44 protein-coding genes and 1 other RNA gene (2 of these 45 running past the window's edge) are annotated in these 57671 nt (G+C 45.4%); 33 read left to right on the top strand and 12 right to left on the bottom strand.

From position 1 onward, the window contains the following. Positions 1 to 2796 carry the 3' portion of an excinuclease ABC subunit UvrA gene (uvrA, locus tag DHBDCA_RS13960; RefSeq protein WP_015044880.1) on the top strand. The gene continues 27 nt to the left of window position 1, outside the view, so only the last 2796 of its 2823 coding nucleotides appear in the window; its start codon lies off the left edge, out of view; the stop codon is at positions 2794 to 2796. A gap of 208 nt (positions 2797 to 3004) precedes the next feature. After that, positions 3005 to 3847, top strand: coding sequence for a 3-methyl-2-oxobutanoate hydroxymethyltransferase (gene panB, locus DHBDCA_RS13955; protein ID WP_015044879.1), 843 nt, complete (start codon positions 3005 to 3007; stop codon positions 3845 to 3847). A gap of 90 nt (positions 3848 to 3937) precedes the next feature. Here panB and DHBDCA_RS13950 read toward each other — a convergent pair whose 3' ends face one another. From DHBDCA_RS13950 to DHBDCA_RS13930, 5 genes are all read right to left on the bottom strand, one after another. Next, on the bottom strand, positions 3938 to 5083 hold the full coding sequence (locus tag DHBDCA_RS13950; RefSeq protein WP_015044878.1) for an ABC transporter permease: 1146 nt from the start codon (positions 5081 to 5083) through the stop codon (positions 3938 to 3940). Further along, a complete protein-coding gene (locus DHBDCA_RS13945) occupies positions 5084 to 6208 on the bottom strand; it encodes an ABC transporter permease (protein WP_015044877.1) in 1125 nt (374 codons plus the stop codon). It lies immediately after the preceding gene. Between the two features lie 9 nt (positions 6209 to 6217). Then, entirely contained in the window at positions 6218 to 7156 is a 939-nt protein-coding gene (locus DHBDCA_RS13940; RefSeq protein WP_015044876.1) for an ABC transporter ATP-binding protein, read from the bottom strand. 157 nt (positions 7157 to 7313) lie between these two features. Beyond that, positions 7314 to 7946, bottom strand: coding sequence for a response regulator transcription factor (locus tag DHBDCA_RS13935; RefSeq protein ID WP_015044875.1), 633 nt, complete (start codon positions 7944 to 7946; stop codon positions 7314 to 7316). Further along, entirely contained in the window at positions 7936 to 9057 is a 1122-nt protein-coding gene (locus tag DHBDCA_RS13930; RefSeq protein WP_034378521.1) for a sensor histidine kinase, read from the bottom strand. Before DHBDCA_RS13930 ends, DHBDCA_RS13935 begins: the two co-directional genes overlap by 11 nt. A 284-nt stretch (positions 9058 to 9341) precedes the next feature. Between DHBDCA_RS13930 and DHBDCA_RS13925 the strand changes: the two genes are divergently transcribed. The 7 genes from DHBDCA_RS13925 to DHBDCA_RS13895 all read left to right on the top strand — a co-directional run bounded on the left by DHBDCA_RS13925 (position 9342) and on the right by DHBDCA_RS13895 (position 17286). Beyond that, positions 9342 to 10139: a Cof-type HAD-IIB family hydrolase gene (locus DHBDCA_RS13925; protein WP_015044872.1), complete on the top strand. Its 798-nt coding sequence runs from the start codon at positions 9342 to 9344 to the stop codon at positions 10137 to 10139. 58 nt (positions 10140 to 10197) lie between these two features. Then, positions 10198 to 12072 carry a B12-binding domain-containing radical SAM protein gene (locus tag DHBDCA_RS13920; protein ID WP_015044871.1) on the top strand — a complete coding sequence of 625 codons (1875 nt, stop codon included), beginning with the start codon at positions 10198 to 10200 and terminating at the stop codon, positions 12070 to 12072. A gap of 240 nt (positions 12073 to 12312) precedes the next feature. Further along, entirely contained in the window at positions 12313 to 13494 is a 1182-nt protein-coding gene (locus DHBDCA_RS13915) for an ABC transporter substrate-binding protein (protein ID WP_015044870.1), read from the top strand. A gap of 35 nt (positions 13495 to 13529) precedes the next feature. Further along, entirely contained in the window at positions 13530 to 14399 is an 870-nt protein-coding gene (rapZ, locus tag DHBDCA_RS13910; RefSeq protein ID WP_015044869.1) for an RNase adapter RapZ, read from the top strand. 15 nt (positions 14400 to 14414) lie between these two features. Then, entirely contained in the window at positions 14415 to 15779 is a 1365-nt protein-coding gene (locus DHBDCA_RS13905; protein WP_015044868.1) for a gluconeogenesis factor YvcK family protein, read from the top strand. 56 nt (positions 15780 to 15835) lie between these two features. Beyond that, positions 15836 to 16801, top strand: a complete 966-nt coding sequence (whiA, locus tag DHBDCA_RS13900; protein ID WP_015044867.1) for a DNA-binding protein WhiA — start codon at positions 15836 to 15838, stop codon at positions 16799 to 16801. 5 nt (positions 16802 to 16806) lie between these two features. Further along, on the top strand, positions 16807 to 17286 hold the full coding sequence (locus tag DHBDCA_RS13895; RefSeq protein WP_015044866.1) for a Na/Pi symporter: 480 nt from the start codon (positions 16807 to 16809) through the stop codon (positions 17284 to 17286). 9 nt (positions 17287 to 17295) lie between these two features. Here the strand turns inward: DHBDCA_RS13895 and DHBDCA_RS13890 are convergent, their stop codons facing one another. Beyond that, positions 17296 to 19065: an IS1634 family transposase gene (locus DHBDCA_RS13890; RefSeq protein ID WP_015042137.1), complete on the bottom strand. Its 1770-nt coding sequence runs from the start codon at positions 19063 to 19065 to the stop codon at positions 17296 to 17298. Between the two features lie 193 nt (positions 19066 to 19258). Between DHBDCA_RS13890 and DHBDCA_RS13885 the strand changes: the two genes are divergently transcribed. The 12 genes from DHBDCA_RS13885 (at position 19259) to DHBDCA_RS13830 (ending at position 33856) form a co-directional block, all read left to right on the top strand. After that, positions 19259 to 20467: a Na/Pi cotransporter family protein gene (locus tag DHBDCA_RS13885; RefSeq protein WP_343217393.1), complete on the top strand. Its 1209-nt coding sequence runs from the start codon at positions 19259 to 19261 to the stop codon at positions 20465 to 20467. 101 nt (positions 20468 to 20568) lie between these two features. Beyond that, a complete protein-coding gene (trkA, locus tag DHBDCA_RS13880) occupies positions 20569 to 21900 on the top strand; it encodes a Trk system potassium transporter TrkA (protein WP_015044864.1) in 1332 nt (443 codons plus the stop codon). 15 nt (positions 21901 to 21915) lie between these two features. Continuing rightward, entirely contained in the window at positions 21916 to 23370 is a 1455-nt protein-coding gene (locus DHBDCA_RS13875) for a TrkH family potassium uptake protein (RefSeq protein ID WP_015044863.1), read from the top strand. A 284-nt stretch (positions 23371 to 23654) separates the two neighbouring features. Beyond that, positions 23655 to 24848: a phosphoglycerate kinase gene (locus DHBDCA_RS13870; protein ID WP_015044861.1), complete on the top strand. Its 1194-nt coding sequence runs from the start codon at positions 23655 to 23657 to the stop codon at positions 24846 to 24848. A gap of 132 nt (positions 24849 to 24980) precedes the next feature. Continuing rightward, the gene (tpiA, locus tag DHBDCA_RS13865) at positions 24981 to 25745 is read left to right on the top strand and encodes a triose-phosphate isomerase (RefSeq protein ID WP_015044860.1); all 765 of its coding nucleotides are present in this window, start codon (positions 24981 to 24983) and stop codon (positions 25743 to 25745) included. A 5-nt stretch (positions 25746 to 25750) separates the two neighbouring features. Beyond that, positions 25751 to 27301, top strand: a complete 1551-nt coding sequence (gene gpmI / locus DHBDCA_RS13860) for a 2,3-bisphosphoglycerate-independent phosphoglycerate mutase (protein WP_015044859.1) — start codon at positions 25751 to 25753, stop codon at positions 27299 to 27301. A 100-nt stretch (positions 27302 to 27401) separates the two neighbouring features. After that, positions 27402 to 28676 (top strand): phosphopyruvate hydratase, encoded by a 1275-nt coding sequence (gene eno / locus DHBDCA_RS13855; protein WP_025206215.1) that lies wholly within the window; start codon positions 27402 to 27404, stop codon positions 28674 to 28676. Positions 28677 to 28895: 219 nt separating this feature from the next. Next, positions 28896 to 29126: a preprotein translocase subunit SecG gene (gene secG, locus DHBDCA_RS13850; protein ID WP_015044857.1), complete on the top strand. Its 231-nt coding sequence runs from the start codon at positions 28896 to 28898 to the stop codon at positions 29124 to 29126. A gap of 129 nt (positions 29127 to 29255) precedes the next feature. After that, the gene (locus DHBDCA_RS13845; protein WP_015044856.1) at positions 29256 to 31265 is read left to right on the top strand and encodes a sodium-translocating pyrophosphatase; all 2010 of its coding nucleotides are present in this window, start codon (positions 29256 to 29258) and stop codon (positions 31263 to 31265) included. Between the two features lie 241 nt (positions 31266 to 31506). Then, the gene (locus DHBDCA_RS13840; RefSeq protein ID WP_015044855.1) at positions 31507 to 32271 is read left to right on the top strand and encodes an alpha/beta hydrolase; all 765 of its coding nucleotides are present in this window, start codon (positions 31507 to 31509) and stop codon (positions 32269 to 32271) included. 108 nt (positions 32272 to 32379) lie between these two features. Continuing rightward, complete coding sequence (gene smpB / locus DHBDCA_RS13835) at positions 32380 to 32844, top strand: SsrA-binding protein SmpB (protein WP_015044854.1); 465 nt, start codon at positions 32380 to 32382, stop codon at positions 32842 to 32844. A 22-nt stretch (positions 32845 to 32866) separates the two neighbouring features. Continuing rightward, positions 32867 to 33856, top strand: a complete 990-nt coding sequence (locus tag DHBDCA_RS13830) for a DUF4003 domain-containing protein (protein WP_015044853.1) — start codon at positions 32867 to 32869, stop codon at positions 33854 to 33856. Here DHBDCA_RS13830 and DHBDCA_RS13825 read toward each other — a convergent pair. Next, positions 33853 to 35295 carry a PIG-L deacetylase family protein gene (locus DHBDCA_RS13825; protein WP_015044852.1) on the bottom strand — a complete coding sequence of 481 codons (1443 nt, stop codon included), beginning with the start codon at positions 35293 to 35295 and terminating at the stop codon, positions 33853 to 33855. The two genes, DHBDCA_RS13830 and DHBDCA_RS13825, sit on opposite strands and share 4 nt — an antisense overlap. Before the next feature lie 456 nt (positions 35296 to 35751). Here DHBDCA_RS13825 and ssrA point away from each other — a divergent pair. Both ssrA and DHBDCA_RS13815 read left to right on the top strand, forming a co-directional pair. Beyond that, positions 35752 to 36102, top strand: a transfer-messenger RNA (tmRNA) gene (gene ssrA, locus DHBDCA_RS15105). A gap of 716 nt (positions 36103 to 36818) precedes the next feature. Next, on the top strand, positions 36819 to 38453 hold the full coding sequence (locus DHBDCA_RS13815) for a cell wall-binding repeat-containing protein (RefSeq protein WP_015044851.1): 1635 nt from the start codon (positions 36819 to 36821) through the stop codon (positions 38451 to 38453). A 268-nt stretch (positions 38454 to 38721) separates the two neighbouring features. Here DHBDCA_RS13815 and DHBDCA_RS13810 read toward each other — a convergent pair whose 3' ends face one another. Beyond that, positions 38722 to 40491 (bottom strand): IS1634 family transposase, encoded by a 1770-nt coding sequence (locus DHBDCA_RS13810; protein WP_015042137.1) that lies wholly within the window; start codon positions 40489 to 40491, stop codon positions 38722 to 38724. 271 nt (positions 40492 to 40762) lie between these two features. Between DHBDCA_RS13810 and DHBDCA_RS13805 the strand changes: the two genes are divergently transcribed. The 3 genes from DHBDCA_RS13805 (at position 40763) to DHBDCA_RS15095 (ending at position 43298) form a co-directional block, all read left to right on the top strand. Continuing rightward, positions 40763 to 41758, top strand: a complete 996-nt coding sequence (locus DHBDCA_RS13805; protein ID WP_242824924.1) for an ABC transporter substrate-binding protein — start codon at positions 40763 to 40765, stop codon at positions 41756 to 41758. Between the two features lie 312 nt (positions 41759 to 42070). Next, positions 42071 to 43009, top strand: coding sequence for a DUF2935 domain-containing protein (locus DHBDCA_RS13800; RefSeq protein ID WP_015044849.1), 939 nt, complete (start codon positions 42071 to 42073; stop codon positions 43007 to 43009). A gap of 73 nt (positions 43010 to 43082) precedes the next feature. Next, positions 43083 to 43298, top strand: coding sequence for a hypothetical protein (locus DHBDCA_RS15095; RefSeq protein ID WP_015044848.1), 216 nt, complete (start codon positions 43083 to 43085; stop codon positions 43296 to 43298). 85 nt (positions 43299 to 43383) lie between these two features. On the opposite strand, the gene DHBDCA_RS15540 is transcribed toward DHBDCA_RS15095, so the two are convergent. The 3 genes from DHBDCA_RS15540 to DHBDCA_RS15915 form a co-directional block, all read right to left on the bottom strand. After that, a complete protein-coding gene (locus DHBDCA_RS15540) occupies positions 43384 to 43533 on the bottom strand; it encodes a hypothetical protein (protein ID WP_167967851.1) in 150 nt (49 codons plus the stop codon). 568 nt (positions 43534 to 44101) lie between these two features. Then, on the bottom strand, positions 44102 to 44596 hold the full coding sequence (locus DHBDCA_RS13795) for an HD domain-containing protein (RefSeq protein ID WP_015044847.1): 495 nt from the start codon (positions 44594 to 44596) through the stop codon (positions 44102 to 44104). Beyond that, positions 44593 to 44742, bottom strand: coding sequence for an ASKHA domain-containing protein (locus DHBDCA_RS15915; RefSeq protein ID WP_144020291.1), 150 nt, complete (start codon positions 44740 to 44742; stop codon positions 44593 to 44595). The genes DHBDCA_RS13795 and DHBDCA_RS15915 overlap by 4 nt, the downstream gene beginning before the upstream one ends. 318 nt (positions 44743 to 45060) lie before the next feature. Here DHBDCA_RS15915 and DHBDCA_RS13790 point away from each other — a divergent pair, with 318 nt between their 5' ends. Next, entirely contained in the window at positions 45061 to 48852 is a 3792-nt protein-coding gene (locus DHBDCA_RS13790) for a phosphoribosylformylglycinamidine synthase (RefSeq protein WP_034377991.1), read from the top strand. Between the two features lie 147 nt (positions 48853 to 48999). Here the strand turns inward: DHBDCA_RS13790 and DHBDCA_RS13785 are convergent, their stop codons facing one another. Then, entirely contained in the window at positions 49000 to 49356 is a 357-nt protein-coding gene (locus DHBDCA_RS13785) for a NusG domain II-containing protein (RefSeq protein ID WP_015044845.1), read from the bottom strand. Positions 49357 to 49788: 432 nt separating this feature from the next. Here DHBDCA_RS13785 and fba point away from each other — a divergent pair, with 432 nt between their 5' ends. From fba to DHBDCA_RS13755, 6 genes are all read left to right on the top strand, one after another. Continuing rightward, on the top strand, positions 49789 to 50715 hold the full coding sequence (gene fba / locus DHBDCA_RS13780) for a class II fructose-1,6-bisphosphate aldolase (protein ID WP_019224607.1): 927 nt from the start codon (positions 49789 to 49791) through the stop codon (positions 50713 to 50715). A gap of 175 nt (positions 50716 to 50890) precedes the next feature. Next, entirely contained in the window at positions 50891 to 53011 is a 2121-nt protein-coding gene (locus tag DHBDCA_RS13775; protein ID WP_015044842.1) for an ATP-binding protein, read from the top strand. 9 nt (positions 53012 to 53020) lie between these two features. Further along, the gene (locus DHBDCA_RS13770) at positions 53021 to 53386 is read left to right on the top strand and encodes a response regulator (RefSeq protein ID WP_015044841.1); all 366 of its coding nucleotides are present in this window, start codon (positions 53021 to 53023) and stop codon (positions 53384 to 53386) included. 215 nt (positions 53387 to 53601) lie between these two features. After that, the gene (locus DHBDCA_RS13765; protein ID WP_015044840.1) at positions 53602 to 54966 is read left to right on the top strand and encodes a citrate/2-methylcitrate synthase; all 1365 of its coding nucleotides are present in this window, start codon (positions 53602 to 53604) and stop codon (positions 54964 to 54966) included. Positions 54967 to 55009: 43 nt separating this feature from the next. Next, positions 55010 to 55645: a tRNA (guanosine(46)-N7)-methyltransferase TrmB gene (gene trmB / locus DHBDCA_RS13760; RefSeq protein ID WP_015044839.1), complete on the top strand. Its 636-nt coding sequence runs from the start codon at positions 55010 to 55012 to the stop codon at positions 55643 to 55645. A 40-nt stretch (positions 55646 to 55685) separates the two neighbouring features. Further along, positions 55686 to 57671: the 5' portion of an ATP-dependent DNA helicase gene (locus tag DHBDCA_RS13755; RefSeq protein ID WP_015044838.1), read on the top strand. Its footprint extends 366 nt past the window's final position; 1986 of the gene's 2352 nt are visible here — the first part of the coding sequence; the start codon lies at positions 55686 to 55688; the stop codon falls past the right edge of the window.

Here is a 57671-nt window from a genome sequence, read left to right as displayed (position 1 = left end):
GGCGCCCGTGTCCATAACCTCAAAAACATTGATGTCGATATTCCGCGGGATAAGCTCGTTGTTATTACCGGCCTGTCCGGTTCAGGAAAATCATCTCTAGCTTTTGACACCATTTACGCTGAAGGCCAAAGACGCTATGTTGAGTCCCTTTCAGCTTATGCCCGCCAGTTCCTGGGGCAGATGGACAAACCGGATGTCGATTATATTGAAGGACTATCACCCGCAATCTCCATTGATCAGAAGACGACAAGCCGCAATCCACGATCAACCGTAGGAACGGTAACGGAAATCTATGATTATCTCAGACTGCTTTATGCAAGGGTCGGCCATCCGCATTGTCCGAACTGCGGCAAAGAGATCAGTCAGCAGACCGTTCAACAGATGGTCGATCAATTGCTGACCTATCCGGAGAAAAGCCGTCTGCAGATTCTGGCACCGGTAATCAAAGGGAAAAAAGGAGAGCACGTCCGGACACTCGAACAGGTCAGAAAAAGCGGCTACGTCCGGGTGAGGGTGGACGGAGAAGTCAGAGACCTCAGTGAGGAAATACTTCTCGAAAAAAACAAAAAGCACTCCATTGATGTGGTTGTCGACAGAATTTCCCTGAAGCCCGACAGCACCGCCCGGCTCGCCGACTCAATCGAGACTGCACTGAAGCTCGCCGAAGGAACGGTCCTGGTCGACATCGTGGGTCGGGAAGAGATTCTGTTCAGCGAAAATTTTGCGTGCCCGGACTGCGGAATTGCAATCGACGAGATTGCTCCAAGACTATTTTCATTCAACAGCCCATTCGGGGCCTGTCCGTCGTGTACCGGACTCGGAGCGAATCTGGAAGCAGATATCGATCTGATTATCTCCGACCGCAGCAAGTCTATCAATGAAGGTGCAATCGTGCCGTGGGCGAAATCGAGTTCGAGCTATTATCCTGCCCTGCTGCAGGGGCTGGCCGAAAAATTCGGGTTCAGTCTGGACTGCCCGATGAAAGATCTGACACCGGAGCAGTGGCAGGCCCTGGTCTATGGCTCTGATTCACCGATTAAATTCAGTTACTACAATGTCTTTGATGAATTAAAATATTGGAAAGCGCCTTTTGAAGGACTGGTGCCGTATTTTAACCGCCGATATAAGGAATCGACCTCGGACTATGTCCGGAATGAAATAGAAGGTCTGATGACAGAGAAACCGTGCCCGGCCTGTCAGGGCAAGAGGCTGAAACCGGAAGCGCTGGCTGTAAAGATTAATCGTTTATCCATCTATGAGCTGACCAGGCTTACCGTGATGGAGTCCCTGGACTTTTTTAAAAAGATCGTTCTAAGTGAAAAGGAACAGATGATTGCGCGTCAGGTTTTGAAAGAAATCAAAGAAAGGCTTGGTTTTCTTGTTAATGTCGGGCTGGACTACCTGACTCTGGATCGTGCCGCCGGGACACTTTCAGGTGGGGAGGCCCAGCGGATCCGTCTGGCCACGCAGATTGGCTCGAGTCTCACCGGCGTGCTGTATGTGCTGGATGAGCCAAGCATCGGTCTGCACCAGCGCGATAACGCAAAACTGCTGGACACATTGAAAAAACTGCGGGACTTGGGGAACACACTTTTGGTCGTGGAACATGATGAGGATACTCTTTTGGAGGCCGACCATATCATTGATATCGGCCCTGGCGCCGGAGCCCATGGCGGGCATATTGTGGCGCAGGGAGATATGGAAGCGATCAAGGCGTGTGAAGCTTCGATTACCGGGCAGTATCAAACCGGTCGTAAAAAGATTGAAGTCCCGGCTGAACGCCGCCAGCCGAACGGAAAATGGCTTGAAGTAGTCGGCGCAGCCCAGAACAACCTGAAACAGCTCCATGCCAAATTCCCATTGGGTGTAATGACTTGTGTAACAGGCGTGTCCGGATCGGGCAAAAGCACGCTGGTCAACGAAATATTACTCAAAGGACTTCAGACGGAACTCAAAATCAGCAGCAAAGTCCGTCCCGGGGTTTACCGGGAGCTCAAAGGACTGGAGTATGTCGACAAGGTTATCGACATTGATCAGTCTCCGATCGGGCGTACACCGCGATCCAATCCGGCCACGTACACCGGGCTATTTGATTTTATCCGGGACCTCTTTTCCCAGACGCCGGAAGCGAAAATCAGAGGCTATAAACAAGGCCGGTTCAGCTTCAATGTCAAAGGCGGACGCTGTGAGGCATGCCGGGGAGACGGAATCATAAAAATTGAAATGCATTTTCTTCCGGATGTCTATGTCCCGTGTGAGGTATGCCGCGGGCAGCGTTACAACCGTGAGACCCTGGAGGTAAGCTTTAAAGGGAAAAATATTGCGGAGATCCTCGACATGACGGTTGCTGAAGCGGTTGAATTTTTCGCGGCTGTACCTCGGATTGCTCGGAAACTGCAGACACTGCAGGATGTTGGCTTAGGCTACATCAAGCTTGGGCAGCCGGCTACGACCCTTTCCGGGGGAGAGGCCCAGCGCGTTAAGTTGGCTACGGAGCTCAGCCGCCGCAGTACGGGGAAAACGCTGTATATTTTGGATGAACCGACGACCGGTTTGCACGTCGCCGATGTGGATAAGCTGTTAAAGGTCTTACAGCGCCTCGTTGAGGCGGGCGATTCCGTTCTGATCATTGAGCACAATCTGGACGTGATTAAAACCGCCGATTATATCATCGACCTCGGTCCGGAAGGCGGCAGCCGGGGAGGCGAGATTGTCGCAATTGGTACGCCCGAGGAAATCGCCGCGGTTCCGGCCTCGTATACTGGACAGTTTTTAGGAAAACATCTGGGAATTTAGGACAATAGGTTAAATTCATTAATTTTTAAAAGCTGGTGTCGTTTTATACGGTGTCAGCTTTTCTGATTTTTCGACAATGTCATTAATTGGTGTACTCCCCTTGTGGAAAAGTGTCGGCAGGGGGTAGACAATTGAAGGCAGATGGTATATATTATATTGTAAATAATTTTAAGGAATCGTTCCTATATTTTTTGGAGGGAAAGAGAAAATGCGATCGAAAGTCAACATCAATGCGTTGCAGAACAAAGTGAATTTAAGTGAAAAAATTACCATGCTGACGTGTTATGACTATCCAATGGCCCTTCTTGAAGAGAAGGCTGGTATCGATATTATACTTGTCGGAGATTCTATGGCGATGACCGTTCTGGGAGAAGAGACAACCCTGGGCATGGACCTGGATACCATGGTCACACATGCCAAGGCAGTCCGTAAAGGTGCACCTACGGCGTACTTAGTCGGCGATATGCCTTATATGACCTATCAGATCAGCAAAAAAGAAGCCATTCGCAATGCAAGCCGTTTTATGGCAGAGGCTGGCTGCGATGCTGTCAAGCTGGAAGGCGGATCCAATATGGCGGATACCGTCGAAGCTATGGTCAAAGCGACCATTCCTGTCATGGGACATCTTGGCTTAACTCCGCAATCTATGGCTCAATTAGGTGGATTTAAATCGCAGGGACGCGATTGTGCAGGCGCCTTAAAGATTATTGAAGATGCCAGGATTCTTGAGGAAGCCGGTATTAGCCTGTTGCTGCTGGAAGCTATTCCGCCTGAAGTCGGCAAGATTGTTACTGAAAGAGCAAATATCCCGGTTATTGGGATCGGAGCAGGTCCATATGTTCATGGACAGCTGATGATCGTCCACGATGCGCTGGGTTTCTTTGACGCTTTCACCCCCAAATTTGTCAAGAAGTATGTGAATCTGAATTCGATCATCTTGGATGCTTTGGAAAGCTACAAGAATGATGTAGTTGGGGAACAGTATCCGGAAGACGGGCATAATTATAACTTTATGAATGGGGAATTGGAAAAGCTTCTCAGGCAAGCATAAAAATCATACAGTAATATGAAGGTTTAATTTTAGATACTGCTGACAACCGTTGTTGGCAGTATTTTTGTTTCTTCAGTACAAACAAATGAATTACACGAATTTCTGGATATTGTTTTCCCTGGCGAACCGGTACACTGCAATTAGGAAGAAAGCCACGGCAAAAGCAATCAAGATAGCAATATTCATCAGGATTTCCGACAGACTGCTGCCGGACTGCATTTTTTGAATCGCATCCAAAGCCCACCATTGCGGCATAAAGTGGGCGATTTTCTGCATGGTTTCGGGCATCAGGCTAACCGGCCAGAAACATCCTCCCAGCATGCAGGTCGGCGTCAGGATAAGCGTAGAAAGCGTGCCTGCCATGTAGGACGAACTGGAAAACGCTGTTGTAATAAGTCCGATCCCGATTGAAACAAGGCCGAACAGCAGAAGGATAAAGAACAGAAGGATTGCAGGCACATAGGTTTCAATACGGAACAGATATTGTAAAGCCACGATGATAAAGAGTGTTTGAACGGTAACGATGATCAGGCTGCTTAGCGCATTTGCACTGAGATATTCCTTTGGCGATACGGGACTCGCACAAATTCTGTGATAGGTCCTGGTTTTTTTTTCATTCAGGATAGCATGAGATGTCAAGCCTGCTCCGAGCATTACAAACATCAGCAGGAAGCCGAAGCTTGTCAGGGTAATATCCTTGCTGACACTTTCGTCCTGCAGTTCGACAGCAGATACCTGGAGCGGATGGCTGCTGTATTCCTGAAACAGTCCCCGGAAAGCTGTCTCGTCCCCGCCGGCAGCGGCAGCCAGATCTTTCAGATTCCGGGTCTGCAGATTAAAAAACTGCTCCAGCCAGGCCGTTGTATCCTGTCCCTTTAACGAGATGATTTTGATTGCTGCCGGAGAGCCGGCAACAATACTTTTTTCATATCCACCGGGGATGATGATAGCTGCCTCCAGGGTTTGATCCAGAAGGTTGTTTTTTATTTCTGTTTCTTGGAGGGGAGTAAGCGTATAGTTTCCCGCTTTAGCAGTTTCCTGGACAAGGTAGGCGGAAAGGGCAGTTTGGTCTTTGTCAATCAGCCCGATTTGGACGGGTTCTGACTTGGCCCCGCTGTAGATCGCCAGTGCAAAGACAATACCGAGCAGCGGAAGAAGCAGATAGACAATATAATTCCCCTTTTTTCTAAAGGTGACCTTTAAGGTGTTCCGGACTAAAAATAGAATGTTTTTCATTCAGACCGCCTCCTTTCTGGATAGGAATGCTGAGACCATTAGAAATGTCGCGGCGACAGCCAGATTGATCAGAATAGCAGGAAGCATGATCGTATAGTCCTGATCATAGATCAATCTGAAAATTGCCTCATTTGTCCACTTAAGCGGAGATAGCGCAGTGATGGCAGTGAGTGGACCATTCAGCGAGGATAACGGGACATACCCGCCGCCGAGGAAAGCAATAATTGGGATCAGAACATTTAGACAAGCGGCACCTGTACCGTCATTGCGAATCAGGTAAGCAATTCCCGTACCCAGACTGATTGCCAGAACAGCTTCAGAGAAAATGATCAGCAGGACCGATAGCAGGTCTGATCCCCAGTACACTTTAAAGAAAAGCGAGCTAAACAGAAGAACGACCGCTGCCTGCACGATGGTTACCAGGAGGCCGCCGAGGGTTTTGCCTGTGAGCAGTTCGATTTTGGTGACAGGACTGCTAAGTATCCGGTTGCCGGTTTTAAAATTCTGTTCATTTTTAACAGACCAGAATCCGGTCAGCGAAGCGTACAGTAAAAAAAGTGTCAGCATGGTTACCGCGTAGTAATCCAGTGAACCGGGTTCTCTTTTTTTGTCTATGGATTCGGACTGAACATAATCTTCTTCAGGACTAGCCATAATGCCCGCTAATGCAGAAGGATTTGTTTGGGCAATCAGCTTAACGGCATCATATCTGGCGGCAAACACTTTAACGGATGATTCAACGAGATTGGCCTCAAAGTTAAAACGCGCATTTTTGTAGACGTGAATTTCCGGGGGGGCGCTCGTCAGCAAAATAAAACAGGAATACCGGTCATTTCTAATACTGCTTAGACCTTCCTCTGGGTTTGTCGTTTCGGTAAAAGTAATTCCCAGCTGTTTCTGCAGCTCCTCCTGAAAGGAATGAAAACTTTCGGTAAGTGCCGGATCTCCTTGAACAGAATAAAGGACACGTATATCGTCCAATACAATATCATTGGAAAATACACCGGAAAAGGCCGTACCCAGGATGACAATCAAGACAATCGGGAAAAGGACCATCATAATATTCGCTTTGAAATCCCGAATGTTCTGTTTGAATTCCTTTAAAATAATATGAATAATTCTCATGGCAGCCACCTAATCCCTTAGACTGCGGCCGGTCAGCGACAGAAATACAGTTTCCAGGTCCGGTGTTCTGCTCTCAACACTTTTGATTGAGAACTTGTTTTCGGTAAAGTAACAGATAATTTTATCAAGGTTGTGGACTTCTTTGGCAGTGCTAATTTTTAGCGTATTTTCTTCAATGTCCATCTGAAGAACCCCGGGTATTTCCCTGATCTTGTCTTCGACAGCTTTCGTGATCGAGTCGTTAACGGTAATCCAGACAATATTGGAGTCGGTTAACAGCGCTTTCAACTCTTCTTTGCTGCCCAGGGCAATCACTTTGCCGTGATCCATGATCGCGATTCGGGAACAGATTTCTTCGACTTCTTCCATGTAATGGCTGGTATAAATGATCGTACAGCCCATCTGATTTAATTTCTTAACAGATTGCAGGATATGATTCCGGGATTGTGGATCGATACCTACGGTAGGCTCATCCATGATAATCAATTTCGGTTTATGGGTAATCGCACAGGCGATATTCAGCCGTCTTTTCATGCCCCCGGAAAAGCTTTTTGGATAACTGTTTGCCTTATCGCTTAATCCGGTAAATTCAAGCGCCTCAGCCGCTGCCTTATTCAGCTCATCCCCTCGCAGATCGTAAAGGCCCGCAAAAAATTTGACATTTTCCAGCGTGGTCAGATCTTCATAAATGGCAATATCCTGGGGAACTATGCCTGTGTTTTTCTTCGAAAAGGCTTTGTTTCTTTTCGTATCTTTATTCAGAATAGAGATCGTCCCTTTATCGATGGATAATAAGCCAATAATCATGTTAATAGCGGTGCTTTTACCTGCGCCGTTCGGTCCCAAAAGTCCAAATATTTCTCCCTGTGCAATGCTGATATTCATGTTATCCACAGCAATGACATCACCGAATTTTTTCGTAACATTTTCCATTACCAGGATGCTCATAATGAACCGCCCCTTTCATTTTCCTATCCATCACTATGATTCATCATAGATACTACTAAAAAAAGGAACCTTTCGTTAGTAGAAAAGGTCACCAATTCGTATGACAAAAGTCATTTGTTTATGATGATTGTAACATTCTTTTGGTTATGTAATGTTTTTATGATCTGGAACCGGTCAGGTAATAAATCGCAATTTGGGTTCTGTGCTCAAGCTCCGTTTTATTCAGGATGGAAGTGATATGATTTTTTACCGTACCTTCCGAGACATAGAGCTCCTTTGCTATTTCGCGATTAGCAAGGCCTTTGGAGATAAGTTTGATGATATCCATTTCTCTATCAGAGAAAAGATCTTCAGCAATTTTGACTTTGGGATTCGTGACCAGTTCCTCCCGAATTTTTTTCATCACACTGTCCTGCATCACAATGCCGCCCTCATATACCATTTTTATCGCGTCCATGATCCGGTCAGGGGAACTGTTCTTCAGCAAATACCCTCTTGAACCGTTTTTTACAGCCGTCAGAATAAAATCATCGTCGTCAAATGTGGTCAGGATCAGTGGCTTGACGGTCGTTTTCTCAGATATTTCTCTGGAAGCCTGCAGGCCGTCCATGACAGGCATCCTGACATCAAGCAGCACGATATCGACTTTCTGGGATTCACAGTATTGGATGGCCTGCAGGCCATTTTCCACACAGGCGGTTACTTCAAAACGTTCGTCGTTTTGAAGTATGATTTTAAGCCCTTCCCGAATCAGGATGTCGTCATCGGCGATAAGTACTTTAATCGGCATTTTCTGCTCCTTTCACAGGCAGTAAGGTAATGACGGAAAAACCGTCTGAACTGTCCAGAATTAGTTTGCCCCCGCAGCTTTCCGTTCTTTCCTCCATCCCTTCCAGCCCCAATCCCTTCTTAATCGATATGGCACCGACTCCATTATCTTTTATTTCGACTTTAATAAGTTTATTCATTATCTCAAGGTTTATTTTCACTTCTCCGGCGGATGAATATTTCAATGTATTTGTCAGTGCTTCCCGGACATTTTCCAGGATGATTCTCCATTGTGAATGGGTAATGCAGTTCAGATCACCCCGGTAGTTCAAATGTGTTTTCATTTGGCTGTTAAATGAATGCTCATCCAGAATCGCTTTCAAACGATTAATGCCAAGCTGCTCAGGAGCTGGTTTGATAGTTCTGAGTGTGGAACGGATATCCTCCATGCCTTCTTTCAAGACATGGATAACATTGAAAATAATCTCCTTTGATCTATTCTGGTCCCGGTCAATCACCACGCGGGCGGCTTCAAGCTGGATCAGGCTTCCGGCAAGGACATGCCCAATTTTATCGTGAATATTTTGCGCAAGCGTATTTCTTTCTTCCAGCTGGCTTAAATACCTGACCTGGTTTTCATATTCGGTACCGGAGTGCAAACGGCCGTAAAGAGAATGGTTCTTTTCTCTTAAGAAATCGTTGTCCGCGGCCAGGCGGGCAATGCGCATCGAAGATTTTAGGGACAGTTCATAAATCATGGCGCTCAAAAGACTGATCAGCAGATATTCCGGGATAATACTCCCCGCAAGCAAGAAAAGAGGAAGAGCTGTAGAGATCAGGGCATATAATGGATTTTTCCCGAACTGGTGAAACAATTCCAATAAGTTTAACGGCAAAAGAAAAACAAAGAGATTAGAGGCATAGAAAGCAGAGAGAATCAGAAAAACACATATCAAAACCATCCATGTTTTTTTTACGGATTCCTTGGAGGAAATAATATGAAACATACTCACAATGATATAGATAAGTAGAAGTAACAGCACCAGGGGTAAATTGGTCATCCCAGTCAGTACATAGCAAAAAATACTATATAGAATAATCACTAATTTCGTGCCCAAAAGCCAGCTGGTCATCAGATTACCTCGTTCATCCTATTTCAGTATATCAGAAAAACCTTAGGTGCTTTCTGATATATCTATGGGCAACTAAGGCTTACGCCTGTGCCAAAAGGCTTGGCGTAAGCCAAGTTTTCTATATAATCCTACTATAGTTTTTCTACCGGGACCATGTCAACCCTAATTCTGGTATATTATACGTCTGACTACCTTGCCCAAAAATCGAAAAGGCTACGGCCCTGAAGTTCTATGGTATAATAGTATCGATTTATTCGTGTAATCTGCCAAAGGAGTGAAATAGATTGATCCGACTTGTTGCCATAGATTTGGATGAAACACTGCTTAACGATGCGTGGCAAATTTCTGAAGGGAACATCAAGGCCATCCGCCGCGCAGTGGCCAAAGGCGTAATGGTTACGCTTGCTACAGGAAGGATGGCTGTATCTGCCAGAAAATACGCCAGCCAGCTGGGTCTGGATGTTCCGATTATTACATGCAACGGAGCCTTGATCGAGCACTCCCTGAGCAGGGAAATCATCTGCCATAAAGTGATTCCGTCAGGATTAGCTATGGAGATTATTCAGCATCTCCAGTCGAAAGAAGTCTATACACAGGTGTTTATCAAAGATGAAGTCTTTACAAATAAATGGAATCAATATTCCAAAGCCTATGAGGAAATGACCGGAATAAAGGTCCAGGAAACGGATGTGCTGCAAATTTTGCACACTGAGCCGGAAGGTGCTGAAAAAATATTGTGCATTTCCGGGGAGGATTATCTCCAGGCTGCTACGGCAGATCTGCGGCAGATCTATGCCGACAGGCTTCATTTTACGCGTTCCAAGCCAATTTTTCTGGATATGATCGATAAAGAGGTCAACAAAGGCAGCGCGCTTCGGGCGTTAGCCGCGAATTTCGGCATCTTGCCGGAAGAAATTATCGCGATCGGGGATAATTTCAATGACCGGGAAATGCTGATGTTTGCCGGCATCGGTGTGGCTATGGGCAATGCCCTTCAGGAACTTAAAGAAATTGCGGATTATATTACAGCTTCAAATAAAGAAGACGGAGTAGCCAAAGTTTTCGAGAAATTTGTTCTGTAAGGTCCATCATAAATCAGAAAAAAGAATCAGCCTAAGAATTCAGGTAAGGAGTTTTAATGTGAAGATCCTGCTCGTTGGCATAAATACCCGGTATGTACATACAAATCTAGCCATTCGCTGTCTGCGTGAAGTCTTGAAGACACAGGGAAACACCGTATGGGAAATCTGTATTCGCGAATTTTCGATTAATGAGCATCTGGACAAAATTGCCGGAGAAATATTTGAAGAGAAACCGGATGTCCTTGGTTTCTCCTGCTATATCTGGAACATTGTCTCCGTTAAGGCCCTGGTACGCAGGCTGAGGCCTGTCTTGCCCGATGCCTTCATCCTGGCCGGGGGGCCGGAAGTATCTTTTGACTGTGATCGTCTTATAAATGAAGTCCCCCAGCTCGATGCGGTCGTTGCCGGGGAAGCTGAACGGGTTCTGCCTGTGCTGCTCGAAGGTTGGTCCGAAGGCAATCTTCCCCGGGATGTTGCCGGTGTTGTCTGGCGACAGCGGAGAGAGGCCGGCGGTCCCCAGGGCCTGGACAGCATGACCGACTCGGATGGTTTCCAGGGAATGACCAACGCCGATGAATGTGGCATGGTAGTGACGAATGCAGCGGTACCGGATACCGTGGATCTGAATCTTCTTCCAAACCCCTACGCGGGGCAAGAGGATCTTCGCGGAAAGCTGGTTTATGTCGAGACAAGCAGGGGCTGTCCGTATAACTGTGAATTTTGTATTTCGTCCACTTTCAAGGGTGTCCGGTTTCTGCAACCGGAGCGTCTTCGTCCCATTTTGCGGCAGCTTTTTGCGAACGGGGCAAGGACGATTAAATTTGTGGACAGAACATTCAACGCATCCAAAACGCACGGGTTTCAAGTTCTTGACCTATTTAAAGAGGAAGCTGAACGGGAGTACGAAAAAACAGGACCGGAGGGCCCATATGGATTGTCTGGGGACATTCCACGGGCTCATTGCGAGATAGCCGGAGATTTGCTGGATCAGGACTGGCTGCAGTACTTGCAGAACTATCCGACAGGAATGATTCAATTAGAGATCGGAGTCCAGTCCACCCATCCACCTGCTTTAAAATCGATCCGCCGATCCCAAAATTTTGCGGACTGGAAAGATAAGGCTCGTTATTTGCAGCACGACTGCGGGATACCGGTTCATTTGGATCTTATTGCAGGCTTACCCCATGAGGGGTGGGCAGAATTCCGCAAGTCATTTGATGAAGTTTTTAATCTCAGACCGAACCATTTGCAGCTAGGTTTTCTCAAGGTATTGAAGGGTTCGGGAATCCGCAGGCAATGTACCCGATACGGGCTGAAATACTGCCCGGATCCGCCCTATACGGTCCTGAAAACACGGGAGTTGAGCCACGAACAGGTTTTGGACCTGGTCCGAATAGAAGAAATTCTGGAAAGGTACTATAATTCTGGAAGGTTTAAGTTTTCACTCGAAGTTGTTCTTGCTGATCGGCAGAGTCCGTTTGATTTTTTTGATGCTCTGGCCAGATACTGGCACGGCAAGGGCTGGTTCCAAAGAGAATGGAGTTCCAGGTCACTCTTCGAGAATATCTGGGAATTTCTGATGGAACAGCCGGACGGCCGGACCTCACTGAATCGGAAACTTTGGCGCGAAGCACTGCGTTTTGATTATTTTGTCGCTGAACGTCCCGGGCAAATCCCTGATTTTCTACAGAGAGCAGAAGAGACTGTCCAGGATAAAAGTTGGAAAGAAGAGATAAGGAAGGACCCGATTTGGCAGAACCGGATTCCTGCGTCTGAGGGCATGGACAAAAGGCAGTGGATCAGAGCTACGGCTATCGAATATTTTGAGCGGGATATTCCAACAGGGACTACAGAACATTCCCCGGGAAAAGGCGGCTGGTATTTGTTCTACTACGGTCGAAAGCCGACCCAGTATTTTAAAGTTGAAAGTTGAAGCTCCTAAAAGCATATAGAAAACCAATTGACAAAAACAGTCTCAGAAAGTAGTATTTGTAACTTTCCAGCGGACGGATTAGAATAAGAAGAAAAGAAACGAATATTTGCTCGGGTTAGTCTCCGTAATGGATGGCGCAACAGCCGAGAAGCGGTGTTGTGGCCCTCAGACTTGCCCTAGCATAATGGTTTTTTATTTTAGTGAGATTGTATCAGGTATGAGGAGAGGAAATCGCTCTGAATGGAAAAAAGGCTGAAAGCACTTCCGTGTATTATGATAATTATATTGAGCTTAACGGCTTTAACAGCTTGTTCCAAGGGACCCTCTCCGGGGAAACCCGGCGGAGACGCCCCTGCGGTAATTTCTGTCTGGTATTCGTTGGACGGCAAAGAAGAACAGGCTTTACTTGCGCAGTTTGCCAGAATCAATAAGGAATATCCCGAAGTATCGGTTAAAGGTGAAAGAATTGCTGAGGCAGATATTGTCCAGCAGGTCTGGAACTACCAAGCCGGAGCAGAGGGGCCGGAAATTGTGATTGCTAGAAGACAGATCCTCGATGCGCTCTATAAAAAAGGAGCGGTCTCACCTGTCCTGGCGGATATCGACTCAGCCTATCCGGCGGCGAGAGCGGTTTTTACGTATAATAAACAAGCATTTGCAGCACCCTGGCTTACGGATGTACCACTGCTCTACTACCGCAAAGATAAAGTACCGGTGCCCCCGGCAAGTCTGGCGGAAATCTGGGAGAAACATTCCGTCATCGCAGTTCCGGGTCTGAATGCGTCGCTGCTCAGTCCGTGGTGGAGGGCTGAGGGAGGAACGTTAAGCACTAACGGTATTCCAGCCCTGAATTCGCAGAAGAATCGGGCTTTTATCAACAATTTTGCAGCGCTTCGTCAGCAAAACCAAGTGCTTTTGGACAGCGCGGCCTTAGCCCGGTTTGCCGGGGGTGAGACCGGTTACCTGCTGACCTGGGCCAGTGACAGTACCAAACTGACGAACATAGGCGGAAACTGGGACTGTCTGTCCTTCTATTCTTTACTGGGAGCCAAGGGACAGGTTTTGCTGGATCATACGATCGGAATCGCTAATTCATCCATAAAGACCATTCCTGCCATGGAAAGCGCCATTCGGCTGGTTGAAGAAGAACTGCTGAAGCCGGCGGCGGAAGAGGCGATGTTTCAAGCCGGCGGCAGGCTGCCTGTTAACAGTGCGTATTACGAATCGGCGGCGAAGCGTTTTCAGTCAGAGGTTGCTTTGTCTTTGCAGTCTGCCTGGTATTTGGAGGGTTCAGTGAACGACTGGACGTATTTGGACCTCCTAAATTCCAGCTGGCAGAATATTGCAGGAGGGGCCAATATGGAAAGTGAACTCGCTCGTATTCAGCAGGATGCGTCGGATATTGGCAAGCAAACGAAATAATCAGGAAAGGAACAATTCAGGTGGGGGAAAAGGCTATGAAAAGAGAAGCATTGAAACTGGTGATTATTACCGGTTTGTCCGGGGCTGGGAAAACGCAAGCCCTGCAAAGTATGGAAGACCTTGGATTTTTTTGCGTTGACAATCTTCCGCCGAGCCTTATTGAAAAGTTCGTTGACTTGTGTGCCCAATCCCAAGGAAAAATAGACAAAGCTGCCATTGTCTGTGACTTACGCGGCGGAGATTTCTTTTCTTCTTTAAACCAGGCGCTCGCGGATCTGCAGGAGGCGGGATATCAATACGAAATTTTATTCCTAGAGGCTTCGGACGATGTTCTGGTCAACCGTTATAAAGAATCAAGAAGAAGGCATCCCGTATCTCCGAAGGGAAATGTGCTGGAAGGCATTCACAAAGAGCGGCAATATCTTGCCGATTTACGTGGGAATGCAAGCAAGATCATTGACAGTTCAGACCTGACAACCGTACAGATGAAGGAAAAAATCAGGAATCTGTTTGGAAAGGAATACGATCCGGCCAGGATGTCCGTATCGGTTGTTTCTTTCGGGTTTAAATTTGGGATACCGCTGGATGCCGATACAATCATCGATGTCCGTTTTCTGCCTAATCCGTATTATTTAAAGGAACTTAAACCGCTGAACGGCAAAGATAAAGAGGTCAGGGATTATGTTTTGCTGAATCCTACCACGGCTGATTTTATCGGCAGGTTTTTTCATATGCTGGAATTTATTCTGCCGTTATATCTCAAAGAAGGTAAAAGCCACCTGGTCATTGGCATAGGATGTACAGGGGGGCAGCACCGTTCCGTGGCAATTGTTGAGAAAACAGCGGAGTTCCTGCAGATGAACAATTACTCCTGTGTTATAAACCACAGAGATATCAAAGGATAGGAATGGTTTGACGAGATGGAACTTCCGAAAAAATATTTGGAAATGTGCAAATGGTTCTATCCAAATTTAGGTGTAAAAAGATATTTTCTGTTGGCAATCCTCGGTTTATTTCTTGTCGCCGGCGGACTTTCGGTCATCAGCTCCGGGGAAACCCTCGGATTTATTGAAGTGCAGTTTCGGGAGATCATCTATCAGCTGGCCGGCAAAGATACCGTAATGGTGGGTCCGGCGGGGGTCGTTACCTGCCTGGCAGGGATGGCTATCGTTTTTATCGCGTTTAAAAAAATGATCAGCTCTATCATTTCCGTGCTGATTCCGGAAAATGAAGATAGAATTCTCGATGTGATTTATTCCCGCCGTCAATTGAAGCGAGGACCTAAAATTGTTGTTATCGGTGGAGGTACCGGGCTGTCGGCGTTGCTGAAAGGGCTAAAAGAATATACCAGCAATCTGACGGCTATCGTTACCGTTGGGGATGATGGCGGAAGCTCGGGGCGTCTGCGTCGAGAGCTTGGGATTCTGCCGCCCGGGGATATCCGTAACTGTCTGGTTGCTCTGGCCGAAAAAGAAGATATCATGGAAGAACTTTTTTCCTATCGCTTTGATACCGGGACGTTGGCCGGGCACAGCCTCGGAAATTTGTTTCTTGCAGGTCTGGCCGGAAGATTCGGCGATTTTCAGAAAGGCATCGAGCAAATTGGCAAAGTATTCGCCTTGCGCGGGGAAGTATATCCGTCAACGCTTTCTCAAATCACCCTGAATGCTTATTTTGAAGACGGTAGATTCATTAACGGCGAGACAGCCATCCGGACGACGCCTGGAAAGATCAAAGTTCTTAATATTATGCCCCAGGACTGTCGGCCCTTGCCCGGAGCTTTAGCAGCGATTGAAGATGCCGACCTGATTGTTCTTGGGCCGGGGAGTCTTTATACCAGTATCATTCCGAATCTATTGGTGAAAGGGCTTCGCGACAAGATTGCTTCGGCCAAGGCTCCGTGCATTTATGTCTGCAACATTATGACGGAACCTGGAGAGACTGACCATTATGCGGTCGCCGACCATTTAAAGGTAATTATCGAGCATGCTGGGAAGGATCTGGTTGATGCGGTGCTGGCTGCCAGAGAAAATATATCTCAGCAAGTCAGGGAACGCTATCAGGCAGAAGGCGCTGAGGTTGTGGACGGTGATGCCGCTGAGGCCGAAAAACTGGGTGTTCGTTACTTTGAAGGCAGTTTTTACACCGGCGGGGAAGTTGTCCGGCATAATCCGGATAAGCTGGCTAAAGAAATTCTGCGTCTGTTATTCCGTCTGAAGCCCGTGAATGAGAGAGTCGCCATGGTTGATTCGTATCTGCTGAATCGAAAAATTAAGTCGATATAAATATAAGCCGCTGTTGACGAAAAAGGATATTATTTTGAAGGGCCGGAGTTGATGGTATGTCGTTTAGTGCCATAACCAAAGAGGAACTAGCCAGACTGGAACTGCAGAAGGATTGTTGTGAGCTGGCTGAGCTGGCTTCGCTTATCCGCATGGATGGAACACTGCAGATCAGCGCGAATCAGAAATATTCCCTGAACGTGATCACTGAAAGCGCTCCTGTGGCGCGAAAAATATATAACCTGGCCAAAGAATCGCTGCATCTGCCAGCCGATATTGTGGTCAGGCGGAAATTAAGACTGAAGAAAAACAATTCTTACCTGGTGAAGATTTACCCCAGAGAGATGAGTGATCTGCAAAGACTCGGATTGTTTAATGAAGAGGGAGAAATCCAGGCCGGAATTGATAAGAAACTTATTGCCAAAAAATGTGACCAGAAGGCTTACCTCCGCGGGGCATTTCTGGCCGGAGGCTCGATCAGCAACCCTGAGGGGAATTATCATATGGAGATTATCACGAATGATCCGGTTCTGGCAGGAGACCTGAGCAAACTTTTGAACAAATTCGATCTAAAGGCGAAGGTCAGTACCCGTAAGAATTTCCATGTGGTTTATTTAAAGGAGAGCGAACATATCGTCGAGTTTCTGGCGCTGATTGGTGCCCACCAGGCGTTATTTGAGTTTGAAAATATCCGGATCATCAAAGAAATGCGCAACCAAGTTAACCGGATCGTTAATTGTGAGACTGCCAATCTGAATAAGACGGTGGACGCCGCAGTACGTCAGTTAGAAAACATTCGGCTGATTGAAAGGACCATCGGACTCAAAGCCCTGCCGGAAAATCTGCAGGAGATTGCTTGCCTGCGTCTGGAATTTCCAGATTATACCTTGAAAGAACTGGGTGAAATTCTGACCCCGAAAGTCGGTAAATCCGGCGTCAATCACAGACTGCGCAAGATTGAAGAGATTGCCGAAAAGATCCAGACGGATAAGAACAAACCACAGCCTGGCAAAGGAAAGAGTTAAAGCAAATGTTTTCGATCACGATGGTAATGCAATTTCTAGGCGGACTGGGACTGTTCCTGTACGGGGTTAATGTTACTTCGGAAGGGCTGCAGAAAATTGCCGCGAAAAAGTTGAAAAACATCCTGGCCTCTTTAACTAGAAAGCCTTGGGCGGCGACCCTATTCGGAATTGTGATGACAGTCGCGCTGCAAAGCAGTACCGCGACAACGGTCATGATCGTCGAATTTGTCAATTCAGGCCTGATGACGCTGACCCAGGCGCTTGGTGTTGTTCTGGGGTCAGCGGTCGGGACCTCGATCGTCATTCAATTAATCTCTTTCCCAATCCTGGATTTTGCACTTTTGCTGCTTTTCATCGGATTTATTATGTTTTCTCTTGTCAGAACCACGCTGGCCAAAAGTATCGGACAAGCGCTCCTGACTTTAGAAGATAAAAGACGAAAAATCGCTGAATCACTTGATGCGCAAGAGATTCAGCGATTTTAAATTGTCCTATTATTTTAGGTTTATTGTTAGATCCAATTTTGTGCATGAACGGAACTTGGTCAGTGTCATGTTTGTCTTTAGAGGAGTCAGTTTGAGTATCGATGCGAGATCGAGATAAGTCTGGGAAACTTGGGTTGGGGTAACGATATTATTTGGGTATTCTCCCTGAACTAATGCAAGGGGGTCCTGTATTGCTTCCATGATTTGCGCGGCCGAAACGCTCTTGCCCATTGATTGTTCGAGTAAGTACTGTGCATAACGGAGTATGCATAACGCGATGAAACACATGGCAAAGTGCCCCTTAATATGTTCGTCATTCCATACGAAAACCGGTCGTGCTCTAAGGTCAGTCTTAAGTATTCTAAAACTCTCTTCGATCTTCCATAGTCCTCCGTATATCTTGGAAACCTCATCTGTGCTCAAGTTCAGGTTGTTGGTAATGACCGCATAATACCCATCATAGCGGGCGGCTTGCTCAATTTTTGCTTCATCCAGCTTCCAATCTTCTGTGTCAAGCTCCATCTGCAAAAACTGATTGCAACCCCGTTTTACTGCAGCCTTAAGCTGATAGGGTTTGTCAAGGCGTTTCTTGAGCTTCTCTAGTACGCGTTCCCTGTCGGATCTGTCTTTGTTAGCCCGTTTGGCCGACCAGGTTAAGTGTATCTTTACGGGAATTTTTTCAATAGTGTACTTCCTGGGCCTTCCTCTTTTTTTCTTTTCAGCACTTTCCTCATCCTGATCTATGGGAACCTTGACCTCCAGTATTTGCTCTACGATCTTGGAACGAGAGGTTATCTCCCCTGTGGCAAGGTCCACACTATCTTGCCATCCTTCGTCGTTCCATACAAGTTCCTTAAAGGAGTCAGGAGAACGCTTTAAAGTATAGCTGATGACGAAGTCGTGCCCACCCTTGCAGAGGTACTCAAGATTGCTGCCGCTGTTGAGTCCTCTGTCGGCAACCACCGTGATCTTTTCCAGCCTGTACAGACTCTTAAGCTTCTCTACCGATCGGGTCAGAGTACACTGATCCATCGTGTTGCCTGGAAAAAGTTCATACGTTATGGGTATGCCGTTGTTGTCCAAAAGCAGCCCCATGACCACCTGAACTTCGTTATTTTTGTGATCCTTCGAGAAGCCAAACATTCGTAATTCGCCCCAGCGGGTGCTCTCAAAAGCGTACGTTGTGACGTCATAGTATGCTTCAGGACCACTGCGGCTGGTTTTCTTTTCAAAGAAGTCAGCAAGGTGGCTTATGATGGCCTCTTTCTGCTGGGAGAGTACATCAAGAACATCGTAAAGGACATCGATCCCAAGAGAAAGGATACCCGCATAGGAATTCTGTTCCAATGCACTCGCATGGATACTGCAAGGATCTGCGCAGCGATGGGCGACAAGGTAGAATAGAGCTTGTCCAACAGCTGTAGCATTGCGCTTTCCGCAATTAGCAAGAAAAAAGGCGTCTAACCCCATAGTGCTCCAAAGCTGTTTGATTAGCGCATGACCGAACCTGAAGGAAGGAACAACATCCTGAGGTGATGTGATGTCCATAACGGTAACGCTTAAAGCGAGAGGAGCGTTCGTTTCCTTCTTTGCCCTTGTCAGTTCAGCTGCTTCAGCCTTAAGCTTGGCAATAATGTCCGGATCCTCAGCGAGCATTCGTTCATAGTTACCAATCGTCTTCACGACATGCGTCTTTTTCTTCGTTGTTCCCGGAATACGGGTATCTTCTCTAAACTGTATGACCCGGGCCTTGCCCGAGCCTGTTATGGCAACGTACATACAGAAGGCTCCTCTGGATAAAAATATCTAAAACTATTATACCATAATCGCAACTAATATAAAAGGACATAATAGGACAAAATATAATATATTTTCTACATAAAAATCAGCCCTGAACTCCGCTATCTAAACGGTTTTCAGGGCTGAGTGCTAGCAGTTTTTCGTCTTATAAGTCCTAAAGTCAGGAACCACGCTGGCCAAAAGTATCGGACAAGCGCTGATCGGTTTTGGCTGTATTTTTGTTGGCATGTCTTTGCTTTCTGGAGCATTTTCACCGTTGAAAAGCTCGCCTGATGTCGATGCGTTCCTCTCCCAGTTCGGGACAAACCCGATTCTCGGTATAGCCATAAGTATGGTTGTGACAGCATTACTGCAGAGCAGTGCTGCGTTTCTGGCAATTCTGATTTCCCTCTCCACACACGGACTGCTGTCTGTGGAATCGGTCATCCCGCTGGTCATGGGGGCTCACATCGGGGGGACGCTGACGACTTTGTTTTCCTCTCTCAGCGCTGAACGGGCCGATGCGGTCAGGGTAGCCGCAGCCAACACGCTTTATCGTCTTGCTGCAGCGGTAATCTTACTGCCGTTTTTTTCGTACTTTACCCGGTTTATCGAATGGAGTGCTGCGGACCTGCCCCGGCAGGTAGCGAATACGCATCTTTTTTCGGCAGTCTTAATGGTGATTTTATTTCTGCCTTTAAACAAAATCTTAAGCAAATGGCTGATTAAGCTGATCCCGCAGCGAAGGGACGAAGGCAAAAAACCAAGGCTTATTTATATTACCAAAGCAGCTCCTGAACTGCCGGCTGTTGCTTTGACCCAGGCAAGACAGGAAATCCGCTGGGTGGCGAATAAGATCCTTGAGAATATGGTTCAAATACTGCCGCGTATCATCTTTTACGGGGATACAAAAATACTTCAGGAGCTGGAACGGACGGAGCGGGAAGTAGACTGGCACTATCAGGAACTGTCGAAATTCTTTACGGAATTATTCCGTCGGAATATGACCCGGGAACAAATTGTCGAGAGCCACAGCTACCAGTTGATCATTAAGGAACTTGAATATATTGCCGACAGCCTGATTGTGATGGCCAGGCTGGGGGCCAGGATTCATGCTGCCCAGATAATGGTTGAAGAGACTGATCAGGAAAAGGCCGGAGAATTATACATCGCTGTATCGAGCAATTTTTTAACCCTGCTGCGCTATTTGGAAAGAGGGGATCAGGCTCTTGCTTTGCTGATCATCAAAGCCCATCAGGATATTATCGAAATCTATAATCAAGTTCAGAACAGCCTGACTTGCCGGATCTCCAAAGATGATCAAGGTATGCAGGAATTGAACAGCTGGCTGTATAAAATTGGGGAGCATATTGTCCGGATCGCCAAGATATTGCAGGATTAGATGTAAATTAATTTCACAAATCATGAGAAAACACTGTTGAAAATCTTTGGTTTGTGCTATATTGTAGCTCTAAAACAGTAATAGGAACCGGAGGGGTTAACGTGCGGGTAGTCATTGTGGGAGCTGGAAAGGTTGGTTTCGGTCTGGCGCAGTACCTCGTTGATGAAGACCATGATGTCATTGTTATTGAGGAAGATGAAACACGCCGGAATATTATCCAAAACAGCCTTGATGTCATGACTATTCAAGGAAATGGAGCGAGCCCCAGGGTCTTGATGAACGCGGATGTCCGGTCGGCAGACTTGATGATTGCGGTCACCGACAGTGATGAAGTGAACATGGTAGCGTGTATGGCCGCGAAACAGGCCGGAATACATCAAACAATCGCCCGAATCCGTAATAGCGAATATATTGGTAACGAGGAATCCGAATTCCATCGTTCTTTGGGAATCGATCTGACGATTAACCCTGAACATGTTACCGCGGTTGAAATAAGCAGGATCTTATTTATTCCGGCAGCACTAGAGGTCGAGGATTTTGCCGATGGAAAAGTCAGGTTGTTGGAAGTAAGGATCCGGCCAGAATCACCGCATACAAATATCCCGATTTCCGAACTGGATCTTCCAAAAGATATTTTAATTGTTGGCATTCTGCGTAAAAACAGGATGATCATACCGAACGGCGCGGAGATGCTGAAGCCAAGCGACAATGTTTTTCTTGTCGGCGATCCGCAAGCTTTAAATGAGATCCAGGATGAGTTTACCGAAAAGATGGTCCCGGTCAAGAAAGTCATGATCATCGGAGCCGGCCGAATTGGCCGCAATCTGGCCGTTCTGCTCGAAAAGGCAGGTATGATCGTCAAGGTGATCGACAAGAATCCGGAACGGTGTCAGGCTTTGGCCAAAAGCCTCAAAAAGGGAACTGTGTACTGCGGAGAAGGAACCGATGTTGATCTGTTGATGGAAGAAGGGGTCGGAGATGCCGATGCCGTAGTCTGTCTGACAGATGACGATAAGCTGAATCTGCTTCTGGCCCTAATGGCCAAAGATCTGGGTGCCCAGAAAACAATTTGCCGGGTAGGAAGAACGGAGTATATTCCCCTGATGGAAAAGGTAGGCGTGGATTCTGTCTTATCACCAAGATTGATCACAGCCGGTTTTATTCTGAGCCAGGTCCGCAGGGGTAAATTTATTTCCGTGGCTCTGCTGGAAGGGGCCAAAGCGCAGGCTATGGAAATCGGCATATCTCCGACGTCCAAAGTTGCCGGCAAGAAGCTGAAAGAGGTCAGGTTTCCCTACAATTGTCTGGTTGGAGCAGTCCTGCATCAAGGTCGGGTTTACGTGCCAAACGGTGAATCCGTTCTGATGCCCGGTGACCAGGCGATAATCTTTGCACTGCCTGATACGATCATTAAGGTCAATAAATTCTTTTAACGGAGAATCAGGATCATGAATTTTACGCTGCTGGAAAATATCTTGGGAAGGTTCTTGATTGCCTACAGTTTTGCCATGGTTGTTCCGATTGCTGTTGCACTGTTCTTTCAAGAGAAGGTCGGCTGGGCTTTTCTAATTTCTTTTTGCGTTACCGTCATTGTCGGAACAGTTATGCGCCTGCATGGAAAAGTTGAAGGCAAAATTAGCGTGCGGGAAGGCTTTGCAGTTGTCGGGGGAGCCTGGATTTTTGCGTCGCTGTTTGGGGCGCTACCTTTTATTATTTCCGGCGTCGTTCCAACCTATATTGATGCGTTATTCGAAGTGGTTTCCGGCCTGACAACGACGGGATCAAGCGTATTGAGTAATCTGGAGGTTCTGCCCAGGAGCATTCTTTTCTGGCGCAGCCTGACCCACTGGATGGGCGGGATGGGGATCATCGTGATGTTTATTGTACTCCTCCCGAACCTTGGCATTGGGGCAGTCCACATCTTTAACTCCGAAGTCCCTGGACCGATTTCCGAGAAGATTGTTCCGAGAATCAAAGATACTGCGCTGATTCTCTGGGGGATCTACGCAGGGCTTACAGTGGCGACGATTGTGCTGCTGTTGTTCGCGGGGATGTCCCTTTTTGATGCGGTGAACCATGCCTTTGCCACTGTGGCGACAGGCGGCTTCTCCACGCGCTCGGCAAGTATTGCTGCCTACAATTCTTTCCCTATTGAGCTTGTTCTGACCATTTTCATGTTTATCGCAGGTTCAAACTTCAGTCTTTTCGTCCAGGCTTGGCGGAAACGTTCTTTGCGTCCGCTCAAAGATACGGAATTGAAATATTATTTTTTAATAGTTGTTGTGTCTACGCTCATTATCACCGGTTCACTTGTCATCCAGCAGGGCTGGGGATCACTTGCTGCTCTGAGACATTCCGTCTTTCAAGTGGTAACGCTGATGACGACTACCGGATTTGCATCTACTGATTTTGACCAGTGGTCGGGGCTAGCAAAATTGATTTTATTTTTTTTAATGTTCATCGGCGCGAGTGCCGGATCCACTGCCGGTGGTTTAAAAGTGTCCAGAGTAATTTTATTGGTCAAAATGGGTCTGGCTCAGCTCAGACAAGCGATCCATCCGCGCTTGGTAGTCAATATTGTTGTTCAGGATAAAGTGATTGACACGACAGTGCTGAGTAATGTGGGACGGTTTTTCTTCGTTTACTTCCTGACGTTTGCTATCGGGTCTATTCTTTTGGCCGGTACAGGTCTGGAGCCTTTTGATGCGATGTCGGCAGTTATTGCGAATCTCAGCAACGTTGGACCAGGGTTTGGCGTCGTCGGACCGATGTTTACCTATGCACCGATTGAACCTTTCGGGAAAATTGTTTTGACAGCGTGTATGCTGCTGGGCAGGCTGGAACTCTTTACCCTGCTGGTCTTTCTAACGCCGGAGTTTTGGAAATCGAAAAAAAGCTGGTAAGCTGCTGGTAAGCTTATCTCAAAAAACTGGCTACGGCCAGTTTTTTTGATGGTGGCCTAATGACGAACGAAGATTCTGTGAATATGAATTGCCTAATGAAAAAAACATGCGCAAACAAACAAAAACATGTTAAAATAAAACATAAAAACAAACAAATATGTTCATTTGAACAGAAGGAATCCGGGAAATGATATTCTGAGCATACGACCGAATAAGAAAATAAGGGAAAAGGGAAACTAAACCTGTTCTCCAAACATATGAAAGAAAAAGAGGGAGATATAACAATGAATAAAATCGGAATCGATGAAATAGACGTAAAGGGAAAGTGTGTTTTCGTACGCGTGGATTTTAATGTACCGATGGACGATCAGCAAAATATTACGGATGATACCAGAATCAGGGCTGCACTTCCGACGATCCGTTATCTGAAAGAAAACGGTGCTAAAGTCATTTTGGCTTCCCACCTCGGAAGACCCAAAGGCAAAGTCAATCCCAAATATTCACTGGCACTTGCAGCAGCACATTTAGGCATTCTGTTGGAAACCGAAGTGAAGCTCGCTCCTGATTGCATCGGGCCCAAGGTTGCAGCGCTGGTTGAACATATGGAAGATGGGCAGGTTCTGCTTCTGGAAAATGTCAGATTTCATGAGGAAGAGGAAAAGAATGATCCTGATTTTGCACGCAGCCTGGCCGGCTTAGCCGATATCTACGTGAATGACGCGTTTGGAGCGGCGCACCGGGCGCATGCCTCAACTGAAGGGATAGCCCAATATATACCTGCTTATGCTGGATTCTTGATGAAAAAAGAAGTGGACATCCTTGGCCAGGTGCTCGGTCAGCCGACCAGACCATTTGCTGCGATTATTGGTGGAGCAAAGGTCAGTGATAAAATTGGTGTCATAGAAAATCTGCTGAAAAAGGTGGATGTTCTGATCATCGGAGGCGGGATGGCCAATACGTTCCTGAAGGCACAGGGCCTGGAAGTCGGGAAATCACTGATTGAAGAGGACAAGGTGGAACTGGCCGCCGAACTTCTCCGGCAGGCCGAAAGTACCGGCGTAAAACTGATGCTCCCGCAGGATGTAGTCGTTACGCTGGAGTTCAAAGCGGACGCCCCGTTCAGAGTTGCAGAGGTCTCCAATATTCTTCCGGAAGAAATGGCTTTGGATATTGGCCCGGCAAGTGCTGAATTATTTGCAGAGGCGATTCTGCCTGCGAAGACTGTCATATGGAACGGCCCGATGGGCGTATTTGAAATGGAAAACTTTGCGCGGGGCACGGAACAAATCGCGCTGGCGATGGCTAGATGCCAGGGAACAACGATTGTCGGAGGTGGGGACTCTGTTGCTGCTGTGGAAAAAGTAGGTGTGGCAGAAAAACTGACGCATATTTCTACCGGAGGGGGAGCTTCGCTCGAATTCCTGGAAGGAAAGATTCTGCCGGGTGTAGCAGTACTAAAAGAAAAAACTGAAAACTGAAATTTACTCAATTTCAGGTATTAGCGGAATTTAAAGAATCAGTCTACGAGATATGAATATCACAAAATAAGATATAAAAATATCAGGCATAGGAATATATTACAGATAAAAAAGCTATGGGAGGGGTCTCTGATGACAAGAAAGCCGATCATTGCAGGTAATTGGAAGATGTATAAGACGGTACAGGAAGCCAAAGATTTTGCCGCGGGACTGTTGGAAAATTTGGAGAAACTGGAAAATGGAACAAACGCGGAAATGGTAATTTGTGCACCGTTTACTGCGCTGGCTGCCTTAAAGGATGAACTTGAAGAGAGTATCATCCATATTGGCGCCCAAAATATGTATTATGAGACACAAGGCGCGTATACCGGAGAGATATCGCCGCTTATGCTGACAGAGCTAGCCTGTACCTATGTGATTATCGGCCACTCGGAACGCAGGGAATATTTTAAAGAAGATGACGCGCTTATAGCAAGAAAAGTTAAGACCGCACTGGACTTTGGACTGACGCCAATTCTGTGTGTCGGTGAGAACTTGGCTTTGAGAGAAGCAGGTCAGGCCCTAGTCTTTGTGCAAGGGCAGGTTGAGAATGCCCTCAGGGAGTTGAGTCCTGAAGCAATCAGAAAGATTGTTGTTGCATATGAACCCATTTGGGCTATCGGAACAGGCAGGACAGCCTCTCCGCAGGATGCCCAGGAAATGTGTGCCGCAATCCGTACCACCCTGGCGAGGCTCTCCGCTGAAGCCGCTCAGGAAATACGAATTTTATACGGTGGAAGTGTCAAGGCTTCCAATATCGCCGAACTGATGGATCAGCCGGATATTGATGGTGCGCTGGTCGGTGGAGCAAGTCTGGACTTCCTTGGATTTACTGAACTGATTGGCAGCGTGAGGTGATTTTGATGTCCGAGGCAACAGGGAGGCCGCTCCTGCTGATGATCCTGGACGGTTGGGGCTGTAGCAAAGAAAAGAATGGAAATGCAACGCTGCTTGCAAAGATCCCGAATTTTTCCCGTTTGCAGGAAAGTTATCCACATACTCTTCTTAACGCTTCGGGTGCTGCAGTGGGATTGCCGGAAGGACAAATGGGCAATTCGGAGGTCGGCCACTTAAACATTGGCGCCGGCCGGGTCGTCTATCAGGAACTGACACGGATCTTCAAGGCAATGGACGAAGGAGACCTTGTCAAGAATGAAGTGCTGCGCGAAGCAATGACCCGAGCCAGGGATTCCGGAAAAGCTTTTCACTTGCTGGGGCTGCTTTCGGACGGTGGTGTCCATTCCCATATCCGTCATTTGTTTGCATTACTGGACATGGCGGTTGAGGCCGGCGTAGAGAAGATTTATATTCATCCGGTTCTTGACGGCAGAGATGTTCTTCCCCAAAGCGCCAAGGAATTTATTCGGCAGCTGGAAAATAAACTGAAACAGCTTGGCAGAGGAAAAATTGCTACAGTTAGTGGGCGTTATTATGTGATGGACAGAGATAAGCGCTGGGACAGAGTGGAGAAAGCATATAAAGCCCTTGTAGCCGGAGAGGGGCCGATGGCCTGTAATGCTCTGGCAGCTGTAGAGAATGCTTATGACAAAAAGATTGTCGATGAGTTTGTTGACCCGACCGTAATCACGGATGAATCAGGCCGTCCAGTGGCGGTCATTGAAAACGACGACAGTGTGCTTTTCTTTAATTTTCGGGCAGACCGGGCCAGAGAAATTACCCGGGCGTTTATTGAAGAAAATTTTGAAGGTTTTATACGGACAAACCGTCCCCGGGTGCATTATGTCTGCCTTACCGAGTACGATGCCAGCTTTGACTGTCCGGTGGTTTTTCCGCCGCAAAACCTCGAAAATACACTTGGCGAGGCTCTGGCAGCCAAAGGTCTAAGGCAGCTTCGCATCGCTGAAACAGAAAAATATGCGCATGTAACATTCTTTTTCAATGGTGGGATAGAGGAACCTGAAGATGGAGAAGACCGCTGTCTGATTCCGTCACCGGGAGTGCCTACCTACAACCTGCAGCCGGAAATGAGCGCCTATGGCATCACCGAGGCCCTGCTTAGCAAAGTGCGGGAAGATCAATATGATGTAATTGTTTTAAATTTTGCTAACGCCGATATGATCGGACATACCGGATATCTTCTAGCGGCAGTCAAGGCCTTGGAAGCTGTCGATGTTTGTATCGGGAAGATCGTTGATGCAGTTCAGGCCAAAGGCGGGACTGTGTTAATTACTTCGGACCATGGAAATGCTGAGTGCATGATTGATCAGGAAACAAATTCACCGTTTACAGCGCATACGACCAATAAGGTACCGTTCATTCTGGTGAATGATACGTATAAAGACCGTACCCTCCGGGAGGGAGGAAGTCTCTGCGATATTGCACCGACAATGCTGAAGCTGCTGAAGCTTGATATTCCGGCGGAAATGACCGGTAAATCCTTGCTTTTATACTAGTATCCATGGCAAACAAACAAACCCAGGTGTATACCCAGTACCAAGGTACTAGCAATAGCGTATGCCCAAAAAAATCAAAAAAAATGAAGGAGTGACTATGATGAGTTTTATTGACCAGGTAATTGCACGGGAAATCCTTGATTCCAGAGGTTTTCCGACTGTTGAAGTAGATGTTGTGCTGGAAGACGGCACCATGGGGCGGGCTGCTGTGCCGTCCGGCGCTTCCACCGGAGCTTTTGAGGCTCTGGAACTGCGCGACGGGGACAAGAACCGTTATCTTGGCAAAGGCGTTCTTCAGGCGGTTGACAATGTCAATGACGTGATTGGTCTGGAAATGGAAGGACTCAATGTCTTTGATCAGCCGGGGATCGATCGGACGCTTCAAGAGATCGACGGAACGGAAACCAAGAGCAAGCTTGGAGCTAATGCCATTCTGGGCGTATCGTTGGCTGCAGCCAGAGCGGCCTCTCTTTATCTCGGCCTGCCGTTCTACCAGTATATCGGCGGCATTAATGCCAAGGAGCTTCCCGTGCCGATGATGAATATCCTGAACGGAGGCAAACATGCCGACAACAATGTGGATATTCAGGAATTTATGATTATGCCGGTCGGAGCAGCCAGCTTTGCCGAAGCGATGAGAATGGGCTCGGAAATATACCATACCCTTAAGAGCGTCTTAAAGGGGAAAGGTCTGGTAACCGCAATCGGAGATGAAGGCGGCTTTGCGCCGAACCTTGCTTCCAACGCCGAAGCTTTGGAAGTCATTGTCGATGCCATTCAAAAAGCCGGCTACAAACCTGGCGAAGAGGTTACACTGGCGATTGATGCAGCGGCTACCGAAATGTATAAAAACGGCCTATATGTTCTGGAAGGCGAAGGATTGACGAAAACCGCGGACGAAATGATCGCCTACTATGAAGACTTATGCAGCAAATTTCCGATTGTCTCGATAGAAGACGGTCTGTCAGAGGAAGACTGGGACGGCTGGGCTAAACTCACCCAACGGCTCGGCAACAGAATCCAGCTTGTCGGGGACGATTTGTTTGTTACGAATCCAACGCGGCTTAGCCGGGGAATTCAGGCGAAGTGCGGGAATTCCATCTTAATCAAGCTGAATCAGATTGGCACCCTGACCGAAACCCTCGATACGATCGAGATAGCTAAAAGAGCCGGCTATACCACGGTTATTTCCCATCGGTCCGGAGAAACAGAAGATGTCTCTTTGGCCCATATTGCCGTAGCAGTCAATGCTGGACAGCTGAAAACAGGCGCGCCGGCTCGTACGGACCGTTTGGTTAAATATAATGAACTTCTCCGGATTGAGGAAGAACTCGGGTTAACCGCTATCTACAAAGGCAGAGCCGTGCTGAAATAGTCAGTCCTGGGTCCATCCACAATCGGCTATGGGCATTCCATCCGCAATAATCGGCCATTCAGGCCGTATTCCCTTGCGTCAACACTGGGGCTGTGCTAAAATAGCAATACTGACCATAATCAGACAAACATGCTATTTTATGCCGACCAGGGAAACATATGCTGTAAATAGTTAAAGCCGGGTAAAATAACGGTTTAAACCTTTGAGGGAGGTGAAAATATGACAATAGCAATCGTTGTAATTTTAATTATCAGTTCTCTCGGGTTAATCGCCACAGTTCTGCTGCAGCCAGGAAAAAGCGCTGGTCTTTCCGGTTCGATCACCGGAGCGGGTGAGCAATTTTTCGGTAAGGCTGCCAAAGGAAAGGAAGGCTTATTCGCCAAATTTGGTGTTGTATTTGCCGTTTTGTTCCTTGTAAGTTCGCTAGGGCTGACCATGTTTTTAAAATAAGATAACAGCAAGATCCCGTGACCTGCAGATTTATCCGTAATTGTGCGGATTATTCGGTATAAAATAAGGTCAACACACCAGGCTGCGTGGAACATACTTCGTGTGGTTATTTATTAGGAGGTAGTAGGAATGGATTTCTCACAGATACCCTTAGTGGGTGTAGGAGCAGGAATTATCGGACTGCTCATGGCATTGTTTTTTGCAAAAAGTGTACTTAAGGAAAGCGCCGGAAATGACAAAATGAAAGAAATTTCCAAAGCGATTCAAGTTGGCGCGATGGCTTATCTAAACCGTCAATACAGAACGCTTATTCCGATTGTTATCATTATTTTTATTGCTTTATTTGCGTTAAAAGGTAACGCTGCGGCACCACTGTCCTTCTTGGTTGGTGCAGTAGCTTCAGGTGCTGCAGGTTATGTCGGCATGGGGATTACGACCAGAGCCAATGCCCGTACAACAGAAGCTGCCCGTACCAGTTTGAACAAAGCACTCGGCGTGTCATTCCGTGCAGGCGCAGTTATGGGATTTTCGGTGGCTGGTCTGGGTCTGTTAGGTGTTGCCGGGCTGTTTATGATCTTTGGTGATGCTGAAACCATCAACTCCTTTGCTTTTGGCGCAAGTGCGATTGCACTGTTTGCCCGTGTCGGTGGAGGTATCTTTACCAAGGCTGCTGACGTTGGAGCGGACCTTGTAGGGAAGGTTGAAGCCGGAATTCCTGAAGATGATCCGCGTAACCCGGCAGTTATTGCTGATAATGTCGGTGACAACGTTGGTGATACAGCAGGTATGGGTGCCGACTTGTTTGAATCTTATGCTGCAACCGCCATTTCCGGCATGCTGATCGGCTTTTCGGTCTTCGGCGGTCATGGCATTGGCGAGTCTATCTTCCTGATTATCGGTGCGATCGGTATTCTTGCCTCGATTATTGCCAGCTTCTTTGTGCGCACAGGAGAAAAGGCCAATCCACAGATGGCTCTGAACATGGGCCTTTGGGGAACAAATGTGATTACAGCTATTGGTTCTTTTGCCGCAGTCCATCTGCTGATGCCGGCAACTTATGTCACAGAATCCGGACTCGTACTCACACCAAACAGGATATTTTTAGCCATTATCTGCGGTCTTGCAGTAAATATTATCATTGGTTTGATCACGGAGTACTACACATCCAATGAAAAGAAACCGGCTCAGTCGATTGCCAAGGCCTCCGAAACCGGAGCAGCTACGAACATCATTACGGGTTTGGCTGTCGGTCTAAAAAGTACAGCTTTGCCGGTCATTACGATTTGTGCTGCGATCCTGGTGGCTTATCAGGTTGCGGGTATATATGGCATTGCGATGGCTGCAATGGCGATGCTTTCCACAGCGGGAATCATCGTTGCGATTGACTCTTTCGGACCGGTGGCTGACAATGCCGGCGGTATTGCCGAAATGGCTGAACTCGATCCGAGTGTGCGTAAAACAACAGATAAACTTGACGCTGTTGGAAATACCACAGCTGCCGTAGCTAAAGGCTTCGCGATTGGATCAGCTGCAATTACCGCGCTGGCTCTGTTCAACGCGTTTGCTGAACTTGCCGACCTTCAGGTCATTGACATTCTTGTGCCGACGACGATTGTCGGTCTATTTATTGGTGCTGCCCTGCCGTTCCTGTTCTCCGCTTTTGCGATGCAGGCGGTCGGAAGAGCTGCGTTTGACATGATTGCTGAAGTCCGCCGTCAGTTCAGAGAAATCCCCGGACTGATGGAAGGCAAAGCGAAACCTGATTATGCAGCCTGCGTTGATATTTCGACCAAAGCGGCAATCAGACAAATGATCGCTCCAGGTTTACTGGCCGTATGCACACCGGTACTTGTTGGATTTATTTTAGGCAAGAGCGCCATGGGTGGAATGCTCGCAGGCGGTACATTTGCCGGCTTCCTGATGGCCGTATTCATGGCCAACGCCGGCGGGGCCTGGGACAATGCCAAGAAATATATTGAATCCGGACATCATGGCGGCAAGGGGACTCCTGCTCACGCTGCAGCTGTTATCGGCGACACCGTTGGCGATCCGTTCAAAGATACTGCCGGTCCTTCCCTGAATGCTTTGATTAAGGTTATGGGAACAATTTCCCTGATCATCGCTCCTTTCCTTCGCTAAGAGGTTAGGTCCGTCCAAACATCGTTTTCAAGTGAAATATATGGAGATGCCTTTAAAGCATCTCCATTTCTATTTTCGTATGAACTTTATTTATCCTAAATCATTTTATTTATTCTTTAAGACTATCAGCGAAGCTTATTTACCATCATAAAATCAAAGACATTGCATTCAGTAAAAAAATCTGTTTAAATAAACCGATAAGGACATTATTGCCTGATGTTGGTAAGTGGAAGGGAGAAGTATGTTTACACGAGAAGAGCTGATCAAACCTTTTTACTTTTCAGGCGGAAGCACGGCGATCCTTCTGATTCACGGCTTTACAGCCTGCCCGATTGATATGAAGCCACTTGGCGAGAGATTGAAAAATTGGGGATATACAGTCCAGGCCCCGCTTCTGCCCGGCCATGGAACTTCAATAGAAGACTTGAAGAAGACATCCTGGCAGGATTGGGAGCGAGCTGTTGCCGAAGCAGCTGAGCAATTAAAGAAAACGTGTCAGAGAGTCCTTGCCATTGGACATTCCATGGGCGGATTGCTGGCACTATCTCTGGCAGCTCAGGGCAGGATCGACGGTGCAGTCTCCATCAATGCCCCGATTATTTATGTTGATGAAAAGCTGCATCAGGCCGAAAGCTTGATAGGAAAAATAGAATATGTTGGCAAGCCGCATAAAACCGCTGAGATCAGCCTGAACAGCGAGGGACTCCCACATTTTTCCTATATTCAGGTACCGGTAATATCATTTATTTCCTTAAACCAAGCCATTGAACGAATGAAAGGAAAGTTGCCCCAAATTAGCTGTCCGACGCTTATGGTCCAGAGCATGGCTGACGGGACAGTCCATCCGTCCAGCGGCGAATTTATTCAGAAGAGCATCGGAGACCGTTATTGCGATGCAGTTTACTGGAAAGATGAGGACCACTATCTGCCGTTGAGCGCAGCGCGGGACGAATTGGCCCAAAAAATACGGGAATTTATAGAAAAGCGTCAGCTGCTGGTCCCATAGGTCGGTTTACTGATTTTTTCTGAAAATAATCTCAAGGAAATACCCATTGCCTGAGCGGTCAACAACGGGTAATATTATTAATAGATAAAGCAGCGAGGTGGAAATAAATTGGCTGAGGGAATTAAGGTCATCGCTGAAAACAGAAAAGCCAGGCACGATTTCTTTGTCGAGGACAGTTATGAAGCCGGGATCATCTTAACGGGGACCGAGATAAAGTCAATCCGGGCCGGCCGTGTGAATCTCAAAGACAGTTATGCTGAGATTATCAAGGGTGAGGTTTGGCTAAATCAGATGCATATCAGCCCGTATGAACAAGGGAACAGGTTCAACCATGATCCGCTGCGGAAGAGAAAACTGCTGCTTAATCGCACCGAGATTATTAAGATGGGGGATAAGGTCAAGCTACAGGGAATGACCCTTGTCCCGTTAAAGATTTATCTCAAGCACGGCATGGCCAAAATTGAACTTGGGCTGTGCAAAGGCAAAAAAACTTATGACAAGCGGGATGATCTGGCCGAGCGGGATGCCAAAAGGCAAATGGAACGGGATTTAAGAGACAGAAACAAGGGTTAGTTCGGGGAAAGGGGATGGGGAAATGGACAGCAATCTACGAAAAAAAGCTGAAAGTCTGATCAATATCTATCAGCAGGTTGCCAAAGATTTTCGCTGGAAAAATTCAAGCAGTATCAATACGCTGATTGCTTTGTCTTATGTAACCAAAGACAAGGCTTATGACAGGAAAGAAATCGAAAGGGTCAATGACTATATCAAAAAGAATTTGGGTTCTTTTTCGAGTTTCAGACAAAGATCCATTCTGTATTCAGCCTTGCTGCTCGTCAATTCTCCCGATCCGGAAACAAAACTGGATATCCTTCTTGCTTATGATGAGAAACTCAAAGAAAACGGGTTTCGCAGTTACACATACAGGCCGGTGACTGCCTATACACTGTTCTTGAATTGCGAACCGCGCAAAGCCGATATTCGGATTGCCAAAGCCTATGAGATTTTCACCGAAATGAAGAAACATCACCCCTGGCTGACTTCCGGTGATGATTATGCTGTCTCAATCCTGCTTGCAGCTTCGGATAAACCCGTACAGAGTATCATAGCCAAAATGGAAGAGCTGTACAAAGAACTTCATGAATGTGGTTTTAGCCGTGGAAACGGGCTCCAATTCTTGTCGCACATCTTAAGTCTGAGCGAGGAGAACAGTAAGGCTAAAGCTGCAAGATGCCGCATCCTGTATGATTTCTTCGGTCAAAATAAATTAAAAGTCTACGCCAATAACTATGGAACACTCGGTCTGCTTACCTTGCTTGAAGATAAAAGCCAGAGAGCTGCGCGTGAGGTGCTTGGAATGAGTGAATATCTCCGAGAAGACCGAAATATCCGCTGGCTGGGCAAGGAGACTATTTTTCTTACAGCAGCGTCGCTCGTTTCTTGCACGATGTTGGAAAGCCTCAAAAACAGCAATGATGTGATCTATACCAATGCTTTTGTGACAATTGAAGCACTCATCGCAGCTCAAAATGCAGCAATGATCGGCGCTGCGTGTGCCGCAACGGCTGCATCCAGCGGCAGCTAGCGTGTATCGATCATCCGCCAGGCAGTTTTGTCTATCAGGTGGCTATTAAAAGCAGACTCCGCATCCATAAAGACATGATCATAATGGCCAAATTCTAATTGCTGAAATGCTGATTGATTAATAATAAGGTGAGACATACCGCCCTGATTTGAAACATAAATATTTGCAGTCTCCCTTGTGATTGTATTTGTAGTTGGGTCCTGCGCATAGACCTCATTTCCTTTGACGATGAGGGTCAGGTGCGAGGACTTTTCTTTATTGATAAAGACCAGATTATAACGATATTCATTTAATTCCTTAATCATTTTTTGATCTGTTTGTATCATAAGATGCAAATTGCCTTCCTTGGAGATTTCTGCATAGACAGCTAAGATATCTCCTCCTTTGTCCACATCCAAAAGCAGTTTATCCTGAACAGGGTCCTGAATCAATATATTGCCGGCATTTGGCGTAATGTCCGAATCTATATGCATGCCGCTGATTAGTTTAGCATCTGTGTACTGCCCAAATAATTCGCTCGGCTTTTCAAAACAGGACATCTGGAATCCCAGTGTTTTTTGCTGCGAATGATACAGCTTGATCGCTTCGGTCTTTAATCTTATTTCCTGATCAGTTAGATCGAGTGTATACCACTTGGTGCCGGTTTTAAGCAGTTTGGCCGGTGGCGCAAGATCCCTTTTATGCTGTGAGCCGGCTTCCGGGCTAGGCCATAAACCGCGGTGAATTAGATAAAGCCACTCTTTCTGCGGAGAATAGTTCAGCACAGTCAGCGTATATTTCGTGAAAGCATTGGTAGCCCAATGATCCGGATGTTTATCATTCGGGTGCGGCATGACAATATCGGTTGGCTGAAAATCGTGAATGATCTGTGATAAATCAGCAACAACATTTTGCCCGCAATACAGGCGGCTTTTCTTAAGACTGTTGGTATAGGGTGACCGGTCTGCTTGGGTATAGGGACTGGTGTACGGACTCGTTGAATTCCAGTTGGAAGACCATAGTGAGGCAAGTCCGCCGTCAGGATAACCCAGGAAGATAATATCGCTTTCAGAAATTCCCAATGATGCCAGAGCTTTCACTGATTCCTGCTGGCGTGTATAGCCAAAATTGATATATTCTTTTGATGTAAGCGTCAGCTTTGTATAGTCTAAATGGGCTGCAACCCTATAACCATCACCATTGGTCATAAGGACCACTTTTACTTTACCTCCGTTAGCCAGCGTCTTTTTGATGAGCATACCCGCCCCCAGCGTCTCGTCATCTGGGTGCGGCGCAATAATCAGGACCCGGGAGTTCGCTCCAGGCGCACCGATATGCTCCGGAGTTGTGTTGACCATATAATTGGCAGCCATCTGATCCGATAGGATAAATACAAACGCGAATACAATAATCAGAGTAGAAGCAGCCAGGAGAATTCTTCTTTTCAAGATTTTTTTCATAATACCTCAGTTAAGCTCAGCAAAATTTGTGTTTAAGAATTTTTGCTCGAGTGATTTTATACAAATTTATAAGTCTCTATGGTTAAATTGCCATCTAACATTATACCTTAAAATAAGAGGCTTAAAATAGATGAATGATAAAAAAATAAAAATATAACAAATTGAAGTAATTTAAAAAATTAAGCGTTTATCCTAAGAAAGCGCTATTATCTCAAGATGATATTTAAAATAACGCAAATAAATGCAAGTAATAGTTAAAAAATAAACCATTTAAAACTATTTAAAAATCAATTGATTAAGTAAAAAAATAAATTAAAATTAAAAATAAAGTTATATAGGCCGAATCATGCTTCTTAAGAAACATGTTTGTATTTTCTTAAATAATAAATAAAAGTTTTCAAGTTAGTACTAGTCAAAATGTAGAGATATGGTATAATGATATCGTTACACTTTCTCGGGGGCGTTTTAGACTCGCTCGGGGGAGCAATGGCAAGAGTTGCGTGTCGAGATCCCGCTTGACCTCGTTAAACAGCGGACAAACAATAACTGACAAAACAAATTACGCTTTAGCAGCTTAAGCTGCTACATCCTGCCTTCTTAACCTGCGGGGAAGGTCCAGGGTGTCAAATTAGCAGGAAAACTTGTGCGGCCACCGTCTGAGGCCAAAACAAGGATTAACCAGACTGGCTTCAAAGGAATCCCGCTTTCAGGAGTCCCGCGAAGCGAGAATTAAAATGAGAGCTACACACGTAGATGCTTTTGGTATTGTCTTTCGATACAGGGGTGCAAGTCCCCTCGCCTCCACCAAAATTCGTCCGAAAACCCGCTATTCATGCGGGTTTTATGATTTGCAAGGCAGGGATTTCCCTGTTTTTTTATATGGATTTGAAAAAAGCAAAAAAAAAGAAGGGATTATCCCCCCATTGCCTCCACTAATTTCCTTGTTCCCACCATATTGATGGCCCTTTTCAAATTATAAGCAAGAAAACTAAGCCCCAGCTCGCCTGTGGCTTTTTCTATACCCTTGCATAATAGATAATGGGCGCCATGGTACCATTTGACCGTGCCAAAAGGATGTTCAGACAGACATAAGCGGAGCTTTTGGGTCGGGATATCGTCACGAATATGTAAAACTACCTTTTTCCAGGACTGCCGCTTAAGAAGCTTGAAAGCATTGCTTGTCCCAAATACGAAACATTTTCGTATTAGATATGCTCTCTTTAATCATTTCATTCTGCCCGACCACCGATTTACTGTGGACATTGAGAACAAAATATGAAAGGCTGGAATCTTTGATTATCTCAAAAGAATAGGACACCTGAGGACTTAAAAAGGAAAATAGTTTAACCTGAAGAATATATAATTAATCTTTGTATAAATGCCGATATAATAATGAAATCTGTCTTACGATATATATTAGGATAAGTTTAAGTCTAAAAAGCGTAGACTAGAAAATTATATGCAACAAAGATTATAAAAAAGATTATAAAATTGTAACAAAGAGTTAGCAAAGGGGAATTGACATGGTATATCTGAAAAAAGGTTTTAGCTACTGTCTGCTTTTGGGTTCTTTTATCTTAATATTGTTGCTGCTTCCCCGTCCAGAGAATGCCTGTGCATATTACGACAGCAGGTTGTCTGGTGTGGACCGCTACCAGACGGCCATGGACATCTCCGGTGAGGGATGGGATCAATCCGATTATGTCCTTCTTGTCAGCGGCGAAGATTTTGCCGACGCGCTTTGTGCCGGCCCTTTAGCCAAAAAATATAACGCCCCCATTCTCTATACAGAAAAGTCTACACTTAACAGCTATGCCCTCAAAGAAATTGAAAGATTGGATGTAAAAAATATTTTGATTATTGGGGGATATGATGCGATATCCAGAAATGTAGAACATACTCTTGAAGAGTCTACTAATGTGTCCAATATTGAACGCATCTACGGTTCTGACAGATATGCGACTTCTGTTGAAATCGCTAAAAGGCTTGGTAGTAAAACTGTCGCCCTGGCGAATGGGAATAACTATGCTGATACTCTGTCCATTTCGACAATTGCTGCGGCTCAAGGTTATTCTGTTCTCCTTTCGTCGGCCAATGTTTTACCGGAAGTTGTAAGAATGCATCTGCAAAATTATCAAATCAGTAGCACTTATATTATCGGGGGAACAAGCGTTATCGGGACAAACATCGAAAACCAGATTCCTTCTCCAGTCAGGTTGGCAGGAAATGATCGCTATGATACGAACCGGGTTGTTCTTGAGTATTTTTCCAAAGTTCTTGATTATAATAAGCTCTATGTAGGAACTGCGGATAATGAAGAAGGTTTTGCCGCCTCATTGGCCGGCACAGCACTGGCAGCAAAAACATCCTCGCCGATCATTCTCTGTGGAACGGAACGTTCCGTTATAACAGAAGATTTGGTCCGGAGTCATATGACCGTCGCCAGCTATATCCATGCCCTAGGTGGGACTGGGGCAGTCTCTGACCACATTATCGACGGACTTAATCAAAGCTATGATCAAGTACAAAAAAGTGTTTTTGACCAGGCAGGCACATATGGTCCTTTGTCCGGAACAATGACAGTCGGGAATCTGGCCATTGAATCCTCGGGTGTTATTGTCCAGAACACGGTTATTCAAGGTGATCTTCTCCTGGGTGAAGGTATCGGCGGCGGAACGGTTGAACTGAGAAATGTTACGGTCAAAGGCCGGACCACTGTAAGGGGATGCGGGTCAGGGGAAATTCTCGGCGATACTTTTATTTCCAAAGCGCTGGTTATTGACGTCATATCGGAAAAGAATACTGTAATAGACCTTGATGAGAAATCTCAAGTACAGAATGTCCTGTTGGAAACAGATGCCACCCTTGACGCTTCTGACTGCACATCATCGGTAGCATTTACGACCGTAAATATCATCCGAGGAGAATATGTAGAATTAATGGGAGGCTTCAGTACAGTCAACGTTGCTTCAGAGGGGATAGAGATCGTACTAGATAGCGGAAAGATAAATATACTCAATGCCAATTCACGCCTTACCTTATCCGGATCAGGTACGATCAGCACTGCTAATATTGGCAGCGACGACGTTACACTATATATTAAGCCAGGAAAAACAAACAACAATAACAATTATGACGTCGATATTGTGGATGAATAGACAAATAACAAAAAACATTGATGTCGACTGTTAAATGGATTATGAAGCCTCGATGATTTAGGGCGGAATAACTGTTCTTGTTTCAATTGAAAGTATTATTGCTTATATATTAGGAATAATAACTGTGAAAAAACTCAAGGATTGTTTAGTCCCTGCTTGCCAAAAACCAGTTAAGGAAAGGTATTAATTCCTGACTTTAGAAGATAAAAGACGAAAAATCGCTGAATCACTTGATGCGCAAGAGATTCAGCGATTTTAAATTGTCCTATTATTTTAGGTTTATTGTTAGATCCAATTTTGTGCATGAACGGAACTTGGTCAGTGTCATGTTTGTCTTTAGAGGAGTCAGTTTGAGTATCGATGCGAGATCGAGATAAGTCTGGGAAACTTGGGTTGGGGTAACGATATTATTTGGGTATTCTCCCTGAACTAATGCAAGGGGGTCCTGTATTGCTTCCATGATTTGCGCGGCCGAAACGCTCTTGCCCATTGATTGTTCGAGTAAGTACTGTGCATAACGGAGTATGCATAACGCGATGAAACACATGGCAAAGTGCCCCTTAATATGTTCGTCATTCCATACGAAAACCGGTCGTGCTCTAAGGTCAGTCTTAAGTATTCTAAAACTCTCTTCGATCTTCCATAGTCCTCCGTATATCTTGGAAACCTCATCTGTGCTCAAGTTCAGGTTGTTGGTAATGACCGCATAATACCCATCATAGCGGGCGGCTTGCTCAATTTTTGCTTCATCCAGCTTCCAATCTTCTGTGTCAAGCTCCATCTGCAAAAACTGATTGCAACCCCGTTTTACTGCAGCCTTAAGCTGATAGGGTTTGTCAAGGCGTTTCTTGAGCTTCTCTAGTACGCGTTCCCTGTCGGATCTGTCTTTGTTAGCCCGTTTGGCCGACCAGGTTAAGTGTATCTTTACGGGAATTTTTTCAATAGTGTACTTCCTGGGCCTTCCTCTTTTTTTCTTTTCAGCACTTTCCTCATCCTGATCTATGGGAACCTTGACCTCCAGTATTTGCTCTACGATCTTGGAACGAGAGGTTATCTCCCCTGTGGCAAGGTCCACACTATCTTGCCATCCTTCGTCGTTCCATACAAGTTCCTTAAAGGAGTCAGGAGAACGCTTTAAAGTATAGCTGATGACGAAGTCGTGCCCACCCTTGCAGAGGTACTCAAGATTGCTGCCGCTGTTGAGTCCTCTGTCGGCAACCACCGTGATCTTTTCCAGCCTGTACAGACTCTTAAGCTTCTCTACCGATCGGGTCAGAGTACACTGATCCATCGTGTTGCCTGGAAAAAGTTCATACGTTATGGGTATGCCGTTGTTGTCCAAAAGCAGCCCCATGACCACCTGAACTTCGTTATTTTTGTGATCCTTCGAGAAGCCAAACATTCGTAATTCGCCCCAGCGGGTGCTCTCAAAAGCGTACGTTGTGACGTCATAGTATGCTTCAGGACCACTGCGGCTGGTTTTCTTTTCAAAGAAGTCAGCAAGGTGGCTTATGATGGCCTCTTTCTGCTGGGAGAGTACATCAAGAACATCGTAAAGGACATCGATCCCAAGAGAAAGGATACCCGCATAGGAATTCTGTTCCAATGCACTCGCATGGATACTGCAAGGATCTGCGCAGCGATGGGCGACAAGGTAGAATAGAGCTTGTCCAACAGCTGTAGCATTGCGCTTTCCGCAATTAGCAAGAAAAAAGGCGTCTAACCCCATAGTGCTCCAAAGCTGTTTGATTAGCGCATGACCGAACCTGAAGGAAGGAACAACATCCTGAGGTGATGTGATGTCCATAACGGTAACGCTTAAAGCGAGAGGAGCGTTCGTTTCCTTCTTTGCCCTTGTCAGTTCAGCTGCTTCAGCCTTAAGCTTGGCAATAATGTCCGGATCCTCAGCGAGCATTCGTTCATAGTTACCAATCGTCTTCACGACATGCGTCTTTTTCTTCGTTGTTCCCGGAATACGGGTATCTTCTCTAAACTGTATGACCCGGGCCTTGCCCGAGCCTGTTATGGCAACGTACATACAGAAGGCTCCTCTGGATAAAAATATCTAAAACTATTATACCATAATCGCAACTAATATAAAAGGACATAATAGGACAAAATATAATATATTTTCTACATAAAAATCAGCCCTGAACTCCGCTATCTAAACGGTTTTCAGGGCTGAGTGCTAGCAGTTTTTCGTCTTATAAGTCCTAAAGTCAGGAAAACTCAAGGATTGTTTAGTCCCTGCTTGCCAAAAACCAGTTAAGGAAAGGTATTAATTTCGAGTACTGGAAGAAGGAATGGAAATGAGAAGAATATTCTTAATCGGATTTGTTGTAGGTATTTTGATTTTGTCGTTGGGTGGATGCAAATCTTGGGAGAAATCTTATGAGGAGGCGGCCGCTACAACTTTTCAAGTTAATGTATTAAAGGGAACACCCGTAGTAGGGATGATTAAGATGATGGAACCCGGTATTAAACCTAATCCTAGACTTGGCGACACGGTAAAATATGTAATAGAACAAAGCCCGGATACACTTTATGCTAAACTGCAAGCCGGGGAAATAGAAATAGCGGTAATTCCGACTGATATGGCGGCCAAGCTCTATAATAATGAGGGCCAATATCAACTGGCGGCGATTAATACCAAAGGGTCTATGTATGTACTCACCAATGGGGTTGTCATTGGCAGTCTGGCTGATTTAAAGGGTAAAGAGGTGCATTTTGCTGTTCCAAGTACAGCGTTGTTTGCAGTGTTTAAATACATGCTGGTTCAAAACGGAGTGGATCCGGATAAGGATATAACCCTTAAATTCATCGAGCCAGACCAGGTTCAAACCGATATTGCGAATACCAACAAAATCATGGTAATGACAGAACCGTGGGTATCAGAGTTAACAGCTACGAATAGCAATATAAAGATTGCTCTGGATATTCAAAAGGAATGGAATCGAATAAACGGGGAGGAGACGCCGCTTGCTCATACTTGTTTGGTGGTTAAGCAAGAGGTAGCAGGCCGGGATCCTGAAAAATTTGGCTTGTTTTTACGGGATTATGCTGATTCTATAGATTGGGTAAATAAAAAATCAGCAGAGGCTGCCAGACTGGTTGCTAATCATGATATCGGAATATCTCCCGAAGTGGCTGCGGAGCTTATTCCCAGATGCAACATGCTTTATATGAAAGCCATTGATGCTAAACCGGCAGTGGAGAAATATTTAAAGGTACTCCAAGGTAATTCGCCGGATTCAATAGGCGGAAAACTTCCTGATGAGAATTTTTATTATCAAAAAAACGACTGAATAATTTATCTTAGATATGTACTTCTTGCTGTGACATTTGTGCGAAATCCTCTATAGCAATACCTATAAATGCTTTTTATAAATATCATAGTGAAATTATTATGTCAATTAAAATAAGAAACCCTGAGAGGTTTCTTATTTCTATATCAGTTGAATATTATAACGAACTTAACATGACTCTGTTAAACTCTCATCCGTAGTTAAGAAGGGCTAACATTAATGGAGACGTGAGTAGATTTCTAGAAATAATGGAATAAATGAGTTATTTTAAAAATACGTTTTAGCGTAAGAGTTAACTAAGGAGGGATTTAATTGAAAGCAATATTACTGCCTGGAGATTTTGTTCGGGAGTCCTTGGAATTACACTTGTTTTTTGGACGAATTATGAAGGAGCATTCCATATTTCTCGAAGCTGGTTTTGTGACGAAGGATGCAGCATTTGCGCAACAAGCAGATATGTTTAAGACTCAATTTGCTGAAGTATTAAGGGAGACTGTATTTTTGGCAAACGGGGTTGTCAGTGAAGAAACATTAAGATCAGGGGAATCAATAACAGATAAAACGCTACGAGCTGAACAAATTACTGAGGAGCTATCTGGGATCACGATTGAATCAGTTATTACAAATGAAGAATTCGGACTAACCCCAAATGGTGGAGTAAATCCAGCACAACTTGAGGCACAAGTCACTGCCTTAAATCAGAAAGCCATTAGTTTGACCAATGCTTTGGTCCAGTTTAAAACCAACATACTTAACGGAATGCTTCAATGTAAATTGTTCACTTTTAATTTTCCCTTGTTAATAATCCATATCCGAAGAGAAGCATTATTTTACATAAATCATTTAGAGCGATTGCAAAGGCACATGGCGGTTGATTTTATTCAGGAGGCTATTGAAGAAGAAAAGTTCTGGAACAGGCAAATGGCGGAACACGCACAGTTTATCCGTCAATTATTAGATCCAACTGAATCTGGCCTAATTGTTAAAGCAGAAGGCTTTGACAAGCAATTCAATACACTTGAACAAAAGGTGCCGGAAGCATCCTTAACTAAAACAGATATTAGCGGTTTAACACGGTCAACGATTACGGCGACCCGAGCATTTAGAGATTTTAAAGCAGCCGGTACAGAAGGGATACTAACGTGTAAGATAAAATCAATAATCATTCCACTCTTAGCAGATCATGTATTGAGAGAAGCTAATCATTACATAAGAATATTAAACAGGTTAAAACGGGATTTACAGTTATAACACATTAGAATATTTCTAGGATTAGAAAAACAGAATTCAGGAACTGAACAAGTGGCTGAAACGACGGATACGGATGTATATCTGGAAGCAGTGGAAGAAACCGAAAGCCCGAATCGGGAACCTGATAACACTCGGCATGTCAGTTTACTGGGCACACAAGAATGGGTACACTGGCAAAGGCTACTGGAGAGTAGCCGGGAACGGGATACTTAACCATACGTTGACAGACAAATACCTCGAATCCCCCGGCTATGCCAAGAAATACGAGGTACTGCACTTAAACTATTGAACTGCCGTACGCAGAACCGCATATGCGGTGGTGTGAGAGGTCGGGGGCGAAACGCCCCCTCCTACTCGATTATTCAAATATTCGTTTAGAAAATAACACCTAGAGCGATAAGAATTAAAATGGCGATAGCAATAATACCAACGCCAGCTCCACGACCGTCGTAGCCCATCATGGGCATGGGGTATGCCATTGTCGGGGATACTGTTCTGCAGCAGCAGCCACCTCTACCTAACATAAGAATTTCCTCCTCTCATTTAATTAATTTTTAATTTAGAAAACGATGCCTAATGCAATTAACAGAAGAATGATAACAACAACAATAGCAATTCCTTCGAATCTTTCACGTTTTTCAGGGATAAAACCTTCGTAAGCCATTTTCGCACCTCCTCTTTATGGAAATTATATCCAATATAGTTATATGTTTTGTCCATAAATTATGTTAATAATTGTCCATAAAAATCGATCAAGCTTATCATAGAAAACAGAGAGTGTTTGAATTGATATTAAATTATTATTTCTTATAGTATTGGAAAAACTTGTAATTCTGACATATTAGTTGCAACCACTGATCCTACTGTATCCTCCATAACGTTATTAGGCGGCAAAGCTACTGCTGTTGGGGATGGTCAGGTGGACAGTACCAAGTAATTAACCTAGGACAAAAAAATAAGCAAAGGTAAGCATAAGCTTTCCATAGTGGCATTAGAAGGATAAACCTTCCAATGCCACTATTCGTCGTAATTGGAGTGGATCCAATATCCCTCTGCTGAATGAGAATGATAGTACATTCTATGATCATCAAGTTATTTTGAAAAATATAGTTTGTTCAGGAATCTTCGTCCGGTTTCGGTCTTAAATATTTTCTCAGAAACATTTTGAATGGCGATCTCTGACAGGTCATCTTCAAAAGCATTAACAATGAAATCAGCCTCCACCAATATCTGGTGATCAAGTCCGTCAATCTTATCATAGGTATGGTGATGCGCAATCAGCCAGCAAATCCTATCAATGACCATGGGATCAAAGTTCAAATCTTCCAATAACTTTCTGGCTTCAGGAGGCCCTTCGACTTGTTGGTGGCCTCCAGAAGCACTGTTGTATTTTTTCTCGCTGTTTTTTATCCCAATGTCATGAGTGACAGCCGCAATTTCAAGAATTTCCTGCGTGCTTTCATCCAGCCCTTCCTGCACGCCAATGGTCTTGGCAAAGCCATAGACCTTAATAAAATGGTTGATGCGCCGCGCGTCGCCCATAAAATAATTGATCATAGCGTTAATAACCTGCCCGATATGATTCATTTCGCACCTCCAGAAATTTCTGCTGTAGATAACCGTTCGGCATTCCTCAGCAGCATACGAGCACCTTTAAGGGACCCGTTTCCTACTGGGATAGATATGTCTCTGGGAAGATCAGGGTAGAGCCCGATGGTAATAGCTGACTCCAGATTAAGCTGTCATGGTATTGGCCGCTGTCTTAGTCAATTCTACTATAAAATACATGTAAAAGAACTATTTCGAATAGGTAACTTTATAACTGTAGAACATTCTGTTTTCCCTTGACGGCCAGTATTTTCGAATTATACTAATACTTAACGAATATATTCGACTCAATATGCACAGCCATTCGGTATTTATGCTGCGGATCACAAAATCGACGCAGTGGGTCTGCCAATAAAACAGGTATTGTGATATGGACTGCATGAGCGTAAAATGTACAAGACAGAAGTTAGAATAATTTTGCACACCAGAAATGGAGGTACTATATTTTGTTACAAGCTGTAAAAAGATTGTTTGTCGAGAAGAAACAGGGGTTCAACATCGAAGCTCAGGGACTTTTTGCAGATCTTCGGGATAATTTAAGCATTGCAGGACTGCAAGGGGTCAGAATGATCAACCGCTATGATATTTCCGGGATTACCGATGAAGAATATGAGAAATCCCGTACGATTATTTTTGCCGAGCCTCCCTTGGATATCCTTTACGAGGAAACGCTGAACATCTCGTCAGGGGACAGGGTTTTTGCGATGGAGTATCTGCCGGGTCAGTATGATCAACGGGCGGATTCGGCAGCCCAATGTATCCAGATGCTGACCCAGAAAGAGCGTCCGCTGATTGCTTCAGCCAAAGTGATTATCCTGGAAGGAAGACTATCTGATCAGGACTTTGCAAGAATCAAACAATACTGCATCAACCCGGTCGAATCGCGGGAAGCTTCGCTGGCAAAACCGCAGAGTCTAGAATTTGAAGCGGCAGAACCGGCCGACGTAGAAATTATGGAAGAATTTATCACTAAAACACCGGAAGAAATCACTGTGATGCAGCAGCGCATGAATCTCGCCATGAGTGTCGAAGACTTGCTGTTCTGTCAGTCCAATTTCCGGAATACGGAAAAAAGAAACCCGACCATGACCGAAATTAAAACGATTGACACTTACTGGTCCGATCACTGCCGGCACACGACATTTCAGACTGAAATTGAAGAAGTCGATATCAAGGATGGAAATTTTTCCGGGCCTATCAAAACGGCTTTCGATTGCTATAAGGCTTCCAGAGCTAAGGTATATCAGGACAAGCTGCCCACTAAGGACATTTGTCTGATGGATATCGCTACAATGGGGATGAAAGAGCTCAAAATGGCAGGCCTGCTTAATGATCTGGATGAATCTGATGAAATCAATGCCTGCAGTATTGTTGTGACTGCCGAGGTGAACGGCCGGGAAGAAGAATGGCTGGTGATGTTTAAAAACGAAACGCATAATCACCCGACAGAAATCGAACCGTTTGGCGGTGCTGCCACCTGTCTGGGTGGTGCGATCCGAGACCCATTATCAGGCCGGACCTATGTCTATCAGGCGATGCGGGTCACCGGCAGCGGCGATCCGCGGGTAAAGGTCGAAGATACTTTATCCGGTAAACTGCCTCAAAGAAAGATTACCACCGTTGCTGCAGCCGGATATAGTTCTTACGGCAATCAAATCGGACTGGCGACAGGTCAGGTCGCCGAAGTCTATGACGAAGGCTTTATCGCTAAAAGAATGGAGATTGGTGCGGTCATCGGTGCTGCCCCCAGAAAAAACGTCATCCGCAAACCTCCTGAAGAGGGTGACGTGATTGTTCTGGTTGGCGGCAGGACGGGCCGGGATGGCTGCGGCGGAGCGACGGGCTCTTCCAAAGAGCATACGTTGGAATCGTTGACCAGCTGCGGTGCCGAAGTCCAGAAGGGCAATCCGCCGAATGAAAGAAAGATTCAGCGGCTGTTCCGCAATCCGGAAGTGAGTACGCTTATTAAAAAATGCAACGACTTTGGTGCCGGCGGTGTCTCTGTTGCCGTGGGGGAACTAACTGACGGCCTTGATATCTGTCTGGATGCCGTGCCAAAGAAATACGAAAGCCTGGATGGAACAGAATTGGCGATTTCCGAATCCCAGGAGCGCATGGCTGTCGTCCTGGCAGCTGAAGATTGGGACAAATTTAAAAGCCTGGCAACCGAAGAAAATCTTGAAGCAACCGTTATTGCCCGGGTAACCGGCGATCATCGGCTTAAAATGTCCTGGCGGGGCAAGACGATCCTGGATCTCAGCCGTGACTTTCTGGATACCAACGGGGTCAAACAAAAGACGAAGGTTGAAGTGGCGGCGCCGCTGGAAACACAAAATTACTTTAACGCTATCCCCAGCTCAGTGGCCCGGGAGCTGCCGGATCTGCGAAAAGCCTGGAATGCTAATCTAGGCGATTTGAATGTCTGCAGTAAAAAAGGACTGATCGAGAGATTTGACAGTACGATCGGTGCGGCATCGGTACTTATGCCGTTAGGCGGAAAATACCAGCTGTCCCCGGCTGAAGGTATGGTCGCCAAACTGCCGGTACTTGAAGGTGATACGACGACAGCTACGATCATGACGTATGGCTATAACCCGCAACTGGCCAAATGGAGCCCGTTTCACGGGGCTTTATATGCGGTGCTGGATGCCGTTACAAAAGCGGTGGCGTTAGGCGGAGATTACCACAAGATACGCCTTACCTTGCAGGAGTATTTCGGCAAACTCAACGACGCCGGCAAGTGGGGGCAGCCTTTCAGTGCTTTATTGGGCGCTTATTATGCTCAAAAGCAGCTGGGTATTCCCGCTATAGGCGGAAAAGACAGTATGTCGGGCAGCTTTATGGAGCTGAATGTCCCGCCCACCCTGGTCGCATTTGCCGTTTGTACGGCAGATGCCCGCAAAGTCGTATCCCAGGAATTCAAACAGGCCGGAAGCAATGTGGTCCTGCTGAAACTGACCCGGGACGAACAGGAAATCCCTGACTTTGCTATGGCGGCGAAAAACTTTGTAAAAGTCTCCGACTTGATTCAGTCAGGCTGGGTGCGCTCTTCACGTTCGATCAGAATGGGCGGGATTGCCGGTGCCGTCAGCGAGATGGCTTTCGGCAATATGATTGGTTTCCATTTCAGCAGACAAATAGAGTCTTCAGACCTGTTCCGGACAGATTATGGTTCGATTCTGTTGGAATTGGATGAGAAAGCTGACCTGCCTGCTTTGTTTGGCGATGTCGAATACGAATTACTCGGCTGCACGCAGGAGAAACCAGCAATCGCTGTCAACGGAGTCGAGTTGCTGCTGACGGATATGCTAGGCCAATGGGAAATGCCGCTGGAAAAAATCTTTCCAAGCAAGGGTGAGAATGCCGAAAATACCGAAAAACCTCGGGCAGTCAGCTTTGACAAGCGCAGTACTTTCAGACCGGCGATTAAAGCAGCAAAACCACGGGTATTTATCCCTGTTTTTCCGGGGACAAACTGTGAATATGATTCTGCCAAAGCTTTCACGAAAGCCGGTGGTCTGGTCGAAACCATGGTTATTCGAAATCTCAGCGCCGCAGATATTGAAGGCTCGATCAAAGAAATGGTCAAAATAATCAATAACTCCCAGATCATCATGCTTCCGGGCGGTTTTAGTGCCGGAGACGAACCGGACGGATCGGGAAAATTTATTGCCACCTTGTTTAACAACCCACGCATCAAAGATGCCGTCATGAACCTTCTGAAACAGCGGGACGGTCTGATGCTCGGAATATGCAACGGCTTCCAGGCTTTGATCAAGCTGGGACTTGTCCCCTACGGGGAAATTAAAGAAATAAACGCAGAAGATCCTACGTTGACCTATAACAAGATTGGACGCCACGTTTCCTGCATGGCCCGGACCAAGGTTGTTTCCACACTTTCCCCCTGGTTTAGCGGTGTTGAATTGGGAGAGATTCACACGATTGCAGTTTCACACGGCGAAGGAAGATTTGTCGCGAGTCAGGAAGTCATCAGCAAGCTCATTCAGAACGGGCAGATCGCTACCCAATATGTCGATCTGAATGGAATGGTAAGTAACGATATCAAGGATAATCCGAATGGTTCCTTTGAAGCCATCGAAGGGATCACCAGCCCTGACGGACGGGTATTGGGTAAAATGGCGCATTCAGAACGGACCGGAACCGGTGTTGCTGTAAACGTCCCCGGCAACAAATACCAATCCATTTTTGAGGGCGGCATCCATTATTTCAATTAATAGTTCCGATCCAAATCATGTAGGCGCAACGACTATAGTTTCGATGCGCCCTCTCTGTCTGCAATACCCTAGAAAGAGAAAAGACGCCTCTATGAAATGAAGCGCCCTGTTTTGTTGCAGCATTTATTTTGGTAAATGAACACAAGTCTATTTCTTAATCTCGGTAATATTGACAATGGCTTTATTGGGCAGACAAACAGCATAGTCCCCTGGGTTTTCCAGCCAGCCTGTCCGGACACAAATCTGGTCGGGACAATTGGTTTCTTTAAATCTGATGCGGCCTTTTTCCACCAGAACAATCTCGTGGTACTTGCCTGGAAGGGTAATTTCCCGAGGTTCCTCGACTGCATTTAAATCAATACGTTCGATAAGCACGTTATTCTGTGTGATCTCGGCAAACCTGAGGTCTTTTCCATTTTGGGATTGATGGAATTTTATACTGCCTAAACCGATGAGCACGAGTAAGATTATGATACCAATTAGGATAATATCGTGTTTCTTCATGATATTTATAGGTTCCTCCTTGAGCACGCTCCATATGGCTGTCTGACTGAACAGAGCAAGAAAACAGAACATAACATCTACATTCCAGACATACTATAATTGATAAAACAAAACAGTGTCAAGAGAAGTCAAAAGGGAATATCTGTTAAAATGGATTATCAACGTATATTTAAACGATGAGTGCCGGCTGCTTTGGATCAAATTCAATATGCTGATTTTTGGGAACGGTGCCTTTAAGTATGAAAAGATAAATTGGTATATAACAAAAATGTAGGAAAATGATGTCGAATGAATAAGTAAGTATATAAGGACTATTGAAGTTTGCAGGCAATTAATATAAACTTAAGCCGTCACTAAAACGGTAAAAATAATTTTCAACTGGGTAATACTATGCAAAAGCATACATATAAAAAATATCTGGAGGGAATTAATATGCCACTGGTAACTTCTGCTGAAATGTTTAAAAAAGTCTATGGAAAATGTGCTGTCGGAGCATTTAACGTTAACAATATGGAAATTATTCAGGGAATTGTTGATGCTGCGAAGGAAGAAAAAGCACCTTTAATTTTACAGGTTTCTGCGGGTGCCCGGAAATATGCCAAACATATATACTTGATGAAGCTGGTAGAGGCTGCAGTGGAGGATACCGGTTTACCGATCTGCCTGCATTTGGATCACGGGGAAGACTTTGAGATTTGTAAGGCTTGTGTTGACGGCGGTTTCACATCGGTGATGATCGATGGTTCTAAGCTGTCTTTTGCCGAAAATATTGCGGTTACCAAAAAGGTTGTAGAGTACGCCCATGCGAAAGGCGTCGTCGTGGAAGCCGAATTAGGCAGACTCGCAGGCATCGAAGATGCAGTAAATGTCAGTGCTAAGGACAGCAGCTATACGGATCCGGAGCAGGCTGCCGAATTTGTTCATAAAACTGGTTGTGATTCCCTAGCTGTTGCGATTGGCACCAGTCACGGAGCGTATAAGTTCAAGGGAGAAGCCATGCTTGATTTCGAGCGTCTTGAAAAGATAGCCTCTCTGCTTCCTGGCTTCCCATTAGTTTTACACGGCGCGTCCACGGTACTGCCGGAATTTGTGGCAAAATGCAACGAATATGGAGGAGATATCAAGGGAGCGCAAGGTGTCCCCGAAGATATGCTTCACAAGGCTGGGACCATGGGAGTCTGCAAAATAAATATTGATACCGATCTACGCCTTGCCATGACGGCTTCAATCCGCGAGTATTTGGCGAATAGTCCTGCTGATTTTGACCCCCGTCAGTATCTAAAACCGGCTAGAGAAGCCATCAAAAATATGGTTAAGCATAAGATTGCTAATGTCTTAAACTGCAGTAATCAGCTCTAAGAATAGTATAGTGAGCGGAACGACAAATAAAAGATTATACTTAGTGGAAATACGAAATATTGCGAAAAAAGTAGACAGTTTAAGTCTGCTTTTTTATTTGATATAATGGAAAAAGGTATTTTGTAGATTTATGTAGAATTTTCCCAGAAACAATTTTTATAAGTAGGGATATTAATTGGAAAATAATCGGAGTAGGCTGGCAAGAACGGTTAACGTTCTTATTCTTGCTTTGCTGGTATTAATTCAAATTCTCTTGATCAGGTCCTGGTATAATAAGACCCTTGATGATATCGGCATCAACGCGATGACCATTTCTCGGGTTGTCGCTGACAGTATTAATATTACTGAATATGAAAAGTTACTTGCGAAGAAAGAGCCTAATGATTATTTTAGAGAGATGCAGGCATATTTTCAGCGTATTCAAGCTCAAACCGGAGTGAAGTATGTTTATGTCGAACATCAAATATCACCCAGCCAAATTGAATACATTTTCGATTCGGAGAAGGATTCTTTAGGTGAGACCGATGAACTGTCTACACCGGCAGCACATACGCATACCAAAGCTTTTCACACGAGAGCTCAGACTTCAACGCTTTGGGGTACTTTGATTACCGGCTATGCACCATTGGTCAATGCCGAGGGTCAGGTCATAGGCGCAGTCGGAACAGATGTAGATATCCAATATATTTATCAGGAACTGGCCAAACGCGTCGGGCAGATCATTCTTTATACAGCAGCCATGGTCGTTCTCTTCGGCTTGCTTATTTACTTCACGCTCAGTGAAGAAATACGAAGACGGCGCGTCGTCGAAAAAAATCTTAAACAAAGTATGCAGTCTGTGAAAAATCTGCTCAATAATGCCGGGCAGGGCTTCCTGTCTTTTGGATCAGACCTGTGTATTGAATCTGAATACAGCATTGAATGCCAGAGATTATTGGGCTCTGACTTAGATAAACGTAACTTTCCGGACTTAATTTATCCGAAGGATCAGGAACAAAGAGACTTTGTGAACAAAGTTCTTCTGGAATGTTTTCAGGAGAATGACCTGGTGCGCAGGGAGGTATTCCTTTCTTTTCTGCCGGATGCAATTTTCCTGAATAACTACTATATAAAAATCGAATATAAGTTTATCGCGGATAAGCGTCAGGAAGAAACACAAGCTTTGATGGTTATCTTAACGGATGCTACGGAAAAATGTGCTTTGCAGGAACAAATGGAAAATGAACGGAAAACACTTAAAATGATTGTTAAGGCTGTTATCAGCCGTAATGACCTTTTGGAACTTATTTCAGATTACCAGCGTTTTTGCCAGATGACCGTACCGCAGCTGGTTATTTGCAAAGAACCGCTTCAGCGGGTTATTGTCGATGTCAAACGAAGGATTCATACCTTTAAAGGGGAATTTGGCCAGTTTGAGATGATGCATATGGTTCGTTCTCTTCACCATCTTGAAGAAGAGATCAAATCTTTTGAACAAAGGGATTCAGCAACCAGTACTGGTTTAGGTATGCTCCTGCAAAATTTGAATCTTGAACATGTTCTGAATGAAGGTTTGCGTATTCTGCAGTCAACCTTAGGGGAGAATTTTATTGCCAGAGATAAAATCATCGAGATTCCGGAAGCAAAACTGCTTGAATTGGAAGATCAAATAGCGACGCTTATTCCATCGCAGGAGGCCAATATTCTGATTGACAAAATAAGGAAATTACGTTACCGCTCGTTCAAAGAGCTTTTAGCTGCTTACCCGAATACTGTAGAAGGCTTAGCTCAGGGCTTGGAGAAATCGTTGTATCCTCTTGAACTAGAAGGCGGAGAGTTCCCTGTAGATACAAAAAGGTACCAGGCCTTTACCAAATCACTGATTCATATTTTTGCAAACTGCGTAGATCATGGCATTGAAAACAGGGAAGACAGAATCAAAGCCGGAAAAGAAGAAAAGGGCCGCGTTGTCTGCGAAATGAAATTAGTTCAAGATCAAATATTATTAAAGATCGCTGATGACGGCAAAGGCTTAGACTTGGAAGGAATCAAACAAAAAGCGCTTGAGCTTGGGGTATTTACCGCAGAACAACTGGCAGAGCTGGACGATAAAGATATTATCCCACTTATTTTTGAAGACGGGCTTTCCAGCAAAGACAGTGCATCGATGATTTCGGGACGCGGCATCGGCATGGCGATCGTTAAACAAGAACTTGAAAAAATAGATGGTCATTTGGATATTGTTACAAATCCTGACACTGGAACAGAATTCAATTTTCTGCTGCCAATTGGAACCGGCACTCATAGTTACGACTGAGGAGGAAAAATGGCTAAGGTATTAATCGTTGATGACTCTGCAATTATGAGGAGGAATTTAGCTGCTATCATGGGGAGAGGCGGGCATGAAGTCATAGGCGAAGCGCTCAATGGCATGCAGGCTCTGGCTGAATATGGAAATTTGCATCCGGATATTGTGACAATGGATATTACGATGCCTCTGTCAGACGGCATCGAGGCGCTTGGTAAATTGCTCGGCAGGTACCCTAATGCCAGGGTGGTTATGATAAGCGCAATTAACCAAAAAGACAGGGTCTTCGAGGCAATTAAATTGGGTGCCAAGAATTACATTATTAAACCTTTTGAGGAAGACAAGGTAATCAATATTATAAACCAGGTCCTGGGTTTAAAATAATAGTTATCCGTGTGAATCAAAAATGATGTAAGGCCGACGAAGAGAGGGAGTTCTTTCTTTGTTGGCCTTCTTGTTAGGGTAATATAAATGATATTTACAACAAACAACTCGGATAGTATAATAAAGTTGTTTGAAAAAACGGCAATATCATGTTTTAAGGATAATCAATCGAATAGGGTAAATGAAACAGGATTAACCAAGAATCGGAGGAGAAAATGGCGTGCAATAAAAAGGAAACAATTGATTCTTTTACACATAAGTACAGCAAGATCTGTCAGGAAAACAGCTGGATTGATCCAAGCCTCTATAATGAGTATGGCGTAAAACGCGGCTTAAGAGATAAGAACGGGGAAGGGGTACTTGCCGGGTTAACCAATATCTCTTTAATCAAGTCTCATGACGAAATTGATGGAAAGCGGATTCCCTGTGACGGAAAACTTCTTTACCGGGGATACAATATCACTGATTTGGTCAAAGGATTTGCACATAATCAGCAATATGGCTTTGAAGAAATAACTTATCTGCTTCTGTTTGGATCACTGCCTAATGAAGAACAATTAGCCCACTTTAAAGACATTTTAGTGGAAAGCAGAAATCTTCCTAAAAATTTTGTGCGTGATGTCATTATGAAAGCACCGAGCAGAGATATCATGAATTCTCTGACAAAGAGTGTTCTTACCCTGGCATCCTATGATGAGACCATAGACGATGTGTCCTTAGATAATGTTTTGCGGCAATGTCTGATGCTGATCAGCATTTTTCCGATGCTGTGCGTGTACGGGTATCATGCCTACAATCATTATGAATGCAACGAAAGCTTTTATATCCACAGACCTGATGACCAGCTCTCCACAGCTCAAAATATCCTGAAAATGTTAAGGCCGGATAAACAATTTACAGAACTTGAGGCCAAGGTGCTTGATATCGCGCTTGTGCTGCATATGGAACATGGCGGGGGAAATAATTCTACGTTTACGACCAGAGTCGTTTCTTCTTCCGGCTCGGATACGTATTCCGTCATTGCGGCGGCCTTATCCTCTCTGAAAGGGCCAAAACATGGCGGAGCAAATATCAAAGTTGTCGAGATGGTGGCTGATATCAAATCCCACGTTGCCAACCCTAGGGATGAAGAAGAGGTCAAAAGCTATTTAACGAAGATTTTGAACAAGGAAGTGTTTGACCGAAGAGGTCTTATCTATGGGATGGGACATGCGGTTTATTCCATTTCCGACCCAAGGGCCCAAATCTTCAAAGGCTTTGTCGAGAAGCTGGCGGATGACAGAGACCGAAGAAGTGATTTTGAATTATATGCAATGATTGAGAGACTCGCTCCTCAGGTCATCGCTGAGGAACGGAAAATTTATAAAGGTGTCAGTGCCAATGTGGATTTTTACAGCGGCTTTGTTTACAGTATGCTGGATATTCCGCTGGAACTGTATACGCCGCTGTTTGCGATGGCCAGAATTGTCGGGTGGAGTGCCCACCGTTTGGAAGAACTGGTCAATGCAGACAAAATCATCAGACCGGCCTATGAAAGTCCCCTTATTGATAAGGATTATAGGGTAATGCAGGAACGGTAAGACCTCTATTCGATGATAAGCATTGGAAGGAGACAGTGTATAATTGCGGCTTAGGAGAAAACGGAGCGCAAAGCCCGAACTAGAGAAAGACACCAAGACCATTTTAGCCCCTGCGGAATGCAAAGGGAAGTGGAATGAAGTATTCGACAATAATGATCCGGTTCATTTGGAACTGGGCTGCGGCCGGGGGGATTTTATCGCATCACTTGCAGGCAAAACTGATAATATCAATTATATTGCAATTGATTCCTACCCGGAAGTACTGGTTTGTGTGTTAAGGAAACTTAATCAAAGCAAGCTGCCTAACGTCAGATTGGTTTCCATGCGTATTGAAGATACCGACAGTATTTTCGGACAGGATGAAATTGATAAAATCTATATTAATTTCTGCAATCCATGGCCCAGCAAACGGCACCATAAACGCAGGTTGACGCATCCTAACTTTCTGAGGAAGTACCAGACCTTTGTAAAGAAAGGATCGGAGGTTTGGTTCAAAACGGACGATGAACTACTTTTTGAAGATAGCCTGCAGTATTTTCAGGAGACCGGTTTTCAGGAATTATACCGGACATATGATTTGCATCAAAGTGGTTTTGAAGAAAATATCATGACCGAATACGAAACAAAATTTACAGGTCAGGGGATCAAGATTAAGTTTGCCGTTTTTAAGTATGAATAAATAGGATTCGCACCTATTTCTGGGAGAATGGACTGAAACCATGATTAAGCTTCCGATCAGACAGCTGGTTGAATTAATAATGCGCTGCGGGGACATTGACAGCAGGTATGTTTCCAAGGACAGGATGGCGGAGGGGGCTAAAGCGCACCGGATCCTGCAGAAGAGGAACCGTGAAACCTATGAGGACTATCGAAGCGAAGTTTCGCTTTCTGAAGCATATTGTTACAATGGCATTGATTATACGCTGGAGGGACGTGCTGACGGCATTTTCAGCTGTGAAGGCCGGACCGTCATTGAAGAAATAAAAACCACGGTACTGCCATTGGATTCTATTGACAAGGATTTCAGCGGCGCTCATTGGGCGCAGGCTAAGTGCTATGCGTATATTTACGCTGTCCAGAACGCTCTGACAGAAGCCGCCGTTCAACTGACGTATTTCAATCTGGAGACCAATGAAACCAAACAATGGCTTAATTTTTTTGCAATCAGTGAATTGACGGAATTTATCGGCAGTCTTATTCAAAAGTATTCGGTATGGGCAAGCTTTTCTGCCGAATGGGCAGAGATTCGGGATCTCTCGATCAAGACGCTTCAGTTTCCTTTCCCGGCCTACCGGCAGGGGCAGCGGGAGTTGGCTGTACAGGCCTACCGGGCCATAGCCGGCCGAAAGAAGCTGTTTGTGCAGGCCCCGACAGGAACCGGGAAAACCATCTCGGTGCTGTTTCCAGCCATCAAAGCGATGGGGGAGGCGAAAACCTCTAAACTATTCTATTTGACAGCCAAAACGATAACGCGTCAGGTTGCGGAAGAGGCAATCGAAAGAATGCGCCAAGGCGGTCTGAAAATGAAGACCTTGACGCTGACTGCTAAAGAAAAAATCTGCTTTTGTGAAAAGTCGGTCTGCCATCCCGAGTATTGTAAATATGCCAAAGGACATTACGACCGAATTAATGCAGCCATTTTAGATGCGATCAAAGAGTCTGATGATTTGTCCAGAAGTGTAATTGAGAAATACGCCCAGAAGCATACAGTCTGTCCGTTTGAACTTTCCCTGGATCTTTCGCTTTTGGCGGACTGCGTCATTTGTGACTACAACTATGTTTTTGATCCGAGAGCACATCTCAGACGCTTTTTTGCAGACAACAGCGGCGATTATGTGTTTCTGATCGATGAAGCCCACAACCTTGTGGACAGAGCGCGGGAAATGTTCTCAGCAAAGCTTGACAAAACTGCTTTTTACCAGGTGAAAAAAGCGTATAAGGGTAGAAATAAAGCGTTGGATAAAATCCTGAACCGCATCAATAAAAGGATGATTGACCTGCGTCATCAATGCGGGGAGCAGGGCTATCTGATTACGACGGAAATGCTCGCAGATTTTCTGAGCCTTCTTCAGCAATACACCGGAACTTGTGAATTGATGCTTAAGGAAAACAGAAGCTTAAGCGAGGATAGTGCTTTTCTTCAGCTCTATTTTGATGTGCTGGGTTTTACAGCAATCACTGAATTTTACGATGAAAGATACGTTACTTTTGTGGAAACCAAGCGGGATGAGGTAACCGTGAAGCTTTTCTGCCTTGATCCATCGTTTTTGCTGGGAGAGGCTCTTAAAAGAGGCAGTTCGGCGGTGATGTTTTCAGCGACGCTGTCTCCGCTGGAATATTTTCGGGAGGTACTTGGCGGAGGTGAAGCAGACCATATTCTCTCTCTCGATTCCCCATTTGATCATCGGAAGCTTTGCGTGCTGACGGCTGACTCTGTTTCGACCAAATATAAAGAAAGAGAACAAAGCGCTCACCAGATTACCCGGATGATTGGTTCCTTTGTCGCCCAGAAAACGGGGAATTACATTGTTTATTTTCCATCGTATAAATATATGAACGATGTTTTTGCTGAGTTTGCTTCGGCCTGTCCCGATATCACCGCTGTGGCCCAGGAAGCTTCAATGGCTGAAGAAGAACGGGAACGTTTCCTGCTAAGTTTCAAAGAGAATCCTGAGAAAACCTATGTAGCTTTCTGCGTGCTCGGC

Origin of the sequence: Dehalobacter sp. DCA, from assembly GCF_000305775.1 — a bacterium.
Taxonomy (GTDB): domain Bacteria; phylum Bacillota; class Desulfitobacteriia; order Desulfitobacteriales; family Syntrophobotulaceae; genus Dehalobacter; species Dehalobacter alkaniphilus.
This window is presented reverse-complemented; position numbering and strand designations above follow the sequence as displayed.

Bases quoted from the DNA above. Each gene is read 5' to 3' on its own strand.
- panB (WP_015044879.1), top strand. From the start codon at position 3,005: ATGCGATCGAAAGTCAACATCAATGCGTTGCAGAACAAAGTGAATTTA.
- DHBDCA_RS13950 (WP_015044878.1), bottom strand. From the start codon at position 5,083: ATGAAAAACATTCTATTTTTAGTCCGGAACACCTTAAAGGTCACCTTT.
- DHBDCA_RS13945 (WP_015044877.1), bottom strand. From the start codon at position 6,208: ATGAGAATTATTCATATTATTTTAAAGGAATTCAAACAGAACATTCGG.
- DHBDCA_RS13940 (WP_015044876.1), bottom strand. From the start codon at position 7,156: ATGAGCATCCTGGTAATGGAAAATGTTACGAAAAAATTCGGTGATGTC.
- DHBDCA_RS13935 (WP_015044875.1), bottom strand. From the start codon at position 7,946: ATGCCGATTAAAGTACTTATCGCCGATGACGACATCCTGATTCGGGAA.
- DHBDCA_RS13930 (WP_034378521.1), bottom strand. From the start codon at position 9,057: ATGACCAGCTGGCTTTTGGGCACGAAATTAGTGATTATTCTATATAGT.
- DHBDCA_RS13915 (WP_015044870.1), top strand. From the start codon at position 12,313: ATGGAAAAAAGGCTGAAAGCACTTCCGTGTATTATGATAATTATATTG.
- rapZ (WP_015044869.1), top strand. From the start codon at position 13,530: ATGAAAAGAGAAGCATTGAAACTGGTGATTATTACCGGTTTGTCCGGG.
- DHBDCA_RS13905 (WP_015044868.1), top strand. From the start codon at position 14,415: ATGGAACTTCCGAAAAAATATTTGGAAATGTGCAAATGGTTCTATCCA.
- whiA (WP_015044867.1), top strand. From the start codon at position 15,836: ATGTCGTTTAGTGCCATAACCAAAGAGGAACTAGCCAGACTGGAACTG.
- DHBDCA_RS13895 (WP_015044866.1), top strand. From the start codon at position 16,807: ATGTTTTCGATCACGATGGTAATGCAATTTCTAGGCGGACTGGGACTG.
- DHBDCA_RS13890 (WP_015042137.1), bottom strand. From the start codon at position 19,065: ATGTACGTTGCCATAACAGGCTCGGGCAAGGCCCGGGTCATACAGTTT.
- DHBDCA_RS13875 (WP_015044863.1), top strand. From the start codon at position 21,916: ATGAATTTTACGCTGCTGGAAAATATCTTGGGAAGGTTCTTGATTGCC.
- DHBDCA_RS13870 (WP_015044861.1), top strand. From the start codon at position 23,655: ATGAATAAAATCGGAATCGATGAAATAGACGTAAAGGGAAAGTGTGTT.
- tpiA (WP_015044860.1), top strand. From the start codon at position 24,981: ATGACAAGAAAGCCGATCATTGCAGGTAATTGGAAGATGTATAAGACG.
- gpmI (WP_015044859.1), top strand. From the start codon at position 25,751: ATGTCCGAGGCAACAGGGAGGCCGCTCCTGCTGATGATCCTGGACGGT.
- eno (WP_025206215.1), top strand. From the start codon at position 27,402: ATGAGTTTTATTGACCAGGTAATTGCACGGGAAATCCTTGATTCCAGA.
- secG (WP_015044857.1), top strand. From the start codon at position 28,896: ATGACAATAGCAATCGTTGTAATTTTAATTATCAGTTCTCTCGGGTTA.
- DHBDCA_RS13845 (WP_015044856.1), top strand. From the start codon at position 29,256: ATGGATTTCTCACAGATACCCTTAGTGGGTGTAGGAGCAGGAATTATC.
- DHBDCA_RS13840 (WP_015044855.1), top strand. From the start codon at position 31,507: ATGTTTACACGAGAAGAGCTGATCAAACCTTTTTACTTTTCAGGCGGA.
- DHBDCA_RS13830 (WP_015044853.1), top strand. From the start codon at position 32,867: ATGGACAGCAATCTACGAAAAAAAGCTGAAAGTCTGATCAATATCTAT.
- DHBDCA_RS13825 (WP_015044852.1), bottom strand. From the start codon at position 35,295: ATGAAAAAAATCTTGAAAAGAAGAATTCTCCTGGCTGCTTCTACTCTG.
- DHBDCA_RS13815 (WP_015044851.1), top strand. From the start codon at position 36,819: ATGGTATATCTGAAAAAAGGTTTTAGCTACTGTCTGCTTTTGGGTTCT.
- DHBDCA_RS13810 (WP_015042137.1), bottom strand. From the start codon at position 40,491: ATGTACGTTGCCATAACAGGCTCGGGCAAGGCCCGGGTCATACAGTTT.
- DHBDCA_RS13805 (WP_242824924.1), top strand. From the start codon at position 40,763: ATGAGAAGAATATTCTTAATCGGATTTGTTGTAGGTATTTTGATTTTG.
- DHBDCA_RS15095 (WP_015044848.1), top strand. From the start codon at position 43,083: ATGTATATCTGGAAGCAGTGGAAGAAACCGAAAGCCCGAATCGGGAAC.
- DHBDCA_RS15540 (WP_167967851.1), bottom strand. From the start codon at position 43,533: ATGTTAGGTAGAGGTGGCTGCTGCTGCAGAACAGTATCCCCGACAATG.
- DHBDCA_RS13795 (WP_015044847.1), bottom strand. From the start codon at position 44,596: ATGAATCATATCGGGCAGGTTATTAACGCTATGATCAATTATTTTATG.
- DHBDCA_RS13785 (WP_015044845.1), bottom strand. From the start codon at position 49,356: ATGAAGAAACACGATATTATCCTAATTGGTATCATAATCTTACTCGTG.
- fba (WP_019224607.1), top strand. From the start codon at position 49,789: ATGCCACTGGTAACTTCTGCTGAAATGTTTAAAAAAGTCTATGGAAAA.
- DHBDCA_RS13770 (WP_015044841.1), top strand. From the start codon at position 53,021: ATGGCTAAGGTATTAATCGTTGATGACTCTGCAATTATGAGGAGGAAT.
- DHBDCA_RS13765 (WP_015044840.1), top strand. From the start codon at position 53,602: ATGGCGTGCAATAAAAAGGAAACAATTGATTCTTTTACACATAAGTAC.